This window comes from Streptomyces sp. NPDC025806, from assembly GCF_055558275.1.
In genome coordinates this window covers 471303-528973 of record NZ_JBVHMU010000003.1, presented here as the reverse complement: position 1 = coordinate 528973, position 57671 = coordinate 471303, and the positions used below count along the sequence as shown (strand labels likewise).

At 72.0% G+C, this 57671-nt stretch carries 47 protein-coding genes (2 of these 47 cut by a window edge); 30 read left to right on the top strand and 17 right to left on the bottom strand.

Annotated features, from left to right (window positions below):
• The 9 genes from ACZ4E1_RS09375 to ACZ4E1_RS09335 form a co-directional block, all read right to left on the bottom strand.
• Positions 1-626: the 5' end (the start) of a hypothetical protein gene (locus ACZ4E1_RS09375; protein WP_467537368.1), read on the bottom strand. Its footprint begins 730 nt before the window's first position; only the first 626 of its 1356 coding nucleotides appear in the window; its start codon is at positions 624-626; the stop codon falls past the left edge of the window.
• Positions 627-829: 203 nt separating this feature from the next.
• Positions 830-2182: a nucleobase:cation symporter-2 family protein gene (locus ACZ4E1_RS09370; protein WP_467537618.1), complete on the bottom strand. Its 1353-nt coding sequence runs from the start codon at positions 2180-2182 to the stop codon at positions 830-832.
• A gap of 345 nt (positions 2183-2527) precedes the next feature.
• Positions 2528-3913, bottom strand: coding sequence for an 8-oxoguanine deaminase (locus tag ACZ4E1_RS09365; RefSeq protein WP_467537366.1), 1386 nt, complete (start codon positions 3911-3913; stop codon positions 2528-2530).
• A 46-nt stretch (positions 3914-3959) separates the two neighbouring features.
• Complete coding sequence (locus tag ACZ4E1_RS09360) at positions 3960-5381, bottom strand: nucleobase:cation symporter-2 family protein (protein WP_467537364.1); 1422 nt, start codon at positions 5379-5381, stop codon at positions 3960-3962.
• Positions 5382-5448: 67 nt separating this feature from the next.
• A complete protein-coding gene (gene pucL / locus ACZ4E1_RS09355) occupies positions 5449-6381 on the bottom strand; it encodes a factor-independent urate hydroxylase (protein WP_467537362.1) in 933 nt (310 codons plus the stop codon).
• Between the two features lie 5 nt (positions 6382-6386).
• Positions 6387-6788 carry a hydroxyisourate hydrolase gene (gene uraH, locus ACZ4E1_RS09350; RefSeq protein WP_467537360.1) on the bottom strand — a complete coding sequence of 134 codons (402 nt, stop codon included), beginning with the start codon at positions 6786-6788 and terminating at the stop codon, positions 6387-6389.
• Positions 6788-7312 carry a 2-oxo-4-hydroxy-4-carboxy-5-ureidoimidazoline decarboxylase gene (gene uraD / locus ACZ4E1_RS09345; protein ID WP_467537359.1) on the bottom strand — a complete coding sequence of 175 codons (525 nt, stop codon included), beginning with the start codon at positions 7310-7312 and terminating at the stop codon, positions 6788-6790. The genes uraH and uraD overlap by 1 nt, the downstream gene beginning before the upstream one ends.
• Positions 7313-7484: 172 nt before the next feature.
• Positions 7485-7796, bottom strand: coding sequence for a helix-turn-helix domain-containing protein (locus ACZ4E1_RS09340; protein ID WP_188341226.1), 312 nt, complete (start codon positions 7794-7796; stop codon positions 7485-7487).
• Between the two features lie 65 nt (positions 7797-7861).
• A complete protein-coding gene (locus ACZ4E1_RS09335; RefSeq protein ID WP_467537358.1) occupies positions 7862-8113 on the bottom strand; it encodes a YkoF family thiamine-binding protein in 252 nt (83 codons plus the stop codon).
• Between the two features lie 168 nt (positions 8114-8281).
• Here ACZ4E1_RS09335 and ACZ4E1_RS09330 point away from each other — a divergent pair, with 168 nt between their 5' ends.
• The 4 genes from ACZ4E1_RS09330 to ACZ4E1_RS09315 all read left to right on the top strand — a co-directional run bounded on the left by ACZ4E1_RS09330 (position 8282) and on the right by ACZ4E1_RS09315 (position 12773).
• On the top strand, positions 8282-9124 hold the full coding sequence (locus ACZ4E1_RS09330; protein WP_188336163.1) for a TIM barrel protein: 843 nt from the start codon (positions 8282-8284) through the stop codon (positions 9122-9124).
• A gap of 72 nt (positions 9125-9196) precedes the next feature.
• Positions 9197-10093, top strand: coding sequence for a 2-hydroxy-3-oxopropionate reductase (locus ACZ4E1_RS09325; protein ID WP_467537355.1), 897 nt, complete (start codon positions 9197-9199; stop codon positions 10091-10093).
• Between the two features lie 207 nt (positions 10094-10300).
• On the top strand, positions 10301-11758 hold the full coding sequence (locus ACZ4E1_RS09320) for a catalase (RefSeq protein ID WP_467537353.1): 1458 nt from the start codon (positions 10301-10303) through the stop codon (positions 11756-11758).
• 478 nt (positions 11759-12236) lie between these two features.
• A complete protein-coding gene (locus tag ACZ4E1_RS09315) occupies positions 12237-12773 on the top strand; it encodes a hypothetical protein (RefSeq protein ID WP_467537351.1) in 537 nt (178 codons plus the stop codon).
• Between the two features lie 289 nt (positions 12774-13062).
• On the opposite strand, the gene gcl is transcribed toward ACZ4E1_RS09315, so the two are convergent.
• Complete coding sequence (gene gcl / locus ACZ4E1_RS09310; protein WP_467537615.1) at positions 13063-14841, bottom strand: glyoxylate carboligase; 1779 nt, start codon at positions 14839-14841, stop codon at positions 13063-13065.
• Positions 14842-15155: 314 nt separating this feature from the next.
• Here gcl and ACZ4E1_RS09305 point away from each other — a divergent pair, with 314 nt between their 5' ends.
• Together ACZ4E1_RS09305 and ACZ4E1_RS09300 are read left to right on the top strand one after the other, a co-directional pair.
• A complete protein-coding gene (locus tag ACZ4E1_RS09305; RefSeq protein ID WP_467537350.1) occupies positions 15156-15851 on the top strand; it encodes a hypothetical protein in 696 nt (231 codons plus the stop codon).
• A gap of 26 nt (positions 15852-15877) precedes the next feature.
• Complete coding sequence (locus ACZ4E1_RS09300; protein WP_467537349.1) at positions 15878-16384, top strand: GNAT family N-acetyltransferase; 507 nt, start codon at positions 15878-15880, stop codon at positions 16382-16384.
• Positions 16385-16415: 31 nt separating this feature from the next.
• Here the strand turns inward: ACZ4E1_RS09300 and ACZ4E1_RS09295 are convergent, their stop codons facing one another.
• Complete coding sequence (locus tag ACZ4E1_RS09295; protein WP_467537348.1) at positions 16416-18023, bottom strand: AMP-binding protein; 1608 nt, start codon at positions 18021-18023, stop codon at positions 16416-16418.
• The gene (locus ACZ4E1_RS09290; protein WP_467537346.1) at positions 18020-19705 is read right to left on the bottom strand and encodes an AMP-binding protein; all 1686 of its coding nucleotides are present in this window, start codon (positions 19703-19705) and stop codon (positions 18020-18022) included. Before ACZ4E1_RS09290 ends, ACZ4E1_RS09295 begins: the two co-directional genes overlap by 4 nt.
• Positions 19706-19862: 157 nt before the next feature.
• On the opposite strand from ACZ4E1_RS09290, the gene ACZ4E1_RS09285 reads away from it, so the two are divergent.
• Together ACZ4E1_RS09285 and ACZ4E1_RS09280 are read left to right on the top strand one after the other, a co-directional pair.
• Positions 19863-20696 (top strand): helix-turn-helix transcriptional regulator, encoded by an 834-nt coding sequence (locus tag ACZ4E1_RS09285; RefSeq protein ID WP_467537345.1) that lies wholly within the window; start codon positions 19863-19865, stop codon positions 20694-20696.
• A gap of 50 nt (positions 20697-20746) precedes the next feature.
• Positions 20747-21355: a LysE family translocator gene (locus ACZ4E1_RS09280; RefSeq protein WP_467537613.1), complete on the top strand. Its 609-nt coding sequence runs from the start codon at positions 20747-20749 to the stop codon at positions 21353-21355.
• Positions 21356-21379: 24 nt separating this feature from the next.
• Here the strand turns inward: ACZ4E1_RS09280 and ACZ4E1_RS09275 are convergent, their stop codons facing one another.
• On the bottom strand, positions 21380-22480 hold the full coding sequence (locus ACZ4E1_RS09275) for a winged helix DNA-binding domain-containing protein (RefSeq protein ID WP_467537344.1): 1101 nt from the start codon (positions 22478-22480) through the stop codon (positions 21380-21382).
• 113 nt (positions 22481-22593) lie between these two features.
• Here ACZ4E1_RS09275 and ACZ4E1_RS09270 point away from each other — a divergent pair, with 113 nt between their 5' ends.
• Complete coding sequence (locus ACZ4E1_RS09270) at positions 22594-23754, top strand: magnesium and cobalt transport protein CorA (protein ID WP_467537343.1); 1161 nt, start codon at positions 22594-22596, stop codon at positions 23752-23754.
• Between the two features lie 174 nt (positions 23755-23928).
• On the opposite strand, the gene ACZ4E1_RS09265 is transcribed toward ACZ4E1_RS09270, so the two are convergent.
• From ACZ4E1_RS09265 to gudD, 3 genes are all read right to left on the bottom strand, one after another.
• Positions 23929-25746 carry a TerD family protein gene (locus tag ACZ4E1_RS09265; protein WP_467537341.1) on the bottom strand — a complete coding sequence of 606 codons (1818 nt, stop codon included), beginning with the start codon at positions 25744-25746 and terminating at the stop codon, positions 23929-23931.
• Positions 25747-25836: 90 nt separating this feature from the next.
• On the bottom strand, positions 25837-27159 hold the full coding sequence (locus ACZ4E1_RS09260) for a GntT/GntP/DsdX family permease (RefSeq protein ID WP_467537339.1): 1323 nt from the start codon (positions 27157-27159) through the stop codon (positions 25837-25839).
• 107 nt (positions 27160-27266) lie between these two features.
• Positions 27267-28613 (bottom strand): glucarate dehydratase, encoded by a 1347-nt coding sequence (gene gudD, locus ACZ4E1_RS09255; RefSeq protein ID WP_467537337.1) that lies wholly within the window; start codon positions 28611-28613, stop codon positions 27267-27269.
• A gap of 425 nt (positions 28614-29038) precedes the next feature.
• Between gudD and ACZ4E1_RS09250 the strand changes: the two genes are divergently transcribed.
• The 21 genes from ACZ4E1_RS09250 (at position 29039) to ACZ4E1_RS09150 (ending at position 56518) form a co-directional block, all read left to right on the top strand.
• Entirely contained in the window at positions 29039-30520 is a 1482-nt protein-coding gene (locus tag ACZ4E1_RS09250) for a sugar transferase (protein ID WP_467537335.1), read from the top strand.
• Positions 30521-30599: 79 nt separating this feature from the next.
• Complete coding sequence (locus ACZ4E1_RS09245) at positions 30600-31916, top strand: nucleotide sugar dehydrogenase (protein ID WP_467537334.1); 1317 nt, start codon at positions 30600-30602, stop codon at positions 31914-31916.
• Between the two features lies 1 nt (position 31917).
• Positions 31918-33168, top strand: a complete 1251-nt coding sequence (locus ACZ4E1_RS09240; RefSeq protein ID WP_467537331.1) for a glycosyltransferase family 4 protein — start codon at positions 31918-31920, stop codon at positions 33166-33168.
• Positions 33165-34535 carry a Wzz/FepE/Etk N-terminal domain-containing protein gene (locus tag ACZ4E1_RS09235; protein WP_467537330.1) on the top strand — a complete coding sequence of 457 codons (1371 nt, stop codon included), beginning with the start codon at positions 33165-33167 and terminating at the stop codon, positions 34533-34535. Before ACZ4E1_RS09240 ends, ACZ4E1_RS09235 begins: the two co-directional genes overlap by 4 nt.
• Positions 34532-36055 carry a Wzz/FepE/Etk N-terminal domain-containing protein gene (locus tag ACZ4E1_RS09230; protein WP_467537328.1) on the top strand — a complete coding sequence of 508 codons (1524 nt, stop codon included), beginning with the start codon at positions 34532-34534 and terminating at the stop codon, positions 36053-36055. Before ACZ4E1_RS09235 ends, ACZ4E1_RS09230 begins: the two co-directional genes overlap by 4 nt.
• 2 nt (positions 36056-36057) lie before the next feature.
• On the top strand, positions 36058-37992 hold the full coding sequence (gene asnB, locus ACZ4E1_RS09225; RefSeq protein WP_467537326.1) for an asparagine synthase (glutamine-hydrolyzing): 1935 nt from the start codon (positions 36058-36060) through the stop codon (positions 37990-37992).
• A 54-nt stretch (positions 37993-38046) separates the two neighbouring features.
• The gene (locus tag ACZ4E1_RS09220) at positions 38047-40218 is read left to right on the top strand and encodes a bi-domain-containing oxidoreductase (protein WP_467537324.1); all 2172 of its coding nucleotides are present in this window, start codon (positions 38047-38049) and stop codon (positions 40216-40218) included.
• Positions 40215-42149, top strand: coding sequence for an alginate lyase family protein (locus ACZ4E1_RS09215; protein ID WP_467537322.1), 1935 nt, complete (start codon positions 40215-40217; stop codon positions 42147-42149). Before ACZ4E1_RS09220 ends, ACZ4E1_RS09215 begins: the two co-directional genes overlap by 4 nt.
• An 8-nt stretch (positions 42150-42157) precedes the next feature.
• Positions 42158-43693, top strand: coding sequence for a right-handed parallel beta-helix repeat-containing protein (locus tag ACZ4E1_RS09210; RefSeq protein ID WP_467537320.1), 1536 nt, complete (start codon positions 42158-42160; stop codon positions 43691-43693).
• Position 43694: 1 nt separating this feature from the next.
• The gene (locus ACZ4E1_RS09205) at positions 43695-44939 is read left to right on the top strand and encodes an O-antigen ligase domain-containing protein (RefSeq protein WP_467537611.1); all 1245 of its coding nucleotides are present in this window, start codon (positions 43695-43697) and stop codon (positions 44937-44939) included.
• 2 nt (positions 44940-44941) lie between these two features.
• Positions 44942-46156 (top strand): glycosyltransferase, encoded by a 1215-nt coding sequence (locus ACZ4E1_RS09200; RefSeq protein ID WP_467537318.1) that lies wholly within the window; start codon positions 44942-44944, stop codon positions 46154-46156.
• Complete coding sequence (locus tag ACZ4E1_RS09195) at positions 46153-47415, top strand: class I SAM-dependent methyltransferase (RefSeq protein ID WP_467537316.1); 1263 nt, start codon at positions 46153-46155, stop codon at positions 47413-47415. The genes ACZ4E1_RS09200 and ACZ4E1_RS09195 overlap by 4 nt, the downstream gene beginning before the upstream one ends.
• Entirely contained in the window at positions 47412-48206 is a 795-nt protein-coding gene (locus ACZ4E1_RS09190; RefSeq protein WP_467537314.1) for a glycosyltransferase family protein, read from the top strand. The genes ACZ4E1_RS09195 and ACZ4E1_RS09190 overlap by 4 nt, the downstream gene beginning before the upstream one ends.
• Complete coding sequence (locus ACZ4E1_RS09185; RefSeq protein ID WP_467537312.1) at positions 48203-48850, top strand: PIG-L deacetylase family protein; 648 nt, start codon at positions 48203-48205, stop codon at positions 48848-48850. The genes ACZ4E1_RS09190 and ACZ4E1_RS09185 overlap by 4 nt, the downstream gene beginning before the upstream one ends.
• 6 nt (positions 48851-48856) lie before the next feature.
• Positions 48857-49882, top strand: a complete 1026-nt coding sequence (locus ACZ4E1_RS09180; protein ID WP_467537310.1) for an NAD-dependent epimerase/dehydratase family protein — start codon at positions 48857-48859, stop codon at positions 49880-49882.
• Positions 49879-51153: a DUF4910 domain-containing protein gene (locus ACZ4E1_RS09175; RefSeq protein ID WP_467537308.1), complete on the top strand. Its 1275-nt coding sequence runs from the start codon at positions 49879-49881 to the stop codon at positions 51151-51153. Before ACZ4E1_RS09180 ends, ACZ4E1_RS09175 begins: the two co-directional genes overlap by 4 nt.
• Positions 51154-51158: 5 nt before the next feature.
• On the top strand, positions 51159-52463 hold the full coding sequence (locus tag ACZ4E1_RS09170; protein ID WP_467537306.1) for a hypothetical protein: 1305 nt from the start codon (positions 51159-51161) through the stop codon (positions 52461-52463).
• The gene (locus tag ACZ4E1_RS09165) at positions 52460-53416 is read left to right on the top strand and encodes a glycosyltransferase family 2 protein (protein ID WP_467537304.1); all 957 of its coding nucleotides are present in this window, start codon (positions 52460-52462) and stop codon (positions 53414-53416) included. Before ACZ4E1_RS09170 ends, ACZ4E1_RS09165 begins: the two co-directional genes overlap by 4 nt.
• The gene (locus tag ACZ4E1_RS09160) at positions 53413-54633 is read left to right on the top strand and encodes a polysaccharide pyruvyl transferase family protein (protein ID WP_467537302.1); all 1221 of its coding nucleotides are present in this window, start codon (positions 53413-53415) and stop codon (positions 54631-54633) included. Before ACZ4E1_RS09165 ends, ACZ4E1_RS09160 begins: the two co-directional genes overlap by 4 nt.
• The gene (locus ACZ4E1_RS09155) at positions 54630-55184 is read left to right on the top strand and encodes a dTDP-4-dehydrorhamnose 3,5-epimerase family protein (protein WP_467537300.1); all 555 of its coding nucleotides are present in this window, start codon (positions 54630-54632) and stop codon (positions 55182-55184) included. The genes ACZ4E1_RS09160 and ACZ4E1_RS09155 overlap by 4 nt, the downstream gene beginning before the upstream one ends.
• A gap of 8 nt (positions 55185-55192) precedes the next feature.
• Entirely contained in the window at positions 55193-56518 is a 1326-nt protein-coding gene (locus tag ACZ4E1_RS09150; RefSeq protein WP_467537298.1) for a glutamate-1-semialdehyde 2,1-aminomutase, read from the top strand.
• Between the two features lie 560 nt (positions 56519-57078).
• Here the strand turns inward: ACZ4E1_RS09150 and ACZ4E1_RS09145 are convergent.
• A protein-coding gene (locus ACZ4E1_RS09145) for a hypothetical protein (RefSeq protein ID WP_467537296.1) crosses the window boundary here: on the bottom strand, positions 57079-57671 show its 3' portion. Its footprint extends 43 nt past the window's final position; 593 of the gene's 636 nt are visible here — the last part of the coding sequence; the start codon falls outside the window, past its right edge — the gene reads right to left on this strand; it ends in the stop codon at positions 57079-57081.

Genomic DNA, 57671 nt, shown 5'->3' with positions numbered 1-57671 from the left:
CGGCGGGCGTCGAGCCGTACGGTGAACGCCCCGCGCGGGCGGCCGGTGGCGCTGCGCAGCAGCAGTTCCGCCTCGGTGGCGAGGTCGGCCGGGGCCCGTACCGCCAGTTCCCCGCTGCGTTCCGCGTCCCAGAGGTGGCGGTGCAGGTCGAGCCGGAAGCGGCGGTCGGGGTGCGGATGCGGGTGGTCGCCGAGCGGGGCGCCGCCCGAGCCCTCCCACAGCGCCAGGGAGATCCGCTGGCCCGCGTCGGCGCGGACCGGCATGGTCCGTGCGACGAGGTGCAGGGGCGGGTCGCCGGGTTCGCCGTAGCGGACGAGCGGGACAGTGAGGCCGGGGCGCAGCCGCCCGTCGGGGGCCATGCGGGGCAGGTGCCAGCGCAGCAGGTCCGGCGCGAGGCGGCGCAGGTCCGCGCGGAGGCGGGCGGTCTGTTCGGTGCCGTGGCGACGGCGCACGGCGCGCAGATCGAGGTCGGGGTCGACGCGGGCGGCGGCGCAGGCGCCGGCCCAGTCGCCCGCACCGCGGCGTGCGGTGGCGGTCTCGATCATGGACGGTGGCACGGCGTAACGGCGTACGCGCTGCCACATCAGCAGGTGGGGTGAGATCCCGTCCGGGAGGTGATGTGCCATCAGCACTCACCTTGCGTGGACGGTTCCCCCAATCGTGGCGAGGAGGTGTTCAGCATCGCGGGCATCGTAACCACACGCGCGATGATCTGTCAGTCGGGTTTTTCGCCGGACTCTTTTCCGGCGGCGGAGAACCGGCGGGGGTCGGTGCCTTGTCTTCGGCACCGACGCCCTCCGTGTTCTGCTTCTGCTTGCGTGTCGCGTCGTCAGTGCACGCCGGCCGCCGAGTGTCCCGTGCGCTGTTCGGCGATGGCGCCGCCGGACTCCATGGGCGAGGTGACGTCGTCGGCGTCGCGGCCGCGTCCGAGGTGGTTGAAGAGGATGTTGAGGACCACCGCGGCGACACAGCCGGTCGAGATGCCCGAGTCCAGGATGATCTTCGCGTTCTCCGGGAACGCGTGGTAGAACTCCGGCTTCGCGATCGGGATGAGGCCGACGGCGAGCGAGACGGCCACGATCAGGACGTTGTTGTCCTTCTCCATGCCGGCCTTGACCAGGGTCTGGATGCCGCTGGCCGCGACCGAGCCGAAGAGAACCACACCGGCGCCGCCGAGCACCGGGCGCGGGACCACGGCGATGAGCGAGGCGGCCATCGGGCACAGGCCCATCAGGACGAGGAAGCCACCGCCGGTCGCGACGACGAAACGGCTGCGGATCTTGGTCATGGCGACCAGGCCGATGTTCTGCGCGAAGGCGCTGCACATGAAGCCGTTGAACAGCGGGCTGAGCGCGGAGCCGAGGGTGTCGGCGCGCAGGCCGGCGGCGATGGTCTTCTCGTCGGCGGGCCGGCCGACGATCTCACCGAGGGCGAGCATGTCGGCGGTGGACTCGGTCATCGAGACGACCATGACGACGCAGAGCGAGACGATGGCCGCGCCGGCGAACTGCGGAGCGCCGAAGTGGAACGGGGTCGGGAAGCCGACGATCGCGGCGTCGCCGACCGGGCCGAAGTCCGTCACGCCGAACGGGATCGCGATGAGGGTGCCGACGACCAGGCCCAGCAGGACCGCGATCTGCTTGACGAAGCCGGTGGTGAAGCGGCGCAGCAGCAGCACGATGAGCAGGGTGATGCCGGCGAGCGACAGGTTCTTCAGCGAGCCGAAGTCGGATGCCGCGGGGTTCGGCCCCTGGGCCCAGCCGAAGGCGACGGGCATGAGGGAGACACCGATGAGGGTGATGACGGTGCCGGTGACGACCGGCGGGAAGAAGCGGACCATCTTCGAGAAGAAGGGTGCCGCGATGAATCCGAGGACGCCCGCGACGATCACCGCCCCGAAGATGAGGGGCAGCGCGTCGGACTTGTCCTTCGTGGAGGCGACGACGGCGAGCATCGGGGCGACGCCGGCGAAGGTGACGCCGTTCACGAAGGGGAGCCGGGCGCCTATCTTCCAGAAGCCGAGCGTCTGGAGGAAGGTCGCGAGGCCTGCCGTGAACAGGCAGGCGCCGGTGAGGAAGGTGAGATCCTTCGGGTTGAGTCCGATCGCGGCGCCCACGATGAGCGGGGGCGCGACCACGCCCGCGTACATGGCGGCGACGTGCTGGAGGCCCGTGGTCGCCATCTTCAGCGGCGGGAGGGTCTCGTCGACCGGATGTCTGGTCTGCTCCGCGCCCTCGGGTGCGGAGGTGGTGCCTTGCTTGGTGAACCTGGGCTTCGTCGCCACTGCGGCTCCTCCGGTTGTTTTCCGGCACCGGGCTCTCGCCGGTGCTTTTCGCTTCATGGAGGTGGTGCATGGTGATGCAAGGTGCAAGGTGCTGACCGATGTTCAGTTGTTGTGCGCCCAGGTAGTGCTGACCGCCCCGGGAACGTGAGGCTTTGGGCCACGTTCCGGGGCGGCACCCGAGCTGCCCGCTCGGCAGCTCGGGTCCCCGGTCAGGGGCCGTCCCCCCTGACCGGAGTCGGTGAATCAGGCCTGCGCGACGATCCGCGCGAGGCGCTGGGCCTCGTCCCGCGTGGAGCGGGCGATGGCGTCCTCGTCGGCGTGCAGCAGGCGGCCGTTCTCGACGACCGGCTTGCCGTTGACGAGGGAGAGGGTGACCGGTGCGGCCGCGCCGAAGACGAGCGCGGTCACCGGGTCGGCGATCGACGAGTGGGCCAGGGTGTCCAGCTTCCACAGGACGAGGTCGGCGAGCTTGCCGGCTTCCAGAGATCCGATCTGGGAGGCCCGGCCGAGGACCTGAGCGCCTCCGTACGTCCCCAGGCGCAGGGCCTGGCGGGCGTTGAGGGCGGCCTCGCGGTGGGCGCCGAGGCGGTTGATGAGCAGCGCGTTGCGCAGTTCGGTGTGCAGTTCGCCCGACTCGTTGGAGGCGGTGCCGTCGACGCCGAGGCCGACGGGGACGCCGGCCGCGAGCATGTCGGGGACGCGGGCGATGCCGGCCGCGAGGCGGGCGTTGGAGGACGGGCAGTGAGCGACGCCCGTCTTGGTGCGCCCGAACGCGGCGATGTCGGAGTCGTTCATGTGGACGCTGTGCGCCATCCACACGTCCTCACCGAGCCAGCCCGTCGACTCGAAGTAGTCGGTGGGGCCCATGCCGAACAGCTCGTGGCAGAACTTCTCCTCCTCGACGGTCTCGCTGCCGTGGGTGTGCAGCCGTACGCCGAGGCGGCGCGCCAACTCGGCGCCCTGCTTGAGGAGTTCGGTGGACACCGAGAACGGCGAGCAGGGGGCCACGGCCACCTGCGTCATCGCGTCGAAGGAGGCGTCGTGGTGCTTGTTGACGGTTTCCTCGGTGGCGGCGAGGGCGCCCTCGAGGGTCTCGACCGCGAAGTCCGGCGGCAGGCCGCCGTCCTTCTCGCTGCGGTCCATGGAGCCGCGGGCCAGGGTGAACCGCACGCCCATCTCGGAGGCGGCCCGGATGATCGATCCGGAGAGGTCGCCCGAACCCTTGGGGAACACGTAGTGGTGGTCCATGGCGGTGGTGACACCGCCGCGGGCCATCATCGCGAGGGAGCCCTGCGCCGCCGCGTACGTCATCTGCTCGTCGATGCGCGCCCAGGTCGGGTAGAGCGCCACCAGCCAGTTGAACAGGTTGTGGTCCGTCGCCAGGCCACGGGTGATCCACTGGTAGAAGTGGTGGTGCGTGTTGACCAGGCCGGGCGTGGCCAGGTGGCCGGTCCCGTCGATGCGGCGGACTACGTTCTCGAGGTCCTTCGGGGCCTGTCCCGCCCCGATGGACTCGATCCTGTTGCCGCTGACGACGATGTGGCCCGAGGCGTACTCGGTGTCCTGTGCGTCGACCGTCGCGATCGCGACGTTCTCGATGACGATGCGGTCTGCCGAAGAAGGTGCCATGGTGCTTCCTTCATTTCGTGTGTGGCGATGTGGGCACGGCAGGACCCTAGGAGGATTTGAGTGCCGCGGTCGCGCTGGCGCTGCCGCGGGTGCCGAGATGGTGGAAGAAGAGATTCAGCGAGACGGCGACGAGTGCGCCGGCGCTGATGCCGGAGCCGAGCACGGTCTGCGCCCAGGCGGGGAAGTCGGCGTAGAAGCCGGGCGCGGCGAGCGGGATGATGCCCGCGCCGAGCGATACGGCCACCAGGATGATGTTGGAGCTGTCGTCGAGACCCGCCTCCGAGAGGGTGCGGATGCCGCTGACGGCGATGGAGCCGAAGAGGACGATGCCCGCTCCGCCGAGGACCGGCATGGGGACCATCGAGACCACCGCGCCGAGCACCGGGAAGGCGCCGAGGATCAGCAGGGCGCCGCCCGCGACGGCGACGACGTAGCGGCTGCGCACCTTGGTGAGCGAGACGACGCCGACGTTCTGGGCGAAGGCGGAGGTCGGGAAGCCGCCGAAGATCGGGCCCAGGAAGGTCGCGAGGCCGTCGGTGCGCAGACCCCGGGTGATGGTCTTTCCGTCGCAGTCGCGCTCGCAGATCTCGCCGATGGCGAGCATGCCGGCGCTGGACTCGGTCATCAGCACGAGCATGACCAGGCACAGCGAGATGATCGCGGCGGGCTGGAACTCGGGTGCGCCGAAGGCGAAGGGGGTGGGCAGGGCCGCGACGGGCGCGGACTTGAGGGCGCCGAAGTCGGCCATGCCGAACGGGACGGCGGCGAGTGTGCCGATCAACAGCCCGAAGAGCAGGGCGACTTGCTTGACGAAGCCCTTGCCGAACCGCTGGATGAACAGGATGACGGCGAGGGTGAAGCCGGCGAGCGCGAGGTAGCGCATGTCGCCGTAGTCGGCGGCGGTCTTGTCGCCGCCCTGGGCCCAGCCGACCGGCACGGGCATCAGGGTCACACCGATGAGGGTGATCACGACGCCGGTGACGAGCGGCGGGAAGAAGCGCAGGAGCCGGCCGAAGAACGGACCGATGGCGAGACAGAAGACGCCCGCGACCATCACGGCCCCGTAGATGGCGGGGAGTTGGTCGCCCTTGGCGTTGGTCTCGGCGATGGCGAGCATCGGTGCGATGCCCGCGGAGGACGCGGCGTTGACGAAGGGCAGCCGGTTTCCGACGATTCCCTTGACGCCGAGCGTCTGGAGCAGGGTGGCCACACCGGCGATGAGCAGGGACGCGGCGATCAGCCGGGTCTGGCCCGCGGTGTCGAGGTGGACGGCCTGGCCGATGATGAGCGGCGGGGTGACGACGCCCGCATACATGGCGGCGATGTGCTGGAGTGCGGCGGGGACGAGCCGCGACGGGTGGAGCTTCTCATCCACCGGGTGGACCGCTTCGGCGGTCTCGTTGGTGCTTTCCGGTGGGGTGGAACACGGGCCTTCGGCTGCCGCCGGCCCTTTTGCTGGCACTGCCATTGCTTTGTTCCCTCCGGTGTGGCGCGCCCCCGCCCACTGCGGGGCGGGCGGGGGCGCGCGCCCCGCGTCAGAGGTTGGTCATGTCGACCGGGATGCGCTGGTCGGCGCCGTCCCGCAGGATCGTGGCCTCGATGAGGCCGTAGGGGCGGTCGGCGGCCCAGTACACGGCACCGTCCTTCGCCTCGTTCTCCAGGCCGAAGGACGAGAGGTCCTGGCGGAAGTGGTGCTTGTTCGGCGCGGAGAAGCGGATCTCGTCGATCTCGGTGCGGTTGTTGATGATCCGCGAACCCATCTGGAAGAGGGTCTGCTGCAGCGAGAGCGAGTACGTCTCGACGAAGGCCTCGAGCATGTGCTTCTTGGCCTGGTCGTAGGACTTGTTCCACTGGGGCGTGCGCTCGTCGGCAGACGTCCAGTTGTGGCGCCACCACGTCGACAGGGACGTGGCGAGGATACGGTCGTAGTCCTCCTGGAGCGTCGTGTACTTGTCCTTGATGAAGCCCCAGAACTCCGAGTTGGTGGAGTTCATGACGGTGAGGTCCTTGAGGCCGGAGAGGACCTCGAACTTCTCGCCGTCGTAGGTGATCTGCGCGAGGCGGATCTCCTGGCCCTTGCGGACGAAGGAGTGCTTGACCTCGTCGGCGCCGATGAACTTGGAGCCCGCGTCGGAGCCGGCGATCCGCTCCCAGGCGTACTCCTCGAGGCGGATACGGGCCCGGTGGATGGACGGCTGGCTGTCCACGAAGTGCCGGGCGAGCTCGATGCCGTACTGCTCGATCGACTCGATCCCGTATTCCTTCGCGAAGGCGAAGCAGGTGTTCTTGGTGGTGTCCGTCGGCAGGCAGTTGGCGTTCGACCCGGTCAGGTGGACGTCGTCGAGGTCACCGCTGAGGGCGACCGAGACGTTGACGTCCTTGATGTGGTGGGTGTCGCCGTCCCGCGTGATCTTGACAACGCGGTTCTCCGCCTTGCCGTACTGGTTCTGGCCCAGGATCGTAGGCATGTCTGCTAGCTCCCTCGGTAAACGGAGTAGCCGAACGGGTTGAGCAGCAGCGGCACGTGGTAGCGCTCGCCCGGGACGACGGCGAACGTGATCGCCACCTCCGGGAAGAACACCGCGGAAGCGTCGCTGTCCCGATTCGCGGGGGCGTCCTGCTGCGCATCGGCTTGCTTCTTGGCGAAGTACGTCTCGGTGTCGAAGTCGAGGCGTACGTGGGTGGTGTCCGCCGGCAGGACCGGCAGGTTCTTGCAGCGCCCGTCGTCGTCCGTGGCCGAGGAGCCGAGCGTCACCCAGTCGGCGTCCGCGCCGGAGCGCGCCGCGACGGTGACCGCGACGTCGACGGCCGGGAGGCCGAGGCTGGTGTCCAGGATGTGCGTGGACACATAGGGGGCGGTCTTCTCGGTGCTCATCAGGCGGTCTCTCCTTGTTCCACGAGGCTCGTGAGGCGGATGCGGTTGATCTTGCCGAGTTCGGCGCGGACGATCTCCCACTCCTTCTCCGGCGTGTTCTCGATCCGGGCCTTGAGCGCGTCGCGCATCTGCTCGCCGGTCAGGCCGGTGGCGCAGATGAGGAAGACATGCCCGAAGCGGTCCTGGTAGCCCAGGTTGAGCTCGAGCATCTCCGCCTTGAGTTCCTCGGAGGCTCCGGCCATGCCCCGCTGCTCGCGGGACGAGGTCGGGTCGCCGGGCTTCGGGCGACCGATCGGCGGGTGGCCCGCCATGGCCTCCGCGAGGTCCTCCGTGGACAGCTCGGCCATGGCGGCGTCACTGGCGGTGAAGAGAGTCTCTGCGGAAGCGAACGGGCGCTGGGCGATGATCTTGCGCCCCCACGCCGATGAAGTGCACACCTCGTGGAGCTCGGCCTGGGCCGCGCTCTCGTCCGAGGCGTTGAACCGGGTCAACCCCCGCTGGGTGGCTGACGAACCTGAAGTCACGGGACTGCCTCCGTGGCCTTGTGCTGGACGGGCTGCGGATAGCTAACGCCCTTGGAAACACCACGTCAACAGTTTGTTGAAAAGTTGGTGTAACGAAAGACCGCCGTCCGGAATCCGGACGGCGGTCGGGGCCTGCCACGGCTGTCGCCGCATCACTCCAGGTCAGGCTGGGTCAGGAGGTCTTCTCCCGGTTGAGGTAGTTGTAGACGGTGAACCGTGAGACGCCCAGCGCGCCCGCCACGGTCTCCACTCCGTGCCGTACGGAGAAGGCGCCGCGCCCCTCCAGGACGCGCACGATCTCCTGCTTCTCCCGGCGGTCGAGCTCGGCCAGCGGCCGCCCCTTCACCCGCTGCATGGCGGCCAGGATGTGATCCAGGGAGTCGGCGAGCTGCGGCAGTCGCACGGCGGCGACGTCCGCCCCCTGCCAGCTCAGCACGACATCGTCCAGACCGGCGTCGGCCGGCGGGACCAGCTCTCCACCCATCGCGTCGACCAGCGGCTTCACGGCCGTGATGAAGGCCTCGCCGGAGGCCTCGCCCCCCGTGTTCGTCACGCCTGGTCCTCCCCCGTCACGTTGATCTGCAGCGAGATACGGGTGGCGCCGGTCGCGAGACTCTCGCGCAGCAGGGCGTCGACCGCCTTGAGGACCGCCTCGGCCCCGCCTTCCGCCGTGTTCCCGAACGGGCCGACGTCGACCGCGTCCAGTTCCGCCGCCTCGATCACCCGGCGGGCGGCCACCGCGTGCGCGGGCGCCTCGTCGAGATCGAAGGGCTCCGTCGTGAATTCCACTCTCAATCGCACCCGGTCAACCTAACCCGCGATGGCCCCCTTTGGACCAGGTCGCGCCCACCCCCTTGACAGAGACGAGCCCTTCCAGGCAATCTTCCATCACGCAGAAAGAAACTTCCGCAATACGAAATTAGACGTCATGCGGAACACGGACCGGACCAGAAGGGAGCGCCGACCCTGATGGGATTCGCAGACCAGCGCTTCAACGTCAACCTGTCGATCCTCTTCACGGAGCTCCCGCTCCTGGAGCGCCCGGCCGCCGCCGCCGCGGCCGGCTTCACGGCGGTCGAGCTGTGGTGGCCGTGGGTCGATGCCCCCACCCCCGAGCAGTCCGAGCTCGACGCGCTGCGCAGCGCGATCCAGGACGCGGGAGTCCAGCTCACCGGCCTGAACTTCTACGCCGGTCAGCTGCCCGGCCCGGACCGGGGCGCCCTGTCGATCCCCGGCGAGGAGAGCGAGAAGTTCCGCGCCAACATCGACGTGGTGGCCGACTTCGCCCAGTCCCTCGGCTGCAAGGCGCTCAACGCGCTGTACGGCAACCGGGTGGAGGGCGTGGACCCCGCCGTCCAGGACGAGCTCGCCCTGGAGAACCTGGTGCTCGCGGCCCGCGCGGCCGACCGCATCGGCGCGGTGCTGCTCATCGAGGCGCTGAACAAGCCGGAGTCGCCCGCCTGCCCGATCGTGAGCGCCCCCAAGGCCATCGAGATCGTGGACAAGGTGAACGAGGCCACCGGCCTCGGCAACGCCAAGTTCCTCATGGACCTGTACCACCTGTCCATGAACGGCGAGGACCTCCAGCAGGTCATCAGCGCGTACACCGACAAGACGGCGCACGTGCAGATCGCCGACAACCCGGGCCGCGGTGCGCCGGGCACGGGCTCGCTGCCCCTCGAGGACCTCCTCGACCAGCTCCGCAAGGCCGGCTACGACGGCTACGTGGGCCTGGAGTACAAGCCGGGCGACGCCCCGAGCGCCGAGTCCTTCGGCTGGCTGCCGCACGAGGCCCGCGCCGCGCGCCACTGAGCGGAGCGCGCCCTGCGGCGCACCGGCTCACCCACGGATCACAGCTTTTCTGAGTTTTTTGGAGTCACCCTCATGAGCAACAACCTCCCCAAGGTCGCGTGGATCGGTCTCGGCATCATGGGCTCGCCCATGTCGGAGAACCTGATCAAGGCCGGCTACGACGTCACCGGCTTCACCCTCGAGCAGGACAAGCTGGACCGCCTCGCCGCGGCCGGCGGCACCGCCGCCACGTCGATCGCCGCGGCCGTCAAGGACGCCGACGTCATCGTCACCATGGTCCCGGCCTCCCCGCAGGTCGAGGCGATCTCCTACGGCCCCGAGGGCATCCTGGAGAACGCGAAGTCCGGCGCGCTGATCGTCGACATGTCGTCGATCACCCCGCAGACCTCGGTCGACCTGGCGAAGAACGCCAAGGAGAAGGGCATCCGCGTCATCGACGCGCCCGTCTCCGGTGGCGAGGCCGGCGCCATCGAGGCCGTCCTGTCCATCATGGTCGGCGGTGAGCAGGCCGACTTCGACGAGGCCAAGCCGCTCCTCGACGCCCTCGGCAAGACCATCGTGCTGTGCGGTCCGCACGGCTCGGGCCAGACCGTGAAGGCCGCCAACCAGCTCATCGTCGCCGTGAACATCCAGGCGTGCGCCGAGGCCGTGGTCTTCCTGGAGAAGTCCGGCGTGGACCTCACCGCCGCGCTCGACGTGCTCAACGGCGGCCTGGCCGGCTCGACCGTCCTGACGCGGAAGAAGGACAACTTCCTCAACCGCGACTTCAAGCCGGGCTTCCGCATCGACCTGCACCACAAGGACATGGGCATCGTCACCGACGCCGCCCGCAACGTGGGTGCGGCCCTGCCCGTCGGCGCCGTGGTGGCCCAGCTCGTGGCCTCGCTGCGCGCCCAGGGCGACGGCGGCCTGGACCACTCCGCCCTGCTGCGCGCCGTCGAGCGCCTCTCGGGCAACCAGGTGGCCTGACCCTGAAGACTTCCGGGCCGTGGCGGCGCTGACACCTGTCCTGTCGCGCCCAGGCGTCGCCACGGCCCGGAACCCATACCCACCTGTTCAACAAAATGTTGAAAAAGGTCGCCCGGAACTTCAACAAACTGTTGACGTAGCAGTTCAGGGGTACCTACGCTCCCCCCATCGTCAGCAGCCATTGCACGGAAGGTCGCCTCCAAAACCATGCCCAAGCGTGTGCTCACGACCGAGTCCGGCGCCCCTGTCGCCGACAACCAGAACTCCGCGACCGCCGGCGCCGGCGGCCCGCTTCTGATCCAGGACCAGCACCTGCTGGAGAAGCTCGCCCGCTTCAACCGCGAGCGCATCCCGGAGCGTGTCGTGCACGCCCGTGGTTCCGGCGCCTACGGTTACTTCGAGGTGACGGACGACGTCACCGGTTTCACCCACGCCGACTTCCTGAACACGGTCGGCAAGCGCACCGAGGTCTTCCTGCGCTTCTCGACCGTCGCCGACAACCTCGGTGGCGCGGACGCCGTCCGTGACCCCCGCGGTTTCGCGCTCAAGTTCTACACCGAAGAGGGCAACTACGACCTCGTCGGCAACAACACCCCGGTCTTCTTCATCAAGGACCCGCTGAAGTTCCCCGACTTCATCCACTCCCAGAAGCGCGACCCCTTCACGGGCAAGCAGGAGCCGGAGAACGTCTGGGACTTCTGGGCCCACGCCCCCGAGGCCACCCACCAGATCACCTGGCTCATGGGCGACCGCGGCATCCCGGCCTCGTACCGTCACATGAACGGCTACGGCTCGCACACCTACCAGTGGACGAACGAGCAGGGCGAAGCCTTCTTCGTGAAGTACCACTTCAAGACGAACCAGGGCATCCGCTCCCTGTCGTCGGAGCAGGCCGCCGAGATCGCAGGCAAGGACCCGAACTCGCACCAGACGGACCTGCTGCAGGCCATCGAGCGCGGCGTGAACCCGTCCTGGACCCTCTACGTCCAGGTCATGCCGGCCGCCGAGGCCGCGGACTACCAGTTCAACCCGTTCGACCTCACCAAGGTGTGGCCGCACAAGGACTACCCGCTGCAGCGCGTGGGCCGACTGGTCCTGGACCGCAACCCCGACAACGTCTTCGCCGAGGTCGAGCAGGCCGCCTTCTCCCCGAACAACTTCGTTCCGGGCATCGGCCCCTCCCCCGACAAGATGCTGCAGGGCCGCCTGTTCGCCTACGCGGACGCGCACCGCTACCGCCTGGGCGTCAACCACACCCAGCTCGCGGTCAACGCCCCCAAGGCGACCACCGCGGACAACTACGGCCGCGACGGTCTGATGGCCGCCAACGCCTACGCCCGCAGCCGCAAGAACTACGAGCCGAACTCCTTCGACGGCCCGGCCGAGACCGGTCGCGCGCTCTCCGCGCCGCTCGCGATCTCCGGCCACACGGGTACGCACGAGGCGCCGGCCCACGCCAAGGACGACGACTTCTACCAGGCGGGCGAGCTGTACCGCCTGATGTCCGAGGAAGAGAAGGGACGCCTGGTCGCGAACATCGCGGGCGGCCTCTCCCAGGTCTCGCGCGACGACATCGTGGAGAAGAACCTCGCCCACTTCCACGCCGCCGACGCCGACTACGGCAAGCGCGTCGAGGAAGCGGTCCGCGCCCTGCGCGAGGACTGATTCGCAGGAACTCCCCAGACCGCGTACGGGGATTGACGGGAGGTCAGCCCCCGTACGCACAAGCCCGCACCTGCTGCGTGACCCGGATGAGGGGTGGTCACGTGGTGGGTCGCGGGAGGACGAGGATCGCGGCGGCTCGTGCGAGCCAGTGCGGTGGTGAAAGTTTTCCGGGCCCCCTTTCGACCTGAGGAAGGATGCCCGGGGAGCCGTCGCACAGCCGCCGCGGTCCCAGCCGACTCCCCCGCCCTCCGCGGCGGGTTCTCTGCTCCGTCCGGCGGCGCGCATGCATGTTTCGCCAGTCGCCCGCCGTCGGACGGCAACCACCTCCCGAACCAGAGCCCCGGGTACGACGGTCCGTACCCGGGGCTCTTTTCCGCGTTCTGCGCCTTGAGCCTCAGGCCCGTCTCCGCCGCGCGGGGGAGGCGGTTCGACGCCTTGGCGGACGCCGTGCGCGGCGCCGCGCGGGAGCGTAAGAGGCATGACGACGACGGCAGTTCACCTCTCCCCCGCCCGTGTGACGGAGCGTCCCGTGCCTCGCTGGGCCGAGCGGGTCGCCCATCTGATCCCGCTCGTGCTGCTCCCCCAGTGCCTGTGGCGGCTGCCGTTCGCGTTCGGCTTCGACATGGGCACGGGCAACGGCTCCATCGGCAGCCTCTGGCTCTCCGTGCCGTACATCTTCGGGCTCAGCCTGCTCACCGAGGCGCTGGCGCTGCTCTGCTTCGGGCTCGTACGGGGGTGGGGCGAGCGGGTGCCGTCCTGGATCCCGCTGGTGGGCGGGCGGCGGCTGCCCGTGCCGGTGGTCGTGGTGCCGGCGCTGCTCGGTGGGCTCGGGGCCACGGTGTTGTGGGGCGGGTTCCTGCTCAGCGTCCTGGGTGTACCCGGGTACGAGGCGCCGCCGGCGGACGGTCCGGGGTGGGAGCTCCTGTTCCACGTCTGCGTGTTGCCTGCGACGCTCTGGGGGCCCTTGGTGCTGGCGCTGACCGGACAGTACGTCCTGCGCCGTCGCCGGGCCTGACCCGCCCACGGAGTGGGGTCCCCCGGCCGTCGGGCGACCACCGGCCGGCGGGGGCTGGTCGCGCAGTTCCCCGCGCCCCTGGAAGGCACACTTCGTGCGCCCCAGGGGCCCGCCGGTCGCGCCCCGCGACGGAGTCGCTGATCGGGCACAGCCCCGCGCCCCTGAAATGCAGGCACTGCGCGACCAGCCCCCACCGGGGCGCACCCTGCGACGAACGGGAAAAGGGTGGGCCCCGGTTCCGTAGAACCGGGGCCCACCCTTGCTACCCGCCCCCCGCAGGGGCTCGGGATCAGACCTTCAGCGGACGGATGGCCGTCGGCGCGTGGCCCGGCTCCGTCGCGAGCTCCTCGAATTCCTTGACCGCGCTGATGTCGGCCGTGGGGCTCATCGCGATGTTCGTGATGCGCTCCAGGATCGCCTCGACGACGACCGGCACCTGGTGCTCCTGCGCGAGCTTCTTGGCCCGCTCCAGGGCCTCGCCCAGCTCGTTCGGGTCGGTGACCCGGATCGCCTTGCAGCCCAGGCCCTCGGCGACCTTGACGTGGTCGACGCCGTAGACACCCAGCTCGGGGCTGTTCTGGTTCTCGAACTCCAGGTTGACCTGGAAGTTGATGTCCAGGCCGATCTGGGCCTGGCGGATCAGGCCCAGGTAGGCGTTGTTGACCAGGACGTGGACGTACGGGATGCGGTGCTGCGCACCGACCGCCAGCTCCTCGATCATGAACTGGAAGTCGTAGTCACCGGAGAGGGCGACGACCTGGGTGTCCGGGTCGGCCTTGGCGACGCCCAGCGCGGCCGGGATCGTCCAGCCGAGCGGGCCGGCCTGGCCGCAGTTGATCCAGTGGCGCGGCTTGTAGACGTGGAGCATCTGGGCGCCCGCGATCTGCGACAGACCGATGGTCGTGACGTAGCGCGTGTCCCGGCCGAACGCCTTGTTCATCTCCTCGTAGACGCGCTGCGGCTTCATGGGGATGTTGTCGAAGTGCGTGCGGCGCTGCAGGGTCTCCTTGCGCTCCAGGTGGGAGGCGACCCAGGCGGAGCGGTCGGGCAGCTTGCCCGCGGCCTTGAGCTCCTTGGCGACCTCGACGAACAGCTCGAGGGCGGCCTTGGCGTCGGAGGTGATCCCGTAGTCCGGCGCGAAGATCTTGCCGATCTGGGTCGGCTCGATGTCGACGTGGACGAAGGTGCGGCCCTCGCGGTAGACGTCCAGCTTGTAACCGGTGTGACGGTTGGCCCAGCGGTTGCCGATGCCGAGGACGAAGTCCGACTCCAGGAACGTGGCGTTGCCGTAGCGGTGACCGGTCTGCTGGCCGACCATGCCCGCGTTCAGGTCGTGGTCGTCCGGGATGGTGCCCCAGCCCATGAGCGTGGGCACGACGGGCGTGTTGGTGATCTCGGCGAACTCGACCAGCAGGTCGGAGGCGTCGGCGTTGATGATGCCGCCGCCGGCGACGATCAGCGGACGCTCGGACTCGACGAGGAGCTTGATCGCCTTCTCGATCTGGGCCCGCGTCGCGGCCGGCTTGTAGACCGGCAGCGGCTCGTAGGTCTCCGGGTCGAACTCGATCTCGGTCTGCTGGACGTCGATCGGCAGGTCGATGAGGACCGGGCCGGGACGGCCGGAGCGCATCAGGTGGAAGGCCTGCTGGAAGACGCCGGGGACCTGCGCGGCCTCCAGGACGGTGACGGCCATCTTGGAGACGGACTTGGCGATCGTGGCGATGTCGACGGCCTGGAAGTCCTCCTTGTGCAGGAGGTGGCTCGGCGCCTGGCCGGTGATGCACAGGATCGGGATGGAGTCACCGATCGCGGAGTACAGACCGGTGATCATGTCGGTGCCGGCGGGGCCGGACGTACCGATGCAGACACCGATGTTGCCCGGGTTGGCCCGCGTGTAGCCCTCCGCCATGTGCGAGGCGCCCTCGACGTGACGGGCGAGGGTGTGGTCGATGCCGCCGCTCGCCTTGAGCTCCTTGTAGAAGGGGTTGATGGCGGCACCGGGCACGCCGAACGCGTTGCTGACGCCTTCGCGCTTGAGGATCTCAACGGCCGCGCGGGCGGCGGTCATACGAGCCATGAGTGCTCTCCCGACTTGTGCTGTGACTGCTGTGTCTGTGTCCGGCTGTCGGATTCGCGCTCCCGTCGCGCCCCCGCGGCGAGCTGTGAAGTCCGTTTACTGCTTCGTCGTGCTGTTTCGTATTGCTTCGCTCAGCCCCAGCCCCTCATCACTTCCATGATGCGGAAACTAGGTTCTGCTATATGGAAGCAATGTAGAGGGGGGTCTCGGAGGCCGTCAAGGTGGATGATGAGACTCACGTCGTCGCGGAGGGCTACGCAATCCGCAGCGGAATCCTTGGGGCAGCAGGGCGGAGGGGGTGTTTCATGGCCGAGCGGGTGCACGTCAGATGTCCGGCCTGCCGGCGCGAGCACCTTTTCGCGCCCCCGGTTCTCCCCTGCGCCTGCGGCGCGCCCGTGGCCCCGCCGGTGGTGCGCGGCGCCGATCCGGAGCCGGTGAGCGAGCGGACCTGGGCCGACGACTGGGTCACCCTGCGCTGCCCCGTGTGCGGCCGGCACGACCGCTGGCCACGCCCCGAGCTGGGCTGCGACTGCGGCACCCTGCTGCGCGTCCCCGTCCAGGGCGACCCCGCCCCCGTGGCCCCCGCCCACATCCCACTGCCGCGCACGGCGCCCGCGCCCCGGGCCGCGTTCCAGCCCGTCGCCATCCGCACCGCACGCGACGCCGTCACGGCCGCCGCCCTCTATCTGCGCTGGCTCGGTTACGGGGACGTGCGCCGCGCCGACCAGCGCCCGCCCTCCGGCGTCGGGCTCGCCGCGCGCGGGGTCGTCGCCCAGGTCGAGCCGTCGGTGCGGCCCGCGACCCTGCGCGACGTGGAGTGCCTGTGGCTCCAGGCGATGACGGAGTCGGCGGCCTGCGTCTACTTCTCGCTGGCCGGATACGCGGACACGGCCCGCAGCCGCGCGGACGAGCTCGGCGTCCCGCTGTTCGTCCTGGACCTCGCGGGCGTGCCGCAGCCGGTGAACAGCCCGGCGGACGAACTCCTCGCGGGCGGCGCGTAGCGGTCCTGCGGCTTCATACTGGGCCGGTGATCATCCGTAGCGCCGAGTCGGCGGACCTGCCGCGGCTCCAGGACATCGAGGTGGCCGCGGGCGAGCTGTTCCGCCCGCTCGGCATGACGAGCGTGGCCGACGACGAGCCGCCCGCGCTCGCCGAACTGGAGCGGCTGCGGCAGGAGGGCGAGGCCTGGGTCGCGGCCGGGGACGACGGGACACCGGTCGCCTATCTCGTCGCGGAGGACGTGGACGGCGCGCTGCACATCGAGCAGGTCACCGTGCACCCGGAGGCCGCCCGGCGCGGCATCGGCCGGGCCCTGATCGAGCGGGCCGCCGTCCGGGCGGGCGAGCGAGGGCTGCCGGCGCTCACCCTCACCACGTTCCGGGACGTGCCGTGGAACGCTCCGTACTACGCGCGGCTCGGCTTCCGCGTGCTCGCGCGGGATGAGCTGACCGAGGGGCTCGTGCGGATCCGCGCGGCCGAGGCGGCGCACGGCCTCGACCGCTGGCCCCGGGTGTGCATGCGGCGGGACCTGTGAAGGCCCCGCCGCACCGACGCCCGTACGGGAGCTACTCCCCGTAGCCCTCGCGGAGTTCGATCTTGCGAACCTTGCCGCTGACCGTCATCGGGAAGGAGTCGAGGATCCGCAGCCGGCTCGGCACCTTGTAGTGGGCGAGCCGGTCCTTGCAGTACGCGCGCAGCTCGTCGAGGGTCAGCCCCTGTTCCGGGTCGCGCAGGATGACGCAGGCGAGGACCTCCTCCCCGTACTTCTCGTCGGGGACGCCCACGACCTGCACGTCGGCGATCCTCGGGTGCGCGTAGAGGAACTCCTCGACCTCGCGCGGATAGATGTTCTCCCCGCCGCGGATGATCATGTCCTTGATGCGGCCCACGATCTGCGCGTAGCCGTCCTCGCGGAGCACCGCGAGGTCGCCGGTGTGCATCCAGCGGCCCGCGTCGACGGCCTCGGCGGTCTTCTCGGCCTCCTCCCAGTAGCCGAGCATCACGCTGTAGCCGCGGGTGCACAGCTCGCCCGCCTCGCCGCGCGGCAGCGTGACGCCGGTGACCGGGTCGACGACCTTGACCTCGATGTGCGGCAGGACCCGGCCGACGGTGCCGGTGCGGCGCTCCAGGTCGTCGTCGCGGCGGGTCTGCAGCGACACCGGGGAGGTCTCCGTCATGCCGTAGCAGATGGACACCTCGGCCATGTGCATCTCGGCGACGACCCGCTTCATCACCTCGACCGGGCAGGGCGAGCCCGCCATGATGCCGGTGCGCAGGCTGCTCAGGTCGTAGGAGGCGAAGTCGGGCAGGTTCAGCTCGGCGATGAACATCGTGGGCACCCCGTACAGCGAGGTGCAGCGCTCGTCCTGGACGGCGCGCAGGGTCGCCGCCGGTTCGAAGGACGGCGCGGGGATGACGATGCAGGCGCCGTGCGAGGTGGCGCCCAGGTTGCCCATGACCATGCCGAAGCAGTGGTAGAAGGGCACCGGCAGACAGACCCGGTCCTCCTCGGTGTAGGCGATGGTCTCGCCCACCCAGAAGCCGTTGTTCAGGATGTTGTGGTGGGAGAGCGTGGCGCCCTTCGGGAAGCCGGTGGTGCCCGAGGTGTACTGGATGTTGATCGGGTCGTCGCAGCTCAGCTCGGCCTCGCGGGCCGTGAGCCGGTCCCGGTCCGCGGCGCTGCCCGCCGCGACGAGCGCGTCCCAGCTGTCCTCGCCGATGAACACCCGCTCGCGCAGCGCCGGGCACTCCCCCGCGACCTGGCGGACCAGCTCGCGGTAGTCGGTGCCCTTGTGTCCGGTCGAGGCGACCAGCACGGAGATGCCGGACTGCCTGAGCACGTAGGCCAGTTCGTGGGCGCGGTAGGCCGGGTTGATGTTGACCATGATCGCGCCGATGCGGGCGGTGGCGTACTGGACGAGGACCCACTCGGCGCAGTTGACGGCCCAGATGCCGACCCGGTCGCCCTTGGCGACGCCGCGCGCGAGCAGGCCGAGGGCGAGCCGCTCGACGTCGGCGCCCAGCTCCGCGTACGTCCAGCGGCGGCCGGACGGCACGTCGACGAGCGCCTCGCGCTCCGGGAAGGCGTCCACGGCGCGCTGGAGATTGGCGCCGATGGTGTCGCCGAGCAGCGGCTGCTCGGCCACCCCGTGCGCGTAGGACAGTTCGGTCACCGGAAGTCCTCCTCGCGGTACTCGGCGGACGACCCGGCGGCCGTCGCCTCGCGCAGCTCGATCCGGCGGATCTTGCCGGAGACGGTCTTGGGCAGCTCTCCGAACTCGATCCGGCGCAGCCGCTTGTACGGGGCGAGGACGGCGCGGGAGTGCTCGAAGAGGAGCTTCGCGGTGTCCGGACCCGGCTCGTAGCCCTCGGCGAGCACGACGTACGCCTTCGGGACGGCGAGCCGCAGCTCGTCCGGCGCGGGCACGACGGCCGCCTCGGCGACCGCCTCGTGCTCCAGCAGGGCGCTCTCCAGCTCGAAGGGGCTGATCTTGTAGTCGCTGGCCTTGAAGACGTCGTCGGCGCGGCCCACGTAGGTGAGATAGCCGTCGGCGTCGCGGGAGCCGATGTCGCCGGTGCGGTAGTAGCCGCCCGCCATGGCCTCGGCGGTGCGCTCGGGGTCGCCGTGGTAGCCGACCATGAGGCCGACGGGGTGGGCGGACAGGTCGAGGCTGATCTCGCCCTCGTCGGCGCCGGGCGCGCCGGTGACCGGGTCGAGGAGCTCGACCTTGAAGCCGGGGCTGGGGCGGCCCATGGAGCCGGACTTGAGGACCTGGCCCGGGCTGTTGGACACCTGCACCGCGGTCTCGGTCTGGCCGAAGCCGTCCCGGATCGTCACGTTCCAGGCCCGCTTGACCTGCTCGATGACCTCGGGGTTGAGCGGCTCGCCCGCGGCGACGACCTCGCGGGGCGGGGTGCGCAGCTGGGTGAGGTCGGCCTGGATGAGCATGCGCCACACGGTGGGCGGGGCGCAGAAGGAGGTGACGCCCGCGCGGTCCATCGCGGCCATCAGCTTCCCGGCGTCGAAGCGCGTGTAGTTGTACAGGAAGACGGTCGCCTCGGCGTTCCACGGGGCGAAGAAGTTGGACCAGGCGTGCTTGGCCCAGCCCGGCGAGGAGATGTTGAGGTGCACGTCGCCGGGGCGCAGGCCGATCCAGTACATGGTGGCGAGGTGGCCGACCGGGTACGAGACGTGGGTGTGCTCGACGAGCTTGGGGCGGGCCGTCGTGCCGGAGGTGAAGTACAGCAGCAGCGCGTCGTCGGCGAGGGTCTCCCCGTCGGGGGTGAAGGTGTCGTCGGCGCCCGCGCTGTCCTCGTACGCGGACCAGCCCTCGGCGGGTGTCCGGGAGCCGACGACGGTCCGCGTGTAGTCGCCGGAGACCTCGGCGAACTTGGCGACGTCCTCGGGGCGGACGATGACGTGCCGGGCGCGGCCGCGCTCGACACGGTCGGTGAGGTCGGCGGGGCCGAGCAGCGGCGTCGCGGGGATGACGACGGCGCGCAGCTTCATCGCGGCGAGCATCACCTCCCACAGTTCGACCTGGTTGCCGAGCATGAGCAGGACGCGGTCACCGGCGCCGACGCCCCGCTCGCGCAGCCAGTTCGCGACCTGGTTCGAGCGGCGGCGCAGGGTGTCGAAGGAGAAGCGGGCCTCGTCGCCGGCCTCCTCCACGATGTGCAGGGCCGTCTTCTCGTTGCCGTCGGCGATGACGTCGAACCAGTCGAGAGCCCAGTTGAACCGGCCGGGGCGGGGCCAGGCGAAGCCCTCGTAGGCGGACTCGTAGTCGCGGGCGTGCTCCAGCAGGAAGTCGCGGGCCGTGCGGAACTGCTCCGTGGGTCCGTGTCCCGTCGTCATGTGCGCTCCTGTCGTTCGCTTGTCCCGCGCCGTCGCTCTTGTCCCGCGCCATTGCGGACCGTGCCCGCCATCGTGTAATCCGTGACGCAGGTCTCACTACCCCCGAACGGGGGTGAACGCGGCAGGGAACTCCGGATCAGGACCTGGGAGGGTGACGGTGAGCGCAGAGGCGGCCGACGCGGTCGAGCTACGCGCCGCACTGGTGCGGCTGCGCCGGGGCACGGGGCTGCCCGTGGCGTTCGGCGGCATCGTCGCGACGCCGGGGCAGGTGCGGATCGCCGAGCTGAGCGGCGCGGCGACGAACGCGCTGCGCGGCCTCGCGATCGTCGCGGGCAACGGGCTGGGCGGCAAGGCGCTGTCCCTGGCCCGGGCCTGCGCGGTCACCGACTACCGGGACTCTCGGCACATCAGCCACGAGTACGACGGCGCCGTCGAGGCGGAGGGCCTGCGCTCGGTCCTCGCGGTCCCCGTCGTCGTGCGCCGCCGGGTGCGCGGCGTCCTGTACGGGGCGCTGCGCTCGGCCCAGCCGCTGGGCGACCGGGCGCTCGGCGCGGCGGTGGCGGCGGCGCGGGACGTGGAGCAGGCCCTCGTCGTACGGGACGAGGCACACTCCCTGCTGGCCGCGGCGGCGGCGCCGGTGGCCGCCGGGCCCGGGGCCTGGGAGGAGGTCCGCGAGGCGCACGGCGCGCTGCGGGCCCTCGCACCGAAGATCGTGGACCCGGTGCTGCGGGCCGAACTGCTCGCGGTGTGCGGGAGGCTGGCCTCGGCGGCGTCCCCGGTGGAGCGGGAGGCGCCGGTGGTGCTCGCGCCGCGCGAGGTGGACGTCCTCACCTGTGTGGCGGCCGGCGCGACGAACGCGGTGACGGCCGATCGGCTCGGGCTGCGCCCGGAGACCGTGAAGGGCTATCTTCGGTCAGCCATGCGGAAGCTGGGGGCGCACACGCGGGGCGAGGCGGTCGCGACCGCGCGCCGGGCGGGGCTGCTGCCCTGATCTGAGGGGGTACCGAGGTGTCGACGGATCGGATCCTGGCGTTCGCGGCGATGTCGCTGCTCGTCATCGTCATTCCGGGGCCGAGCGTGCTGTTCGTGATCGGACGGGCGCTCGCGCACGGCCGGCGCACGGCGGTGGCGACGGCCCTGGGCAATGTGTTCGGGTCGTACCTGCTGGTCGTGGCGGTGGCGCTGGGGATCGGCTCGCTGGTCGAGCGCTCGGCGACGCTGTTCGTCGCGGTGAAGCTGGCCGGTGCGGCGTATCTGGTGTGGCTGGGGATCCAGGCGTTCCGGCACCGGCACGCGATGAAGGCCGCGGACATCCAGGGCCCGGCCGGTCCCGCGCGCGGCGATCTGCGCACGCTGCTCGACGGGGCCCTGGTCGGGGTGACGAATCCGAAGGGGATCGTGTTCTTCGCGGCGGTGCTGCCGCAGTTCGTGGACCACACGGCCGGCCGGGTGCCCGCGCAGATGCTGCTGCTCGGGCTGATCCCGATCGGCATCGGCCTGGTCACGGACACGCTGTGGGGGCTGACGGCGTCGGCGGCGCGGAACTGGTTCGCGCGCTCGGACCGGCGTCTGTCGCTGATCGGCGGCACGGGTGGCTTCGCGCTGATCGGGCTCGGCGTGACGGTGGCGGCGACGGGCCGCGCCGACTGACGGTCCGGTCCTCCTGGGCGGGCGCTACTTCCGTACGGTGCCGAAGTCGACGGTGACGGGACCCGGGGCCTCCAGGACTTCGGCGGTGCGCTCGGCCTCGGCGACGAGCTCCTCGCGCTGGGCGCGGGTCGGGCTGGCGAAGGGCTGCAGGGTGATCCGGGTGCCGTCGGCGGACTCCTTGAGGCTCCACAGGCCGGCCAGGAAGCCGTCGAGGAGGAAGGTCAGATAGGCCGTGTTGACCTGCCAGTTGAGCCCCTTGTCCGCAGCGTGCACGACGCGGGTGCGGTCGGCGTGCGAGAGCAGCAGGTTGTCGAACTCGGCGAGCAGCCGGGGCGGCGCGGGCACGTCCTCGTCGGGGCGCGGCGCGTCGGGCAGGTCGAACAGCTCGACGCCGTGCTCGTCACGGAAGGTCACGAGGCGGTCCCGCAGCCGCTCGAAGGCCGGCTTGGTGCGGGTCAGCCCGGCCCACTGCTGGAAGTCCTTGACGGAGGCGGGGCCGAACGCGCCGAGGTAGCGCAGGATCGTCCCCTCGAGCTCGGGCGGTTCGACGGCGTCCCGGTCCAGCCAGTGCTCGGCCGTCGTCAGGTGCACCCCGCCGCTGCGGCGCCACAGGCCGCGCGGGGTGACCTGGACCAGCGGCAGGGAACAGCGCGCGGCGATCATCAGCGCCTGCGGGTCCGCCTCCGGCCACTCCTGGAGCAGCCGCTCCCGGATCTCCTTCGGGCTGCGCGGCGCCTCCTCCACGTAGGGGCGGGTCAGGGCCCTCAGCCGGTCGAGATCCACCCCCACGAGCCCCTTGCGGAAGATCTTCAGCTCGCGGTCGCGCGCGTCCTGCACCAGCGGGCGCAGCGTCATGCAGTCGTCGGCGGTGTGCAGATGGATGGTCGAGCGCAGGGTGACGAGCCGGGCGACCCTCCGCTGTTCGAGGGCGTCGGACAGGGCGGCGGGGGTGAAGCCGTCGAGGCGGGCGGCGAGCGCGAGATACGGCGGGCGCACCTCCTGCGCCTGGAGTCCCACCAGATGCGCGACGGCGGCCTCGACCGTCATCGGGCTGCGGCGCAGCAGGAGTTGGCGCTCCAGAGTGGCCCGTCCCAGGGCGCGGGTGGTGATCGGCTTCGTCGTCATACGGGGACCGTAACGGGAACGAGGACAGCTGGTGTCCTCGATGCACCGACCTGATCGGGTCACTTTCGCTGGTTACGCTGCCCAGGGACCGGACGGCGGCGGAAGGAGCGGGCATGGTGCGGCGGCAGGGGCGGACGGGCGAGGGCGGCGGCGGGGCGCGCCGGTACTCCTGGCGCCGAGGCCCGGCGCCGGAACCGTCGGCGCGACCGGCACCCGCGCCCGCCGACGCCCCGGCGCCGCCGCGCGAACCGGCGGACAGCGTCGTGCACGCGGCGCTGTACCGCGACGGGGTCCGGGTGGCGAGCCCCGAGTCCCTGACGGACACGTACCGCCAGCTGCGCGAGCGCCCGCACACGATGGCGTGGATCGGCCTGGCCCGCCCGACCGAGGCCGAACTGAAGTCGCTGGCCGCCGAGTTCGACCTGCACGAGCTCGCCGTCGAGGACGCCCTCGAAGCACACCAGCGCCCCAAGCTGGAGCGCTACGGCGAGACCCTGTTCGTCGTCCTGCGGGCCGCCCGCTATCTCGACGCGCCGGAGGAGGTGGACTTCGGCGAGCTGCACGTCTTCGTCGGCCCCGACTTCCTCATCACGGTCCGGCACGCCGCGGCCCCCGACCTCTCCTCCGTCCGCCGCCGCATGGAGGCCAGCCCCGACCTGTTGCGGCTCGGCCCGGAGGCGGTCCTGTACGCGATCCTGGACGCCGTCGTCGACGGCTACGCGCCGGTCGTCGACGGCGTCCAGAACGACATCGACGAGATCGAGACCGAGGTCTTCTCCGGCGCCCCCGAGGTGTCCCGCCGCATCTACGAACTCTCCCGCGAGATGGTCGAGTTCCAGCGCGCGACGCGCCCCCTGGTCGGCATGCTGCACGGCCTGATGGCGGGCTTCGCGAAGTACGGCACGGACGAGGAACTCCAGCGCTACCTGCGCGACGTCGCCGACCACGTCACCCACACCAGCGAACGCGTCGACGGCTTCCGCCAGGCCCTGGCCGACATCCTGACGGTGAACGCGACGCTCGTCACGCAGCAGCAGAACGCGGAGATGAAGGCGATGGCGGAGGCCGGCTTCGAGCAGAACGAGGAGATCAAGAAGATCTCGGCGTGGGCGGCGATTCTCTTTGCGCCCACACTCGTGGGAACCATTTATGGCATGAACTTCGACAACATGCCGGAGCTCGGCTGGACCTTCGGCTACCCCTTCGCGATCGGCCTGATGGGCGTGGTCTGCGTCAGCCTGTACGTGATCTTCAAGCGGCGGGGGTGGTTGTGACGGCCGCGCCCCTCACCGGAAGGGGCGTGGTCCGGGCGGCGACGTCGCCGGAGACCAGCCGGTTCTCCGGACTCGAACGGCATTCGGCCCTCACCGACCTCGCGGATCGCTTCGCGCGACTCCGCACCCTCAACAGGGGCCACCTGTGAGCCGGGGCCGCCGCGCCGCTCGCTGTCATGCGGCGACATCGACTCCGTAGCCCCGCGCCAGGTCGGCCAGGCCGTGGTCGTAGCCCTGGCCGACGGCGCGCAGACGCCAGGCTTCTCCTCTGCGGTACAGCTCCGCGAGGATCATGGTGCGCTCGCTGGTCGCGGCGTCCAGCGTGGCGCGGGCCGTCGGGGCCGCGCCGATGCCGCGCGTGGCGGTGATCTCGATCGCGCCGACGTCGGAGAAGGTCGCCGCGCCGTCGATGGCGGCGGCGATGACGATTCTCCGGACCTCCAGGGGCAGGCCGTCCAGGTCGGCGGTGACGGACTGTTCCGTCGGGCCGTCCGTGGCCAGGCGGACGGTGCCGTCGGGGTGTTCGGGCGCACCGTAGAAGACGAAGTCCTCGTCCCCTGCCACCTGTTCCCGCGCGTCGACCGCGAAGGCCACGACGTCCACGTCCGAGGCGGTCTGCTGACGCCACGACGCCGATACCGTCCACGGCGTGCCGGTGTCGGTCAGATCGATCACAGCGCCTCGGACCAGGACGGCGGACGTGTCCGGCGCGGGTTCCGCTGCGGGGGTGGGGGCGAGGAGCCAGGCGGTGTCGTGGACGGGCAGACCGAGTGCGGTGACGCGTCGCATCCGTCTGTCCGCCTCGCCGCCGGGCAGAACGACGATGTCGGTCACGCTCGCGGAGAGATTGACCGCCGCCGAGGCCCCCAGAGCGACAGCGAGCACACGCGCCTCGGCAGCCTCGTCGTGGGTGCCGCCGAGGACCAGGACCCTGCGCCCGGTGAGCGGCCGGCCCGTGGGGGCGTCGGGTCGGCTCGGTGCGGCGGTCCGCTGTGCCGGGACCTCCGGCGAAGGCTCAGGCGCAACGGTGGGTTCCGTCGCAGGCGGCCGTTCAGTGGGGCGCTGGCGCGCCGTTCCCTTGGTCTGCCCCGGCCGCACCCTCTCCAGCAGGCGCAGATAGGCCGCCTCGTCCACCAGCGGCACTCTTTCGGTCGCCGCTCGCTTCAGCTTGGTGGACCCGGCTCCCGGGTCGTTCGTGACGACGACGCCGGTCTGGCCGCTGACGGAGGTCATCACGTTCAGCCCGGCCGCGACGGAGCGGGCGACGAGTTCCTCGCGGGACAGCCCTGTCTCCCCCGTGATGGCGACCTTCATGCCCTGTACGAGTGGCCCGCCGGGCGTCAGCCGGCCCGGGTTCCGGTACGGACAGGGCGTCTTGGGGACGTACGGCTTGTAGTCCTGGCGGGGCGGGCACTCCAACAGGGGGAGCGACAGGCCCAGTTGCTCGGCGGCGGCCAGCGAACCGCGCAGAATGCCGGAGAGCACCCGTACGTCGTCCTGTGCGTCGTGCGCCTTCAGTTGCCGCACCCCGTAGTGCTCGGCGAGCGTGCCGAGCTTGAGGTCGGACGTCGGGGGCCCTACGAGGCGGTTGAGCGCCAGTGTGCACAGCCTTCGGCCGACCGGCACCCAGGACCGGACGCGGGCGAACTCGTGCGCCAGGAAGTCGTAGTCGAACTGCGCGTTGTGCGCGACGAGGACGCGACCGCCCAGCAGCGCGCCCACCTCGGGCGCGATGTCCTCGAAGGTGGGCGCGCCCGCGAGCCGGGCGGAGGTCAGACCGTGGACGTGCACCGGGCCCGGGTCGCAGCCCGGATCGAGCAGGGTGGAGAACTCGCCCGTCCGGTTGCCGTGCGCGTCGAGGGTGAGGATCGCCAGGGACAGCACACGGTCCCGGCCGGGCCTGAGCCCTGACGTCTCCACGTCCACCAGCGCCCAGTCGTGGAAGTACTCGGGAAGCGTGGGCCACTTCGGACGCGACGACAGCAGGGCCATACGGGCTCCCCTCCCCCGGGTGCGACCGCCTGCACACCCTCTCCACAGTGAACTGGCAGGATTTTCACATATTCCGGCGGAGCGCGGCGGTCACATCACCGCGTTCAGCGCCAGCACCCCGCCCAGCCCCAGCAGCGCCAGCACCGTCGTGTACGTGGTGCGGGCCTTGAGGGCGTCCGGGACCGAGAGGTTGAAGTACTCCTTGAACATCCAGAAGCCGGGGTCGTTGACGTGGGAGAAGGCGATCGAGCCGCAGGAGACGGCCAGGACCATCAGTTCGGGGGACGTGCCGCTGCCGGCGACCATGGGGGCCACGATGCCGGCGGCGGTGGAGACGGCGACCGTGGCGGAGCCGAGGGCGATGCGCAGGATCACGGCGATCAGCCAGGCCAGGAGGAGCGGGGAGACGGACCAGTGGGCGGTGGTGTCCTTGATGTAGTCGGAGATGCCGCCTTCGACGAGGACGTTCTTGTAGGCACCGCCGGCCGCGATGACCAGCATGATCATGGCCATCGACCTGGCGGCGTCGGCGCAGGACGTGGCGAGGTCCTTCAGGGAGCGGCCGGCGCGGGGGCCGAAGACGTACATGGCGAGCAGCAGGGTCAGCAGCAGCGCGAACTCGGGGGAACCGGCGAACGTGATCACGCCCATGCCCGGGGCGTGGTCGTCGAGGGACATCTCGGCGACGGCCGCGCCGGCGATGAGGACGACGGGGAGCAGCGCCACGGTGAGGGACCAGAGCGTGCCCGGCAGTTCGTCCTCCTCGAAGACGCGCTCGGTGACGAGCCCGGTGGGGATCGACGGGTTCATCCGGCGGACGAACGGCAGCCGGGGCCACACGAGCGCGATCAGGGCGCCGGCCGGGACGGCGATGAAGAGGCCGACGAAGAGCGTCTTGCCGACGGAGGCGTCGAACATCTCGGCGACGGCGGTGGGTCCGGGGTGCGGCGGCAGGAAGCTGTGCATCGTGGAGAGCGCGATGGACATCGGCAGGCCGATCCACAGCAGGTTCTGCCGGGTGACGCGGACCAGGGTGAAGGCGACGGGGACGATGATGACGAAGGCGACCTCGTAGAACATGGTGACGCCGATGAGCATCGCGGTGACCACCATGGCCACCTGCACCCACCGGTCGCCGAACGCCTGGGTCAGCTTGGTGGCGATGCGCTGGGCGGCGCCGGCGTCGCCCATCACCCGCCCGACCATCGCGCCGAGTCCGATCACGGGGAGGGTGCCGGAGAGCTGGTCCCCGATGCCGGTCTCCAGGACGTCGGATATCTCGGTGAGTCCGATGCCCTGGACCACCGCGACGACCGTGGCGACGAGCAGCAGGGCGATGAAGCCGTTGAGCCTCACCTTGGTCATCAGGAACAGCAACGCCACAACACTGAGCGCCACGACGAGCAGGGGCATGTTCGGTTCTCCTACGGCAGGTCGGCTCGGCCGTTTCCGGGCAGGGCTGTGCCGCGGCGCGGCGGCCCGAGGCGGGGGCCGCGCCGCGAGGGGCGGCTGAGGGGGCGTCAGCGCACGAGGGCGGGGCGCTTGGCGTCGAAGGTCCAGCCGGGGATCAGGTACCGCATGCCGGCGGCGTCGTCCCGGCCGCCCAGCCCCAGGGACCGATGGAGCTGATGGGCGGCCTCGACCTGGTCGAGGTCCAACTCGACGCCCAGACCGGGGCGTTCGGGCAGGGCGATGGCGCCGTCCTCGATCGGCAGCGGCTCGCGCGTGAGGCGCTGGCCGTCCTGCCAGATCCAGTGGGTGTCGATGGCGGTGATGTCGCCGGGCGCGGCGGCGGCGACCTGCGTGAACATCGCGAGGGACACGTCGAAGTGGTTGTTGGAGTGCGAACCCCATGTCAGACCCCAGGCCTCGCACAGCTGGGCGACGCGCACCGAGCCGTTCATGGTCCAGAAGTGCGGGTCGGCGAGCGGGATGTCGACGGCGTCGGCCTTCACGGCGTGGCCCAACTGGCGCCAGTCCGTGGCGATCATGTTCGTGGCGGTCCGCAGACCGGTCGCCCGGCGGAATTCGGCCATCACCTCGCGTCCGCTGTAACCGCCCTCCGCGCCGCACGGATCCTCGGCGTACGCGAGGACGTCGCGCAGGGAGCGGCCGATGGCGACGGCCTCGTCGAGCGGCCAGCCGCCGTTGGGGTCGAGGGTGATCCGCGCGTCGGGGAAGCGCTCGGCGAGCGCGGTGACCGCCTCGGCCTCGGCCCATCCGTCGAGGACTCCACCCTTGAGCTTGAAGTCCTGGAACCCGTACCGCAGTTGAGCCGCCTCGGCGAGCGCGACGACGGCCTCGGGGGTGAGCGCCTCCTCGCTGCGCAGTCGCTCCCAGTCGTCCTTCGCCGTCGACTCGTCGCGGTACGGGAGGTCGGTGCGGCGGCGGTCGCCCACGTAGAAGAGGTAGCCGAGGACGGGGACGCTGGTGCGCTGCACCCCCTCGCCGAGCAGGGCGGCGACCGGCACCTCCAGGTACTGGCCGAGCAGGTCGAGCAGGGCCGCCTCGACGGCGGTGACCGCGTGGACGGTGACGCGCAGGTCGAAGGTCTGCGCGCCGCGGCCGCCCGCGTCGCGGTCGCCGAACCGCTCGCGCATCGCCCGGAGCACCGCCTGCGGGTCGCCGACGGGCCGGCCCACGACCAGGTCGCGCGCCTCGTCGAGGGTGCCGCGGATGGCCTCGCCGCCGGGGACCTCGCCGACGCCCGTACGACCGTCGGAGTCGGTGAGGATCACCAGGTTCCGGGTGAAGTACGGGGCGTGGGCGCCGCTGAGGTTCAGCAGCATGCTGTCCTGGCCGGCGACCGGGACGACCCGCATCGAGGCGACGACGGGCGTTCCGGAGTGCGGGGCGGGTGCGTTCACGAGGCGGCGCCTTTCAGAAGGAGTGCGGCCGGCATGCCTTTCCTTGCTGGCGGGAACGTTAGGAGCTTGCCGCGATGCAGGTCCAACACCATTTTGGAATCCTGCGATACCCGGGACGCATCACCGGCGGACCCCCGACGGAGACCCGTTTCGCGGGGTTCCGCCACGGGGGTCAACAGGCGTCATTTTCCGTCTCAAAGCTTCTCCACATTTTCCACACATCACCCCACCAAGCCCGTCCCGATGGTCTAGATTGACCCTGCTTCTGCACTTCGGACATGAAGCGACAAGTGATGATCTATAGGTCCGAGCGCTGTCCGCAGCGCTGAAATAGCCGGGATGTCACATGCGGGAGGCGGGGGCCTCCCGGGGGGCGTACAGAGCTAGTCGCACACTTCACAACCACTGGGAACCTGGGGGGTTCTGTGTGGCAGGGGGGAACTGTCGGCAGCGCCTTGCCGTCAGCGCGGGACGCGCTGACGCACGACGCGTTCGGCCGGACGACGAACGACTGGGAGCAGCGCTACCGCCGCACCGTGATAACCGGCGACACCGTGGCCACGGCCGTGGTGGTGGCGTCGATAGGCAACTTCTTCGGGGCCCGGGACGCGGCCAACTGGCACGAGAAGTGGGGCATCCTCGCCTTCGGCACCTGGCTCCTCGTCCTGGGCGCGTTCACGGTGAGCCGGGCCTGGGCCCCGGCGGTGCTCGGCCAGGGCGCCGAGGAGTTCCGCAGGCTCGGGCGCTCGCTGTTCACGGCGACCGTCGTCCTGGCCCTCGGCGGCATCGCGCTGACCTCGAGGAACATCAAACTCTGGATCTTCGTCGCGATCCCGGCGACGGCGCTGGTCACCATGACCGAGCGGTACCTGCTGCGCCTGTGGCTGCACAAGCAGCGCAAGGAGGGCAGATGCCTGCGCCCGGTGCTCGCCGCCGGAAGCCTCGCCACCGTGCGCGACCTGATCAACCGCACCCGTAAGTTCCCGCACATCGGCTGGCAGGTGGCGGCCGTGTGCACGACGGACGGGCTCGGGCTCGACGGGCACCTGGTGGACGGCGTACCGGTCGTCGGCCGGCTCTCGGACGTCGCCGGGCACGTGTGCCGCGGCGGCTACCGGGTCGTCGCCGTCACCCCGGACCCGCACTGGTCACCGGACCGGCTGCAGCGCCTGGCGTGGAACCTGGAGGGCAGCGACACCGAGATGGTCGTGGCCCCTGTGCTGATGGAGGTGGCGGGACCGCGGCTGCACGTCGACGCGGTCCTCGGCATCCCCCTGCTGCGGGTCAGCATGCCGACGTTCACCGGCGGCCGGCGGGCGGTCAAGGAGGTCGTCGACCGGCTGGGCGCCGCGCTCCTGCTGCTGCTGTTCGCACCGCTGATGGTGCTGGTCGCGCTGCTGGTCCTGGTCGACAGCCGGGGCGGGGCCTTCTACCGCCAGCGCCGGGTCGGCAAGGACGGCCGCGAGTTCACCATCCTCAAGTTCCGCACCATGGTCGCCGGGGCGCACCGGGCCCGGGCGGATCTCGCCGGCCTGAACGAGGGCGCGGGACTGCTGTTCAAGATGCACCGGGATCCGCGGGTGACGCGGGTGGGCACCGTGCTGCGCCGGTACTCGATCGACGAGCTCCCGCAGCTGTTCAACGTGCTCACCGGATCGATGTCGCTCGTCGGACCGCGGCCTCCCCTGCCGGAGGAGTCCGCGGCGTACGGACCGGACATCCGGCGGCGGCTGCTGGTCAAGCCCGGGCTCACCGGCCTGTGGCAGATCAGCGGACGCAGTGACCTCCCGTGGGAGGAGGCCGTGCGTCTCGACCTGCGGTACGTGGAGGACTGGTCGCTCGCCCTCGACACAGTGATCTTGTGGAAGACGCTGCGGGCGGTGCTCCAGGGCCAGGGGGCCTACTGATGCGCGAGAGGCGGCGGCGCCGTCCGACCGGCGCACGGACCGCAGGCCGTGAGGGCCTGCTTGGGGGGAAGGACGCGTCATGAGAGTCAGTGTGTTCGGGCTCGGCTACGTGGGCTGCGTGTCGGCCGCGTGCCTGGCCAGCATGGGACACGAGGTCATCGGGGTCGACGTCAACCAGACGAAGGTCGACCTGGTCAACGCCGGCCGGGCCCCGGTCGTCGAGGAACGCATCGGCGAGCTCACCGCCGAGGTCGTACGGACCGGCGCCCTGCGCGCCACCCGCGACGTCCGCGAGGCGATCCGCGACAGCGAGATATCGCTGATCTGCGTCGGCACGCCCTCGGAGCCCAACGGCAGTCTGTGCACCACCTATCTGGAGCGGGTCACCGAGGAGATCGGCGCCGCGCTCGCCGAGCGCGGCGGCCGGCAGACCGTCGTGTTCCGCAGCACGATGCTCCCCGGCACCTGCCTCGACCTGCTCGTCCCGATCCTGGAGAAGAACGTCGGCGGCACCGCCGGCGTGGACTTCGGGGTCGCGGTCAACCCCGAGTTCCTGCGCGAGGGCACCAGCGTGCGGGACTTCTTCGACCCGCCCAAGACGGTCATCGGCGAACTCGACCCGGCGAGCGGCGACGCGGTCGCGGAGCTCTACAAGGGCCTGCCCGGCGACGTGTTCCGCGTCCAGATCCCCGTCGCCGAGGCGATCAAGTACGCGGACAACTCCTTCCACGGCCTCAAGATCGGCTTCGCCAACGAGCTGGGCGCGGTGTGCCAGGCGCTCGGCGTCGACTCGCACCAGGTCATGGACGTGTTCCTGGCCGACCGCAAGCTGAACATCAGCCCCGCCTATCTGCGGCCCGGCTTCGCCTTCGGCGGCTCCTGCCTGCCCAAGGACCTGCGCAGCCTGGTCCACGCGGCGCAGCGGGCCGACGTCTCCGTCCCCATCCTCGCGCACGTGCTGACCTCCAACTCCGCGCATCTGCAACGGGCGGTGGAGCTGGTCGAGCGCACCGGCAAGCGCAAGGTGGGCCTGTTCGGGCTGTCCTTCAAGCCCGGCACCGACGACCTGCGCGAGAGCCCCCTCGTCGAGCTGGCCGAGCGCCTGTTCGGCAAGGGCTACGAGCTGAAGATCTACGACGCCAACGTGAGCCTGTCCCGGCTGATCGGCGCCAACCGCGAGTACATCGAGAACCGGCTCCCGCATCTCGCGCAGCTCCTCGCCGACTCCGTCGACGAGGTCCTCGACCACGCCGAGGTGTGCCTCGTGGGCACCCGCGACCCCGCCGTCCTCGCCGCGCTGCCGCACGGCGGCGGTCCGGCGATCGTCGATCTCGTCCGCCTCCCCGACGCCGAGGCGCGCCGGGCCGAACCGGGGTACATGGGCCTTGCCTGGTGACATGTCGAACGAGGGAACGGCCGCCCGCGGCGGCCACGGCCGGCGCGCGCTGATCCTCGTGGAGAACCTCTCGGTGCCGTTCGACCGGCGGGTGTGGCAGGAGTGCACGACGCTGCGCGACGCGGGCTGGACGGTGGACGTGATCTGCCCGCAGGGCAGCAAGCGCGACACCGAGCCGGAGGCGGTGATCGACGGGATCCGGATCCACCGCTATCCGCTGCGCGCGGCCACCGGCGGGCCGTCCGGCTATCTGCGCGAGTACGGCTCGGCGCTGTGGCACACCGCGCGGCTGGCCCGCAAGGTCGGCCCGGTGCACGTCGTGCACGCCTGCAACCCGCCGGACCTGCTGTTCCTGCCCGCTCTGATGCTCAAGCGGCGCGGCGCCCGGTTCGTCTTCGACCAGCACGACCTGGTGCCCGAGCTGTACCTCTCCCGCTTCGGCCGCGGCGAGGACCTGCTGTACCGCGCCGTGCTCGGCCTGGAGCGGCTGACCTACCGGGCCGCGGACATCGTGCTCGCCACGAACGAGTCGTACCGGGACGTCGCGGTGCGCCGCGGCGGACAGCGGCCCGAGGACGTGTTCGTGGTGCGCAGCGCGCCGCAGACCGACCGCTTCCAGCCGGTGCCGCCCGAGCCGGAGCTGAAGCGCGGCAAGCCCCATCTGCTGTGCTACCTGGGCGTGATGGGCCCTCAGGACGGGGTCGACTACGCGCTGCGGGCGCTCGCGAAGCTGCGGGACGAGCGGCAGCGGACCGACTGGCACGCGGTGTTCGTCGGGTCCGGCGACGCCTTCGACGCGATGGTCGAACTGTCCCGGGAGCTCGGGCTCGACGGGCAGGTGGAGTTCACCGGCCGGATCCCGGACGCCAACCTGGTGCGGTACCTGTCCACCGCGGACGTGTGCCTCTCCCCCGACCCCTGCAACCCGCTCAACGACGTGTCGACGATGAACAAGGTCCTGGAGTACATGGCGATGGGCCGGCCGATCGTGTCGTTCGACCTGCGCGAGGCGCGGGTCTCCGCCGGTGAGGCCGCGCTCTACGCGTCCGGCGACGACGAGTCCGCGTTCGCCGGACTGATCGAGCGGCTGCTCGACGACCCCGACGAGCGGGCCCGCATGGGCAAGATCGGCCAGGAGCGGATCGGCGGTCCGCTGGCCTGGAGCAACTCGCAGGCCTCGCTGCTCGCCGCGTACGCCGCCGCCTGCCGCAAGCGCCGCGCGCCCCGCATCGGACGGAGGCCACGCCGTTGAACGACGACACGCTGCGCCTGGCCACCGTCGGGCGGATCCTCCGGCGGCGCTGGCGGCTGCTCGCCGTCCTCACCGTGCTGGGCGCGCTGGTCGGTTACGGCACCTCGGTGGTGTTCCCGCCGCGCTACACGGCGTCGGCGTCCGTCCTGCTGCCCGGGCAGTGGGAGGAGCGGGAGCTGCTGACCCAGGTGGACGTCGCGACGAGTTCGGCGGTCGTCGACCGCACCGCCGACGAGCTCGGCTGGAGCGACGTCAGCGGCGAGGAGCTGCGCAAGCGGGTGAGCGCCGAGGCCGCCGACGGCAACATCATCACGATCTCCGGCACCTCCGACACCCCGCGCCACGCGCAGCGGCTCGCCGACGCGATGGCCCAGCAGTTCGTGAAGTTCGCCGCGCGGCTCGCGGGCGGCGCCGCCGACGCCCAGCCGGCGAACGGGCCGGAGGCGCTGCGGCAGAAGGTGGCCGAGACGAACCGCCGCATCACGGAGCTGGCGAACTCCGCCGACCCCGGGCGGACCGTCGAGAGCGTCCAGGCCCGTACGGCGCTGGAGAAGCTGCGCACCTCGCTGGAAGAGGCCATGACGAAGCTGGACCAGGCCGACCCGGCGAACGAGAAGGCCGGCATGGTCGTCATGGGCCCCGCGGCCCGGCCGACGAGCGAGGCGCCCCCGACCCGGGTGCAGCTCGTGGCGGCCGGGGCGCTGCTGTTCCTCCTGCTCGCGATCGTCGGCCATCTCGCCTCGGCGCGGGTGAACCGGCGGCTGCGCACCGAGGAGGAGATCACCGCCGCGCTGGGCTCGGTGCTGCTCGGCACCGTCGACGTGGCGGGTGAGCGGCCCGCGCGGCAGCCCCGGGAGCGCGGCCCGCGGGCGCTGGTGCGGCGGCTGCTCGGCACGGACGTCCGCTGGGACCTGCCGGCCCCGCAGCGCTCCGGCGACGAGGCCGGGCGCCGGGTCCGCTACCGGCGGGTGTGCGCCCGGCTGCGGGAGCAACTGCCCACCGCGCGGCGGCTGCTGCTCGTCGTGCCGGAGGGCGACGAGATCGCCCACCGGGCCGCGGGGCAGCTCGCGGCCGAGGTCAAGGGGGATCCCGTGCTGCGGGTGGTCGAGGTGTCGGTGGACCGGCCGATGGTGCCGGACGCCGATCTGGAGTCCGGGGCCGTCGTGGTGCTCAGCCCGGGCAGCCGCACGGCGGAGGAGCTCGCGGGGATCAGCGGGGCCTGCGCGGACGGCGGGCACGAGGTCGTCGGCGTCGTCGTCGCCGGCGCGGTCCGGGGCGGCCCGGCGCGGGCGGCCGGACACGGGCCCGCGGACGACGCCACCGTGGCGCTCACGGTTCGCCACCACGCGACGGGAGGTTCGGCGTGACGACGAGCACGACGACGGAGGCGCACGAGACCACCGTCCTCCTCGACCTTCAGGGGCTCGTGGTGTCGGTGCGCAGGCGCCGCCGCCTGTGGGCCTCCCTGGCCCTGTTCGGGCTGCTGGTCGGTGCGGCGGTGGCGGTGCTGCTGCCGCCGTCGCCGAGCGCCGCGACGAAGGTCCTGGTCGCGCACGCGGAGGACCAGCCGAACGACACCGGGACGCTGATCCGCACCGACGTGGAGGTCCTGGGCACCACCCGGATCGCGAACGCGGCCCTCAAAGCACTCGGGTCGACCGAGAAGCCCGAGGACTTCCTGCGGGACTATCGGGGCACCGGCCTGACCAACAACGTCCTGCAGATCGACGTGAAGGCCGGTTCCGACGCGCAGGCGGTGGCCCGGGCCCGGGCGCTGGCCGACGCGTTCATCGCGGACCACGTACGGCGGATGCGGGACACCGCGCAGGCCGAGGCCAAGGCGCTGACCGACCAGCGGGACCGCATGCGGACCGAGCTGGAGGAGGTCAACCGGACGATCGGCGACCGCTCTCCGGACAGCGACCCGAAGGCGTCGGCGAGCCTGGAGTCGCTCTTCGCCCGCCGCGCCGAACTCAACTCGCGGATCGCCGACTTCGACCAGCGCGCCGAGGAGGCCCGCATGGGCACGCCCCGGCTCGTCGCCGGGACGCAGATCGTGGACGCACCGCGCGCCGTGCGGCACTCCCTGCCCAAGGCCGTCGCGACGAACGCCGCGATCGGTCTGGTCCTCGGGCTCGTCCTGGGCCTCGCCCTCGCCGCGGTCGGCACCGTGGTCGCGGACCGGCCGGTGCTGCGCCGGGACGTCGCGGCGCATCTGGGGGCCTCGGTCATCGCGGAGCTGCCGCGTCGCACGGGCCGCCGGTGGGAGCGCCGTCGCACCCGAGCGGCGCGCGAGCGGCTGACCACGGCCCTGGCCCGCGCGGCCCGGGACGCGGCGGAGCCGGTGTCACTGCTCGAACTGGGCTGCGCGCGCGGCACGGCCGTCATCGCCCTGGACCTCGCCGACCGGCTGGCGCAGGACGGGCCCGTGGTCATCGTCGACGGGCAGCCGGGGCTCCAGCTCGCGAGCCGGCGCCAGAAGCCGGGCGAGCCGACCGTGGTGAGCGGCGAGCGGGCGGCGAACGTGCCGGACGGGATGCGCCGCATCGGCGTCGGTTCCGTGGCGCCCGGAACGGCGTGGACCGACCTCCAGTACCTGGGCACCCACACCGTGCTCGTGGTGCGGGCCGGGCACGGCAGCGCCGCCTGGCTGCACATCGTGGCGCGGCAGCTCGCCGACCAGCGGATACCGGTCCTGGGTGTGGTGCTCGTCGACCCCGATCCGAAGGACCGGACCGACGGCACGCTGTGGGACGGGCTGCACACGGCGCTGCGCGGCCGCGGCGAGCGGACGGCCCGGCAGAACGGGGCCGGCCGGCGGCGGCCCGAGCGGGCCGCGCCCATGTGGGCCGCACGGGTCCCGGACAACGACCAGGAGGCGCGCTAGGCATGTGTGGCATCGCAGGGACGTACCGGTGGCCGGACGGGAAGCTCGTGACCGACCGGCTCACCGACACGCTCGCCCACCGCGGCCCGGACGGTTCGGGCCGGTACAGCCATCCGGCCGGTGACGGCGAGGTGCATCTCGGGCACCGCCGGCTGTCGATCATCGACCTGTCGGAGACCGGGGCCCAGCCCATGGTCTCGGACGGCCTCGTGCTCACGTACAACGGCGAGCTGTACAACGCGCCGCAGCTGCGGGCCGAGCTGGAGGCCGGCGGGGTGCGGTTCCGCGGCACCTCCGACACCGAGGTGCTCCTGGAGGCGTGGCGGCGCTGGGGCACGGACTGTCTGCCCCGGCTGCGCGGCATGTTCGCGTTCGGTGTCTTCGACGAGCGCACGGGTGAACTGGTGCTGGCCCGCGACCAGTTGGGCATCAAGCCGCTGTTCGTGCTGCGGCGCGGCGAGGGCCTGGTGTTCGCCTCCGAGCTGAAGGCGCTCGCCGCGGCGACCGGCGGCTCCCTGGAGGTGGACCCCGGGGCGCTCATCGCCTCGCTGCTCTACTACTGGGTGCCGGACTCGCGGTGCGCGTTCCGCGAGGCGGAGAAGCTGCCGCCGGGGAGCTGGCTGCGGGTGCGGCCCGACGGGCGCACGGAGCGCGGCCGGTACTGGCACCTCAAGGAGGTCGCCGCCGAGGGCCAGGAGCGGGCCCGCAGCGGTGAACTCCCGGACCTGGCCGCGATCGTGGAGGAGTCGACGCGGCGCCACCTGCTGTCCGACGTGCCGGTGGCGACGTTCCTGTCCGGGGGCCTGGACTCCAGCTGGCTGACCGCGCTCGCGGCCCGGCATCAGCCCGGGATCTCCGCCTACACGATCGGGTTCCGCGCCGAGGACGCCCGCTTCGAGGCCATGCCGGACGATCTGCGCTACGCCCGGCAGGTCGCCGCGCGGTTCGGGGTCGATCTGCACGAGATCGAGATCGCCCCGGACGTGCTCGACCTGCTGCCCCGGATGACGTACCACCTGGACGAGCCGATCGGTGACCCCGCCGCGATCAACACGTATCTGATCTGCTCCGCCGCCCGGGAGGCCGGGGTCAAGGTGATGCTGTCCGGGATGGGGGCCGACGAACTGTTCGCCGGGTACCGCAAGCATCTGGCGAACCTGCTGGCGCTGCGCTACCAGCGGGTGCCGCGGCCGGTGCGGCGCGGGGTGTCGGCGGTCGTGGACCGGCTGCCGGTCGCCACGTCCCGCCGGGGTCTGCGCTCGGTGCGCTTCGCGAAGCGGTTCCTGTCCTTCGCGGAGCTGCCGGAGGAGACCGCGTTCCGGCGCAGCTACACGATGTACGACCGGGGCGAGCTGCTCGACCTGGTCGATCCGGACCTGGCCGGGACGGTCGAGGACGTGCTGACCGAGCACGCGGACGTGTACCGGGACAACGAGCTCGACGACTTCGTGAACCGCATGTGCCTGGGCGACGCCCGGATGTTCCTGCCGGGCCTGAACCTGGCGTACACGGACCGCTCCAGCATGGCCGCGTCGACCGAGGTGCGGGTGCCGTACGTGGACGTGGAGGTCGTGAAGGCGGCGTTCGCGGTGCCCGGCGACCGCAAGATCGTGGGCCGGCAGGGCAAGGCGGTGCTCAAGGAGGCGGCGACCTCGATCCTGCCTCGGGAGATCGTGTACCGGCCCAAGGGCCTGTTCAGCGCGCCGCTGCGGGCCTGGATGAGCCGGGACCTGGCGCCGCTGGTGCGCGAGGTGGTGCACGACGGGGAGCTGGTGCGCTCCGGGTTCCTGCGGCGCGAGGCGCTGCAGCGGCTGGTCGCCGAGGACGCCTCGGGGCAGCGGGACCACTCCAAGCACCTGTGGCACGTACTGACGCTGGAGCACTGGTACCGGAGCGCGACCACCGGCGCGGGCCGGGACACACCCATGGCCGCGTAGCAGGACCTCGCAGGGCGCTGTTCGACAACTGGGATGGAAACAAGGGGATTTCGAGTGAAGCAGGTTGTGCAGAACTACAAGAGCGGCGAGCTGGCGCTGCTCGACGTGCCGGTGCCGGGGTGCAAGCCGGGCGGGGTGCTGGTCCGCAGCGCCTTCTCGCTGATCTCGACGGGCACGGAGCTCATGAAGGTGTCCGAGGCCGGCATGTCGATGGTGGGCAAGGCCCGCTCGCGACCCGACCAGGTGGCCAAGGTGATGCAGAGCGTGGCCACCAACGGGGTGCCCGCGACGTACCGCAAGGTGATGGGCAAGCTGGACTCCTACACGCCGCTGGGCTATTCGCTGTGCGGGGTGGTCGAGCAGGTCGGCGCGGGGGTCGACGATGTGGCGGTCGGTGACCTGGTGGCCTGCGCGGGCAACGAGCACGCGCTGCACGCCGAGCTGAACTGGGTGCCGAAGAACCTGTACTCCCGGGTGCCGGACGGTCTCGCGCCGCGGCACGCCGCGTTCGGCACGGTCGGCTCGATCGCACTCCAGGGCGTGCGGCAGGGCGAGCCGCAGCTCGGGGAGACGGCGCTGGTGATCGGGCTGGGCCTGATCGGGCAGCTCGTGGTCCAGCTGCTCGCCGCCTCCGGGGTACGGGTGGTGGGCGTCGACCCGGACCCGGTGCGCTGCGAACTGGCGGAGCGGCTCGGCGCGGCGGCCTGCGGCGATCCCGAGTCGGCGGCCGTGGCGGCGGCCGTCGCCGAACTCACCGACGGGCACGGCGTGGACCAGGTGTACCTGGCGGCCGGCGGCGGCAGCAACCAGCCGGTGGAGCTGGCCGCGCGCCTGGCCCGGGACCGGGGCCGGGTCGTCGACATCGGCAAGTGCCGCCTCGACCTGCCGTGGAACGCGTACTACGAGAAGGAGCTCGACGTCCGCTTCTCGCGCAGCTACGGGCCGGGGCGCTACGACCCCGAGTACGAGCTGGAGGGGCGGGACTACCCGATCGGCTACGTGCGCTGGACCGAGCGCCGCAACCTGGCGTGCTTCCTCGACCTCATGGCCCGCGGCCGCGTCGACGTGGAGCCGCTCGTCTCCCACGTCGCCGACTTCTCCGACGCGGTCGAGACGTACCGGAGCCTGAAGGAGGGCGAGCTGAAGGCCGTCGCGGTGCTGTTCGAGTACCCGGCCCCCTCGGCGGAGGCCGAGGCCCCGGCGGTGAGCGTGCCCGCCGTGACCGTGAAGCGCAGTCCGGTGCGGGCCGCCGTGACGCCCGTCCGCGTGGCGTTCGTCGGGGCGGGCAACTACGCGACGTCGATGCTGCTGCCGCACCTGGCGGGCCGCGACGGCGTAGAGCTGTCGACGGTCGTCACGACGACGGCGCTGTCGGCGGCCAACGCGCAGCACAAGTTCGGCTTCCACCGGGCGACGACGGACCTGGACGCGGTGCTCGGCGACAAGGACATCGACGCCGTGTTCGTCGTCACCCGGCACAGCTCGCACGCCGAGCTGACCCGCAGGGCGCTGCTCGCGGGCAAGGCCGTGTTCGTGGAGAAGCCCCTCGCCCTGTCCGAGGAGGAGCTGGCCGATGTGCTGAAGGCGGTCGAGGAGTCGGGCAACGACCGGCTCCAGGTCGGCTTCAACCGCCGGTTCGCGCCGCTGCTCCAGGAGGCCCGGCAGCGCTTCGGGGAACGGACGGGCCCGGCGAGCCTGCGCTATCTGGTGAACGCGGGCCGCCTCGACCACGGCAGTTGGTATCTGCGCCAGGGAACCGAGGGGTCCCGGTTCGCGGGCGAGGGCGGGCACTTCGTCGACACGGCGAGCTGGCTGCTCGGCGCCGACCCGGTGTCCGTGTACGCGACGGCCTCCTCCGGCGAGGAGGACCTCCAGGTGCTGCTGCGCTACCCGGACGGCTCGACCGCCACGATCAGCTACGTCACGACGGGCGCCCCGGGCTTCCCCAAGGAGACCCTGGACCTGGTCGCGGACGGCAAGGTGCTGCGCCTCGACGACTTCGTCCGGGCCTCGGTCTATGGACGTAAGCGGTGGGTCAGTTCGCGGCTGCCGAAGGCGCGGGACAAGGGGCAGGAGGCCGAACTGGCCGCGTTCGTCCGGGCCGTGCGCTCCGGCGGGCCGATGCCGGTGCCGCTGGAGTCGCTCGTCGCCACCACGGCGGCCACCCTCGCGGTGCGCACGGGCCTGGCCGCCGGCGCCCCGGTGACGCTGGCGAGGCAGCCATGACGATGAGCGCGGGCTGGTACCTGCGGCGGCTGTCCCGGATGGACCCGCGGGAGGTCGCGGGCCGGGTCGGCGACACGGTGCGCCGGCGGCGGTGGCGGTCGGCGCCGCCCGAGGCCCCGGCCGTGACCGGGGCCCGGTTCACCGCCGTGCTGCCCGCCGGGGCGCTCGCCGACGTGGCGCCGGACGCCGTGAAGCGGCTCGTCGCCGAGGCGGACCGGCTGATGGACGGGCACGCCGGGTTCTTCGGCGTGGTCCGCGACGATCTGGCGGACCCGGACTGGCGGTTCGACCCGAAGACGGGGCGCCGGGCTCCTTCGGGCTACGCGTTCGACGTGCCGTACCGGGACGAGGACGCGGTCGGTGACATCAAGCAGATCTGGGAGCTGTCCCGGCACCACCATCTGACGGTGCTGGCCGCCGCGTACGCGCTGACGGGCGACGAGCGGTACGCCGAGCGCGTGGCGGAGCACCTGCGGTCGTGGTGGGCGGGCAACGCGCCGCTGCGCGGGGTGCACTGGGTCAGCGGCATCGAGCTGGGCATCCGGCTCCTGTCGTGGGTGTGGGTGCGCCGGCTGCTCGACGGCTGGGCGGGCGCGCCCGCGCTGTTCGAGCACAACCCGGTGGCGCGGGACCAGATCTGGCACCACCAGCGCTGGCTCGCGGCGTTCCCGAGCCGGGGCTCGTCGGCGAACAACCATGTGATCGCGGAGGCCGCCGGGCAGTTCGCCGCGGCCTGCGCCTTCGACTGGTTCCCGTCCTCGGCGCGGTGGCGCACCGACGCACTGCGGCTGCTCGACCGGCAGCTGCGGGCCAACACGTTCGGCTCGGGGCTCAACCGGGAGCTGGCCACCGAGTACCACGGCCTGGTCCTCGAACTCGCTCTGGCGGCGGTGGCCGAGGCGGACGCGGCGGGCGTCGCGGTCCCCGCGACGACGCGGCTCGTGCTGCTGCGGATGACGGACGCGCTCGCGGCCGTCGTGGACGAGCGGCTGCGGCCCCCGCGCCAGGGCGACGCGGACGACGGGCACGGTCTGGTCCTCGACGGCGCGGACACCGACCGCTGGGGCTCGCTGCTCGCCACCGGGGCCGTCGTGTTCGGCCGGCTCGACTGGTGGCCTGAGGTGACCGGCACCGATGTGCGCACGCCGCTGCTGACCGCGCTCCTGCGGCCCGGCGCCGCCCCCGCCGTGTCCCGCCCCGACCACCGCCCGGTCCACTTCGCGGACGCGGGCCTGACCGTGCTGCGCGGCCCGGACGGGATCTGGTGCCGGTGCGACGGGGGGCCGCACGGCTTCCTGTCCATCGCCGCGCACGCGCACGCGGACGCGCTGTCGGTCGAGGTCCGGCACCAGGGCGTCGACGTGCTCGCCGACCCGGGCACGTACTGCTACCACGGCCAGCCCGAGTGGCGGAGCTACTTCCGCTCGACGCTCGGCCACAACACGCTGGAGCTGGACGGCGCGGACCAGTCGGGGTCCGGCGGCCCGTTCCTGTGGACCCGGCACGCGACGAGCCGCGTCCTGCGTGCGACGGCGTCCGCGTGGTCCGCCGAGCACGAGGGCTACGCGGGGACCGTGCACCGGCGCCGGGTCGAACTGGACGCGGTGACACAGGAGTTGACGATCGTCGACGAGGTGCGCGGCGGCCCGCGCCGGGACGTGCGCCTGGCGTTCCACCTCGGCCCCGCGATCACCGCCGTACTGGAGGGGAACCGCGCCGTGCTCACCTGGACGCGCGACGGCGAGGACCGCCGCGCCGTGCTCGACCTGCCGGGGCGGCTGTCCTGGCGGGCGCACCGCGGCGAGAGCGCGCCGCCGCTCGGCTGGTACTCCGCCGGGTTCGGGCGCAAGGAGCCCGCCACGACGCTCGTCGGCACCGGATCCACCGACGGCGCGGAGGGTTTCACCACCGTGCTCGGATTCCGCGGCTAGGGGGGCGCGTGGCGATCAGGAGGAGGCACTGGGCGTCGGCGGCAGCGCTGGCGCTGGTTCTGCCGGCCGCGGCCGGGTGCACGAGCTCGCCGGACGCGTCGGCGAAGCCGGGCGGCGCGCCCACCACCTCGGGCGTGCCGGCCACGACCGTGGCCCGGATGTGCGCCGCCCCGGCGGACGGGCCCGAGAAGGCTCCCGAGGGCGCGGTCACCGTCGACCCGAAGGTGGTCGGCGATCTGGCGGCGAAGACGAAGAAGAGCCCGCCGAACACGACGTTCTGGCTGCGGCCCGGCGTGCACCGGCTGGACCCGGACCGGTTCGCGCAGGTCGTCCCCAAGAAGGGGGACCGCTTCGTGGGGGCGCCGGGCGCGGTGCTCGACGGCGGGAAGAAGAACCAGTACGCGTTCGCCGGCACGGCGGCCGACGTGACGATCAGCCACCTCACCGTGCAGGGCTTCGTGGCGCCTCCGGACGAGGGGGTGGTCAACCACGACTCGGGCGACGGCTGGGTGATCGAGCACTCCACGATCCAGCGGAACACCGGCGCCGGGCTGATGGCCGGGGCCCGCCAGCAGGTCCGCGCCAACTGCCTGCGGGACAACGGCCAGTACGGCATGAACGCCTACAAGTCGAAGGGCCGGATCAAGGGCCTGGTCGTCGAGGGCAACGAGATCGTCGGCAACAACACGGGCGACTGGGAGAAGAAGCGGGAGGGCTGCGGCTGCACCGGCGGCATCAAGTTCTGGGCCGTGGACGGTGCCGACGTGCGGGGCAACTGGGTGCACGACAACCGGGGCACCGGCCTGTGGGCGGACACGAACAACAACGACTTCCGCATCGAGGACAACGTGCTCGAGGCGAACGACGGCGCCGCGCTGATCTACGAGACGAGCTACAACGCGGTCGTCCGCAACAACACGATCCGGCGGAACAACTGGGTCGAGGGCCGCGAGCGGGCCGACGAGGGCGACAGTTTCCCGTTCGCGACGGTCTATCTGTCCGAGTCGGGCGGCGAGCCCCGCGTCCCGGCCCGCACCGACAAGATCGAGATCTACGGGAACGTGCTGGAGGACAACTGGTCGGGGATCACCCTGTGGGAGAACGCCGACCGGTTCTGCAACAGCCCGGCCAACACCTCCTCCGGCGACTGCACGCTGCTGGTGCCGAAGACCTCGCACTGTGCGCGGCCCGCGATCACGAAGGAGCCGCTGTACTCCGACTGCCGGTGGAAGACCCAGCGGGTCGACGTCCACGACAACCGCTTCGTGCTCGACCCGGACGTCGTCAAGTGCAAGGCGGAGTGCGGGCGCATGGCGGTCCTCGCCAACTACGGCACCTATCCCGACTGGTCGCCGTACAAGGGCGAGAAGGTGGCCGAGGCGATCACCGGCAAGCAGCACAACCGCTGGCACGACAACGACTACCGCGGCCCGTGGAGCTTCGTCGCCCACGACCCGAGCCGGACGCTCGACTTCAAGGAGTGGCAGGCGGAGCCGTACCGGCAGGACGCGGGCAGCACGCTGCGCGGACGGGACGGTGACTGAGATGGACGGCGCCGCGGCGCTCCGCACGCCCCGCACCGTCGGGGTCGTGTGGGGACTGCTCGTCCTCAACACGCTGGGCTCCGCCGGGGCGAAGACGATCGTCCCGCTGCCCCGCTCGGTCATCCAGGTCGTCACGATGGGCGCGCTGGTGGGCGCGTTCGCGCTGGCGCTCATGGTCAACCTGCGGCTGCGCGTGCGGCCCAGCGCCTACGTGCTGCTGCTCTCGCTGCTGGTCGTGGCGAGCGTCCTCGCGAGCGTGAACCTGGAGTCGGGCTTCGGCGCGCTGTTCCGCTGCGCGCGTCTCGCGCTGTTCGTCAGCACGCTGTGGCTGCTGAGCCGCTGGTGGGACGGCGGCCTGACGTTCGTCCGGCACCACATCCGGATGTACTTCTTCGTCCTCGGCTCGGTCGCGGCCGGCCTCGTCGTCTCGCCGGGGGCGGCCCTGCCCGACCTGTACGGGGGGCGGCTCGTCGGTGCGCTGTGGCCGCTCACCCCGCCGCAGATCGGCCAGTACGCCGCGGTGATCATCGGGCTGACCGTGCTGCTGGTGATCGGCCGCAGGACGGACCGGGCGAGCGCGGTGGTCGTCATCGTGCCGTCCCTCGTGCTGCTCGCCCTGACCCACACGCGGACGGCGACCCTCGGCCTGATCATCGGGCTCGTCCTGGCGATCGGCTCCCTGTTCCTGACCAGTGCGGCGGCCCGCCGGTTCTTCGGCTGGGCCGTGGTGTGCGCGACGGTCGCCGCCGTCGCGTTCGCCTCCGCGCTCCAGTCCTGGTTCCTGCGCGGCCAGACGGAGGAGAACTTCTCCAGTCTGACCGGCCGGGCCAAGGTCTGGGACGCGCTGCTCTCCGCGCCCCGGACCACCGCGCAGCAGGTGTTCGGCGTGGGCCTCGGCGACAAGTCGTTCGGCGGGCTGCCGATCGACAACAGCTGGCTGGCGGTCTACAACGAGCAGGGTCTGATCGGGGTGACCCTCGTCGCGGCGATCATCCTCGTGCTCGGCGGCGTCGCGCTGCTGCGACCGCCGTCGCTGCAGCGGGCCTGCGCGATCTTCCTCATCAGTTACTGCGGGATCGCCTCCTACACCGAGGCGGGCCTGGGCGACGCCTCGCCGTATCTGCTGCATCTGGCCGTCGCCGCCTCCCTGTTGGCGGTGCCCGTCAGAAGCACGCCGGCGCCCTCGCCCGACGTCCCCGGGCGCCGTGCCGTGCGCCGCACGCCCCGCCGTTCGGAGGTGTCCTGATCGTGCGTGTCCTCGTGGTGCACAACCGGTACGGCTCGGCGCAGCCGAGCGGGGAGAACAACGTCGTCGACCGGGAGGTGGAGCTGCTGCGCTCGGCGGGTCACCGGGTCGACCTGTTCGAGCGGCGCAGCGACGACATCTCTGAGCGTTCCCTGCTCGGGAAGGTCGCGGTGCCGCTGCTCGTGCCGTGGAACCCGGCGGTCCGTACGGAGCTCGCGGCGCGGCTGCGCGCGGAGCGGCCCGACGTGGTGCACGTCCACAACGTGTTCCCGCTGCTGTCCCCGGCGGTGCTCGCCGCGTGCGCGGACGCGGGGGTGCCGGCCGTCGCGACGCTGCACAACTACACGCAGGTCTGCCCGCCGGGCACGCTCCAGCGGGACGGCCGGCCGTGCACCGAGTGCGTCGGCGGGAGTCCGCTGCCCGCCGTGCGGCACGGCTGCTACCGCGGCTCGCGCCTGGCGACGGTGCCACTGGCGGTCAGCCTGTCGGCGAACCGGCGGCGGTGGTGGTCCGGCGTCACGCGCTTCCTGTGCATCTCGCAGGCGCAGCGCGAGGTGCTCGTACGGGCCGGGATGCCGGCGGAGCGGATCGCGGTGAAGCACAACTTCGTGCCGGAGCCGGAGGTCCGCCGCGCGGAGTCGTCGGCGGGCGAGCACCTGCTGTTTCTCGGCCGGCTCGCCGAGGCGAAGGGTGTCCGGCTGCTGATGACCGCGTGGGACACGCTCGCGGCGGACGGCGGGGTGGGCGTGCCGCTCGTGCTCGCGGGCGCGGGACCACTGGAGCCGGAGGTGGCCGCGTGGGCGGCGGGCCGCGACGACGTGCGCTTCGCGGGCCTGCTGGATCCGGCGGAGAGCCGCAAGGCGGTCGCGCGGGCGGTGGCCGTGGTGGCGCCGTCGACGTGGCTGGAGGCGTTCGGCCTGGTGGTCGTGGAGGCGATGGCGGCCGGGGTCCCGGTCGTCGCCGCCGGGCACGGCGCCTTCGTCGAGCTGGTCGAGGACGGGGTGACCGGGCTGCTGCACCGCCCGGGCGACGCCGCCTCGCTGGCGTCCCGGATCCGCCGGATCGCGGGCCGTCCCGATCTGGGCCGGGAGCTGGGCCGGGCCGCCCGGAGCCGCTACGAGCAGGGTTTCAGCCCCGCCGTCGGCCTGGAGCGCCTGCTGGAGGAGTACCGCACCGCGATCGCGGGACGGTCGGAACAACTGGGGGGCAGTAGATGACACGATGCCGACTGTGCGGCTCGGAGGCGATGGCGAGCGTCGTCGATCTCGGCGCGACGCCGCCGTGCGAGAGTTTCCTCGCCGCGCACGAACTGGACCGGGCCGAACCGGCGTACCCGTTGCACCTGCGGGTGTGCACGGAGTGCTGGCTGGCGCAGATCCCGCCGCTGATCACGCCGGAGGAGACGTTCAAGGAGTACGCGTACTTCTCGTCCTTCTCGACGTCCTGGGTGGAGCACGCGCGCACCTTCGTGACCGGCGCCGCGGACCGGCTCGGTCTGGGCCACGCGTCGTTCGTGGTGGAGGTCGCGAGCAACGACGGCTACCTGCTGAAGCACATGGTGGAGCGGGGGGTGCGCTGCCTGGGCATCGAGCCGTCGGTGAACGTCGGCGCCGCCGCGCGCGAGGCGGGCGTGCCGACGCTCACGGAGTTCCTGAGTCCGCAGGTCGGCGGGGAGGTCCGCGCGGAGCACGGCCCGGCGGACCTCGTCGTGGCGAACAACGTGTACGCGCACATCCCCGACGTGGTCGGCTTCACGCAGGGCCTGCGGGCGCTGGTCGCGGACGACGGCTGGGTGTCGATCGAGGTGCAGCACCTGCTGACCCTGATCGAGGAGAACCAGTACGACACGATCTACCACGAGCACTTCCAGTACTACACGGTCGCGTCCGCGATCCGGGCGCTCGCGAGCGGCGGTCTGACGCTCGTGGACGTGGAGCTGCTGCCCACGCACGGCGGTTCGATCCGGCTGTGGGCCCGCCCGCAGGAGGCGGCCGGCGAGCCGTCCGAGCGGGTCGCGGACGTGCTGGCCCGGGAGAAGGCCGCCGGGCTCCAGGAGCTGTCCGGGTACGCGGAGTTCGCCGCCCGGGTCGCGAAGGTGCGCCGGGACCTCCTGAAGTTCCTCATCGGGGCCGCCGAGCGCGGCGAGACGGTCGTCGGCTACGGCGCCCCCGGCAAGGGCAACACCCTGCTGAACCACTGCGGGATCCGCCCCGACCTGCTGCCGTACACGGTCGACCGGAACCCGTACAAGCACGGCCGGTTCACCCCGGGCGCCCGCATCCCGATCCTGCCGCCCGAGCGGATCGCCGCGGACCGGCCGGACTACGTCCTGGTCCTGCCGTGGAACCTGCGGGACGAGCTGGTGGAGCAGCTGTCCTACGTCCATGAGTGGGGCGGCCGCCTGGTCTTCCCCGTCCCGGAACTGAGCATCGTCGAGGTCGCGCCCGCAGAGGTCGCCGGAGGGGTCACGTCATGAAGGTCGTCCTGTTCTGCGGCGGTTACGGGATGCGGATGCGCGAGGGCACGGGCGACGACGTGCCCAAGCCGATGGCGATGGTCGGCCCGCGCCCCCTGATCTGGCACGTGATGCGCTACTACGCGCACTTCGGGCACAAGGAGTTCATCCTGTGCCTCGGCTACGGCGCCCACCACATCAAGGAGTTCTTCCTCACCTACGAGGAGACGACGTCCAACGACTTCGTGCTGCGCGGCGGGAAGACGGAGCTGCTCTCCACCGACATAGCCGACTGGACCATCACGTTCGCGCAGACCGGCATCGAGTCGCCGATCGGTGAGCGGCTGCGCCGGGTGCGCCACCACCTGGACGGCGACGAGATGTTCCTCGCCAACTACGCGGACGTGCTGACCGACGCCCCGCTGCCGGAGATGATCGAGAACTTCGAGCGGCGGGACGCGGGCGCCTCGATGATGGTGGTGCCGCCGCAGTCCTCGTTCCACTGCGTGGACCTCGGCGAGGACGGCCTGGTCGGCGGGATCACTGCGGTCAGCGACATGCCGCTGTGGGAGAACGGCGGCTACTTCGTGCTCCGTCAGGAGGTCTTCGACCACATACCCGAGAACGGGGACCTGGTCGCCGACGGCTGCGCCCAACTGGCCAAGCAGGGACGCCTTGTGGCGCACCGGCACCGCGGGTTCTGGAAGCCGACCGACACGGTGAAGGAGCGGGCGGCGCTCGACGCCTCGTACACCCGGGGCGAGCGTCCGTGGGCCGTGTGGGAGCGGGACCCGGCGGGGGTGGGCGCGTGATCGGGCTGGGCGCCGGCCGTCTGGAGCGGATCGTGGCCGTCGGCGCGCACTGCGACGACCTCGCGATCGGCGCCGGCGGCACCCTCCTCACGCTGTGCCGCGCGCACCCCGGTCTGCGGGTCGACGCGCTGGTCCTCACCGGCGGCGGCACCGAGCGCGAGCAGGAGGAGGAGGCCGCGCTCGCCGCGTTCTGCCCGGGCGCCGATCTGCGGCTGACCGTGCACAAGCTGCCGGACGGCCGGCTGCCCGTGCACTGGGACGAGGCGAAGCGCGCCGTCGAGGAACTGCGCGCGCAGGGCGACCCGGACCTGGTCCTCGCCCCGCGCACGGACGACGCGCACCAGGACCACCGGGGTCTCGCCCGGCTGATTCCCACCGCGTTCCGCGACCACCTGGTCCTCGGCTACGAGATCGTCAAGTGGGACGGCGATCTCGGCCGCATGGCCGCGTACCAGCCGCTGTCACCGGAGACGGCCGAGGACAAGGTCCGGCTGCTCCAGGAGCACTACCCCTCGCAGCGGCACCGTCCCTGGTACGACCGGGAGGCCTTCCTGGGCCTCGCCCGGATCCGCGGCATCGAATGCCACGCGCGCTACGCCGAGGCCTTCGCCGTCACCAAACTCACTCTCAACCTGGGGGGTTGAACCACCTTGCGCGTACTGCTGACCGGACACCAGGGCTATCTGGGCACCGTGATGGCCCCGGTCCTCGCCGCCGCCGGACACGAGGTCGTGGGCCTCGACTCCGGCCTGTTCGCCGACTGCGTGCTCGGCCCGGAGCCCGCCGACCCGCGCGGTCACCGCGTGGACCTGCGCGACGTCACGGCCGAGCACGTGGCCGGGGTGGACGCCGTGATCCACCTCGCCGCGCTCTCCAACGACCCGCTGGGCTCGCTGGCCCCCGAACTCACCTACGACATCAACCATCACGCGTCGGTCCGGCTCGCCCGGCTGGCCCGCGACGCGGGGGTGCGGCGCTTCCTGTACGCGTCGACCTGCTCCGTCTACGGCGCGGCGGGCGGTGACGAGCTGGTCGCCGAGGAGGCGCCGCTGCGCCCGGTGACCCCGTACGCGGAGTCCAAGGTGCGGGTGGAGGACGACCTGCACGCGCTGGCCGACGCCGACTTCACACCGGTGTACATGCGCAACGCGACCGCGTTCGGGTTCTCCCCCAGGCTGCGCGCCGACATCGTGCTCAACAATCTGGTCGGGCACGCCCTGTTGACCGGCGAGGTGCTCGTCCTGTCCGACGGCACCCCGTGGCGGCCGCTCGTGCACGCCGCCGACATCGCGCAGGCGTTCACGGCCGCGCTTCAGGCGCCGCGCGAGGCGGTGCACGACCGGGCGTTCAACGTCGGCAGCGAGGTCAACAACGTGACGGTCGCGGAGATCGCCGCGCAGGTCGCCGAGGCGGTCGACGGCGCGAAGGTGCGGATCACCGGCGAGAGCGGCGCCGACCCGCGCTCGTACCGGGTGGACTTCTCCCGGATCCGTGAAGCGCTGCCCGGCTTCGACTGCGCGTGGACGGTGAAGCAGGGCGCGCTCGAACTGGCCGACGCGTACCGGACGCACGGGCTGACCATGGCGGCGTTCACGGAGCGTTTCACCCGGCTCGCCGTGCTGCGCGCGGCGTCCGAGGCCGGCACCGTCGACGACACCCTGCGGCGGCGCGGATGACCGCTGTCGGCGAGGAGATGCACGCGCTGGTGGAGCGGATGTACCCGCTGTGCCGGAGCATCACGGGCGACGGGGTGCGCGCCACCCTGGACATCGTCGGCGAGCACGTCCCGCTGACCCGGCACGAGGTGCCGACGGGAACGCAGGTGCTCGACTGGACGGTGCCGCAGGAGTGGAACATCCGTGACGCGTACGTCGCGGACGCCACCGGCAAGCGGGTCGTCGACTTCGCCGCGTCGAGTCTGCATGTGCTCGGCTACAGCGTGCCGGTGTCCACGCGGATGCCGCTGGCCGAGCTGAGGAAGCATCTGCACACCCTGCCGGAGCACCCGAAGTGGGTGCCGTACCGGACGAGTTACTACAAGCCGGAGTGGGGGTTCTGTCTGGCCCAGGAGACCCTGGACGCGCTCCCGGACGGCGAGTACGAGGTCGTCATCGACTCCACGCTCGCGGACGGCCACCTCAGCTACGCCGAGCACGTGGTGCCCGGCCAGGTCTCCGACGAGGTGTTGGTCTCCTGCCACGTCTGCCACCCGTCGCTGGCCAACGACAACCTGGCCGGGATCGCCGTCGCGACGTTCCTGGCCCGGGAGCTCGCGGAGCGGGAGCCGTACTACACGTACCGGTTCGTGTACGCGCCCGGCACGATCGGGGCGATCACCTGGCTGGCCCGCAACCGGGAGCGGGTGGGTCGGGTGCGGCACGGGCTGGTGCTCGCGTGCGCGGGCGACCCGGGGAATCTCACGTACAAGCGGAGCCGGCGCGGCGACGCGGAGATCGACCGGGTGCTGCGCCATGTGCTGACCGCATCGGAACGGCCGCACGAGATCAGGGAGTTCACCCCGTACGGCTACGACGAACGGCAGTACTGCTCGCCCGGCTTCGACCTCGGCGTCGGCTCGCTCACCCGGACCCCGTACGCGGGCTACCCCGAGTACCACACCTCGGCGGACGACCTGGACTTCGTGTCCCCGGCCGCGATGGCGGACACCCTCGCCGTCTGCCGCGAGGCGTTCGCCGTCCTGGACCGCAACCGCCGCTACCTCAACCTCAGCCCGTACGGCGAACCGCAGTTGGGGCGGCGCGGGCTGTACGAGGCGCTCGGCGGGCGCAGCGACACCCAGGAGGCCCAGATGGCGATGCTCTGGGTGCTCAACCTCTCCGACGGCGAGCACGATCTGCTCGACGTCGCCGAGCGGTCCGGGCTGCCCTTCGCCACCGTCGCGGACGCGGCCGACGCGCTCGCCGCGGCCGGCCTGATCAAGGCGTGACGCCGATGACCACCGAGAAGGAGACCGAGGAGGTGCGGGCGACGGCACGGGCCGGGTCCGCGCGGCGGGCCCTCGTCGGCCGGCTGTCCTGGGGGCTCGCCGACCAGGCGGCCTCCAGCCTGTCCAACTTCGTGGTGGGCGTGTACGTGGCCCGCTCGCTGGGCGTCACCGCGTTCGGCGTGTTCAGCCTGGCCTGGGTGACGTACGGCGTGGTGCTCAACGTCTCCCGGGGCCTGGCCACCGACCCGCTCGTGGTGCGGTTCAGCGCGGTGCCTCAGGCGGCCTGGCGCGGGGCCGTCGCCCGGTCGACCGGTACCGCGCTCGGGGTCGGGGTCGTCATCGGCGCGGCCTGCCTGGCCGTCGGGCTCGCGCTCGGCGGCCGGGTGGGGCCCGCGTTCGCCTGCCTCGGCGTGGTCATGCCGGGGCTGCTGCTCCAGGACGCCTGGCGGTTCTCGTTCTTCGCCGCGGGCGCGGGCCGCAAGGCGTTCGTCAACGACCTGGTGTGGGGCGCCGCGCTCCTCCCGGCCATGGTCGTGGCCGACCGTGTGGGCGGCGTCGGCGCGTTCGTGGTGGCCTGGGGCGCCTCCGCCGCGGTCGCCGCCGCGTACGGCTGCGTCCAGTGCGGGATCCGGCCCCGGCCCGGCCGGGCCCGCTCCTGGCTGCGCGAGCAGCGCGACCTCGGCTACCGCTACCTCGTCGAGAACGTGAGCCTCAGCGGCGCGAGCCAGCTGCGGGCCTACGGACTCGGCGTGATCGTCGGCGTCGGCGCGGTCGGCGCGGTGCGCGGCGCCGAGCTGCTGCTCGGCCCGTTCCTCGCCGTGCTGATGGGCCTGTCCCTGGTCACGGTCCCCGAGGCGGCCCGGGTGCTGCGCAGTGCCCCGCACCGGCTCGGCCGGTTCTGCCTCCTGCTGGGCGGCGGGCAGGCCGGCGCCGCCCTCCTGTGGGGCGGCGCCCTGCTGCTGATGCCGGACCGGCTCGGCGAACTGGTCCTCGGCCACGTGTGGGAGTCGGCCTCCCCGCTCGTCGTGCCGGTGACCCTCGCCGTCGCCGGGGCCGGTCTCGGCACGGGCGCGGCGGCCGGGCTGCGCGCGCTCGGCGCGGCCCGGCGCAGCCTGCGCTGCCAGCTGTTCGCCTCCCTCTGTTACGTCACCGGCGGGCTCGGCGGGGCGGCCGCCGGCGGCACGGTCGGCTCGGCCTGGGGCGTCGCCGCCGCGACGCTGAGCGGCTCGGCCGTGTGGTGGCTGCACCTGCGGTCCGCCCTGCGCGAGCACCACCGGAACCACGAGAACCACGAAGCGAGGACGTCATGACCCCCCACCCCAGGCTGAGCATCGGCCTGCCCGTGTACAACGGCGAGGAGTACCTCGCCGAGTCGCTCGACGCGCTGCTCGGCCAGACCTACGAGGACTTCGAACTGGTCGTCTCCGACAACGCCTCGACCGACGCCACCCAGGAGATCTGCCGCAAGTACGCGGCGCGGGACTCCCGCGTCCGCTACCTCCGGCTGCCCCGCAACGTCGGGGCGACCCCGAACCACAACCGGGTGTTCGCCGAGTGCCGCGGCGAACTGTTCAAGTGGGCCTCGCACGACGACCTGTACGGCCGGGACCTGCTGCGCCGCTGCGTGGAGGCCCTGGACGAGCGGCCCGACGTGATCCTGGCGCACACCGACCAGGCGGTCATCGACGCCGACGGCCGGGTGAAGGTGCCGTACGCGTACACGCTCGACACCGGCTCGCCGAGCGCCCCGGACCGCTTCCGCAGCCTGCTGTTCGAGCCGGGCGGCGACGACTTCTACGGGGTGATCCGGGCCGACGTGCTGCGCCGGGTGAAACCGCTCGACAGCTACCACCACGCGGACCGCACCTTCGTCGCCGAGATCACTCTGCACGGGCGCTTCCACCAGGTGCCGGAGCTGCTCTACTTCCGCCGCGACCACCCGAACCGCGCCGAGCGGGCGAACCCCGGCAAGCGCGCCCGCTGCGTCAACCTGGACCCGCGCCGGGCCGGGCCGCTGCATCCGACGCCGCGGCTGCTCGCCGAGTACCTGTGGGGGTTCGTCGCGGCGATCCGGCGGGCGCCGCTGTCCCCGGCCGACCGGCGGGCCTGCTTCGGCCATCTCGCCGACTGGATGAGCAGCCGGGTCAGGCCGGGCGCCGGTGAGCGGGTCGAGGACCGCGCGCCGGTCGACCCGGACCTGCTCACCGTCTCCGTCGACGAGCTCGTCGCCGGGCGCGAGGGCCGGACCGGGGGGCGGGCGTGACGCCGGTGCGCGTCGGGGTGTTCGGCCTGCTCGGCTCCGGCAACCTCGGCAACGACGGCTCCCTGGAGGCCCTGCTCGGGTATCTGCGCGCGGAGCATCCGGACGTGGTCGTGGACGCGCTGTGCGGGGGGCCCGAGGCGGTCACGGCCCGGTTCGGGATCCCCGCGACGCGACTGCACTGGTACCGCGGGGAGTACCGGACGGCGTCCCGCGCCGGGGCGATCGCCGGGAAGGGCCTCGGCAAACTCGTCGACGTGTTCCGCACCGCCGCCTGGGTGCGACGGCACGACGTGGTGATCGTGCCCGGCATGGGCGTCCTGGAGGCCACGCTGCCACTGCGGCCGTGGGGCTTCCCGTACGCGCTGTTCCTGCTGAGCGCGAGCGGGCGGCTGCTCGGCACGAAGGTCGCGTTCGTCAGCGTGGGCGCCGCCCCGATCGGCAATCCGTCGACGCGGGCCCTGGTGCGCTGGTCGGCACGCCTTGCCGCGTACCGCTCGTACCGGGACGAGCGGTCCCGGGACGCGCTGCGGGGCATGGGCGTGGACACCACGCGCGACCGGGTCTACCCGGACCTCGCGTTCGCCCTGCCCGCCCCGGAGCGGGTGGCGCCCTCGGGTCCGCCGGGGCCGGTCTGTCTCGGCGTCATGGACTTCCACGGCGGCGACGACGACCGCGCGCGGGCCGACGAGATCCACCGGCGCTACCTCGACGGCACGATCCGCTTCGTGCGCGCGCTGGTCGGCGAGGGCCGGCCGGTGCGGCTGCTCACCGGCGACACCTGCGACGCGTCGGTGGTCGCGGCGATCCTCGACGCCGTCGACTCGCCCCTGGTCACGGCCGCCGAACCGGCCTCGCTCGCCGACCTGATGGACGAGATGACGGCCGCCGACACCGTGGTCGCGGTCCGCTACCACAACCTGATCTGCGCCCTGAAGACCGGAACACCCGTCCTCGCCGTCAGCTACGCGGCCAAGAGCGAGGCGCTCATGGACCGGATGGGCCTCGGCGCGTACTGCCATCCGGCGCGCGAGGTCGACGCGGACCGGCTGCTCGAACAGTTCCGGGAGCTGGAGAAGAACGCGGCGGACGTCCGGCGGACCCTCGCCGAGCGGGGCGAGGTGACCGCCCGGCAGCTGCGCGAGCAGTTCGACGCCCTGACCGCGCTCCTGCCCTCACCCACCGACACCACCACCCCCACGTTGCGAGAGGTTCCATGAAAGCGACCGAAGTCCCGGAGATCTCCGGCGCGTTCCTGTTCGAGTCCACCCCGTACGCCGACGAACGCGGCTTCTTCTGCCGCACCTTCGACGCGGACGTGATCCGCTCGGTGGGCCTCGATCCGCACGCCTTCGTCCAGGACAGCGTGTCCCGGTCGGTCCGGGGCGTGCTGCGCGGGATGCACCTGCGCTCGGGCGCCGGGGAGGCCAAACTCGTACGCTGCTCGTCGGGGCGGATCTTCGACGTCGTCGTCGACCTGCGCGAGGACTCCCCCACGTACCTGGGCCGGGCGTTCTTCGAGCTGTCCGGCGAGACGCAGACGACGCTGTACATCCCGGCGGGGTGCGCGCACGGCTTCCAGGCGCTCAGCGAGAGCGCCGACACCTCGTACCGGATCGACCGTCCGCACGATCCGTCCGAGGACGTGACCATCGCCTACGACGACCCCGAACTCGCCATCCCCTGGCCGCTGCCCGCGACGTCGGTGTCCCGCCGCGACCGGGAGGCGCCCGGACTCGCGGAGGTCCTCAAGCAGCGGAAGGAAGGGTGACCCGGGCCGTGGACGCCGAAGACTTCGAACTGCCCCGCTCGCGCGCGGCGAACGAGCGGCTGCACGCGCTGATCCCCGGAGGCGCGCACACGTACGCCAAGGGCGACGACCAGTACCCCGAGCACCTCGCGCCGGTCATCAGCCACGGCAAGGGCGCGCACGTGTGGGACGTCGACGGGAACCGGTACATCGAGTACGGGTCCGGGCTGCGCTCGGTGAGCCTCGGGCACGCCCATCCGCGCGTGACAGAGGCGGTACGCCGTGAACTGGACCGCGGCAGCAACTTCGTGCGGCCGTCCGTCCTGGAGGTGGAGGCCGCCGAGCGGTTCCTCGCGACCGTGCCGACGGCCGAGATGGTGAAGTTCGCCAAGAACGGCTCGGACGTCACCACCGCGGCGGTCCGCCTCGCCCGCGCCGTCACCGGCCGCACCCGCGTGGCGATCTGCTCCGACCACCCCTTCTTCTCCGTGGACGACTGGTTCATCGGCACGACACCGATGTCCGCCGGCATCCCGGCCGCGATCACCGACCTGACCGTCGGATTCCCCTACGGCGACCTGGCCGCCACGGAGGAGGTCCTGGTCCGGCACGCCGGCGAGATCGCCTGCCTGATCCTGGAGCCGGCCGGCCATGTCGAGCCACCGCCCGGCTACTTGGAGGGGCTGCGCGAACTGGCCCACCGGCACGGGTGCCTGCTGGTGTTCGACGAGATGATCACGGGACTGCGCTGGTCCGAGGCGGGGGCGCAGGGCCTCTACGGGGTCGTGCCCGACCTTTCCACGTTCGGGAAGGCGCTCGGCAACGGGTTCGCGGTGTCGGCGCTCGCCGGGCGGCGGGAGTTCATGGAGCGGGGCGGGCTGCGGGACGCGCACGACCGGGTGTTCCTGCTGTCCACCACGCACGGGGCGGAGACGCATGCGCTGGCGGCGGCGATGGCGGTGCTGGACACGTACGTCGAGGAGGGGGTGACGGCCCGGCTGCACGCGCTCGGGGAGCGCTTGGCCTCCGGCGTACGGGAGGCCGCGGCGAGCCGGGGTGTCGGGGAGCATGTCGTCGTCCGGGGCCGGGCCAGCAACCTGGTGTTCGGCACGCTGGACGAGTACGGGCAGCCGTCCCAGCCCTACCGCACCCTGTTCCTGCGGCAGTTGCTGGCGGGCGGGGTCCTCGCTCCCTCCTTCGTGGTGAGCGGCGCGCTCGAGGAGACGGACATCGACCGCACGGTGGAGGTCGTGGCCGACGCGTGCGGGGTCTACCGCAAGGCCCTGGACGCGGGCGACCCCACGCCGTGGCTCGGCGGCCGCCCGGTCAAGCCCGTCTTCCGGCAACGGGCTTGACCACGCCGCGGTAGGCCTTGGGCGCGGGGCGCGACCGGGGGGCTGATTCGGGCGCCGGGCGCGATCGGGGGGTCTGGCTTGGGCGCCAGGCGAGATCAGGGGTCCGGCTTAGCGCCGGGGCGAACTGTCTCCCGCCTATGGCCCGCCCCCTTATCCCACCCACCCGCCCCCTCCGGGGGCGTCGGCCCGGCGCCCAGCCTCGGCCACGGGTTCCCGTCATCCCGAGCTGAGGCGGCGCTGATTCGGCGCCGAGCAGAGCGCCCCGCCAGGGGCGCGGGGAACTGCGCGACCAGCCACGACGGCGCAGCGGTCGGCGACGAGGCTCAGCCCCTACGGCGGGCGACGCTGCACCCCGGCCCCGCCGACCGCGTGCTCCAGCGGCCTCGGCCCCGTCAGGGGCGCGGGGAACTGCGCGAGCAACCACGACGGCGCAGCGGTCGGCGACGGCGCTCGGCCCCTACGGCGCGGCACAGCCGGCCCCAGCGACCTCCGCCCCGCCAGGGGCGCGGGGAACTGCGCGGTCCGCCACGTCGGCGCGGCGCCGTTTCCGCGGACGATCCTCAGCCGGCCGGAACCTTGTCCGTGAGGGCGTAACCGCCCTTGATCACCTTGGAGTCGGCGGCCGGCGCCATGCACTTGGTCAGCAGAGGCTCGCCCTTCTCCGTGCCTCCGGAGATCCCGATGCGGCTGGGCCCGCCGCCCTCGCCCTCTGCCACGTAGAAGCTGATCCCCATGCGGACATGCCGCTTCAGATAGTCGTCCCAGGCGCCGACGTTGCCCCCGGTGCGCACGAGGCGCCCGGTCACGGTGGCGGTGGGGCCGCCGCTGGTCAGGCAGTCGACCTTGAAGTCGCCCCAGTTGACCTTCGCGGGCTCGCCGTCGGCGGCCGGCATCCGGTGGTAGATGCGAAAGGTCCCCCAGGCCTTGTCGGGCTGGGCCCAGCCCACGCCCTTGAAGACGGCATGGGCATCGACCGTGACCTGGATGTCGTCACCGACCGCGGGATAGTCCATACGGCCCCAGCCTTTGAGTCGGGAGGTGAGGGCCCCGGACGGGGCGGAGGCGTGCACGGCCTCGCCGGAGTCGCGCGTGGGGGACACCGGCGCCGAGGCGGAGGCGACCCCCGCGGTGGTCGCCAGGACGGCGGCCGCCG

Coding starts and splice junctions, on each gene's coding strand:
- ACZ4E1_RS09315 (WP_467537351.1), top strand. CDS start 12,237: ATGACGACGACGGCAGTTCACCTCTCCCCCGCCCGTGTGACGGAGCGT.
- ACZ4E1_RS09360 (WP_467537364.1), bottom strand. CDS start 5,381: ATGGCAGTGCCAGCAAAAGGGCCGGCGGCAGCCGAAGGCCCGTGTTCC.
- ACZ4E1_RS09265 (WP_467537341.1), bottom strand. CDS start 25,746: ATGGCCCTGCTGTCGTCGCGTCCGAAGTGGCCCACGCTTCCCGAGTAC.
- ACZ4E1_RS09320 (WP_467537353.1), top strand. CDS start 10,301: ATGCCCAAGCGTGTGCTCACGACCGAGTCCGGCGCCCCTGTCGCCGAC.
- ACZ4E1_RS09205 (WP_467537611.1), top strand. CDS start 43,695: ATGGACGGCGCCGCGGCGCTCCGCACGCCCCGCACCGTCGGGGTCGTG.
- ACZ4E1_RS09305 (WP_467537350.1), top strand. CDS start 15,156: ATGGCCGAGCGGGTGCACGTCAGATGTCCGGCCTGCCGGCGCGAGCAC.
- ACZ4E1_RS09190 (WP_467537314.1), top strand. CDS start 47,412: ATGAAGGTCGTCCTGTTCTGCGGCGGTTACGGGATGCGGATGCGCGAG.
- ACZ4E1_RS09275 (WP_467537344.1), bottom strand. CDS start 22,480: ATGACGACGAAGCCGATCACCACCCGCGCCCTGGGACGGGCCACTCTG.
- ACZ4E1_RS09195 (WP_467537316.1), top strand. CDS start 46,153: ATGACACGATGCCGACTGTGCGGCTCGGAGGCGATGGCGAGCGTCGTC.
- pucL (WP_467537362.1), bottom strand. CDS start 6,381: ATGCCTACGATCCTGGGCCAGAACCAGTACGGCAAGGCGGAGAACCGC.
- asnB (WP_467537326.1), top strand. CDS start 36,058: ATGTGTGGCATCGCAGGGACGTACCGGTGGCCGGACGGGAAGCTCGTG.
- ACZ4E1_RS09240 (WP_467537331.1), top strand. CDS start 31,918: ATGTCGAACGAGGGAACGGCCGCCCGCGGCGGCCACGGCCGGCGCGCG.
- ACZ4E1_RS09245 (WP_467537334.1), top strand. CDS start 30,600: ATGAGAGTCAGTGTGTTCGGGCTCGGCTACGTGGGCTGCGTGTCGGCC.
- ACZ4E1_RS09330 (WP_188336163.1), top strand. CDS start 8,282: ATGGGATTCGCAGACCAGCGCTTCAACGTCAACCTGTCGATCCTCTTC.
- uraH (WP_467537360.1), bottom strand. CDS start 6,788: ATGAGCACCGAGAAGACCGCCCCCTATGTGTCCACGCACATCCTGGAC.
- ACZ4E1_RS09165 (WP_467537304.1), top strand. CDS start 52,460: ATGACCCCCCACCCCAGGCTGAGCATCGGCCTGCCCGTGTACAACGGC.
- gcl (WP_467537615.1), bottom strand. CDS start 14,841: ATGACCGCCGCCCGCGCGGCCGTTGAGATCCTCAAGCGCGAAGGCGTC.
- ACZ4E1_RS09270 (WP_467537343.1), top strand. CDS start 22,594: ATGGTGCGGCGGCAGGGGCGGACGGGCGAGGGCGGCGGCGGGGCGCGC.
- ACZ4E1_RS09365 (WP_467537366.1), bottom strand. CDS start 3,913: ATGGCACCTTCTTCGGCAGACCGCATCGTCATCGAGAACGTCGCGATC.
- ACZ4E1_RS09280 (WP_467537613.1), top strand. CDS start 20,747: ATGTCGCTGCTCGTCATCGTCATTCCGGGGCCGAGCGTGCTGTTCGTG.
- ACZ4E1_RS09215 (WP_467537322.1), top strand. CDS start 40,215: ATGACGATGAGCGCGGGCTGGTACCTGCGGCGGCTGTCCCGGATGGAC.
- ACZ4E1_RS09260 (WP_467537339.1), bottom strand. CDS start 27,159: ATGCCCCTGCTCGTCGTGGCGCTCAGTGTTGTGGCGTTGCTGTTCCTG.
- ACZ4E1_RS09370 (WP_467537618.1), bottom strand. CDS start 2,182: ATGGCGACCACGGGCCTCCAGCACGTCGCCGCCATGTACGCGGGCGTG.
- ACZ4E1_RS09290 (WP_467537346.1), bottom strand. CDS start 19,705: ATGACGACGGGACACGGACCCACGGAGCAGTTCCGCACGGCCCGCGAC.
- ACZ4E1_RS09175 (WP_467537308.1), top strand. CDS start 49,879: ATGACCGCTGTCGGCGAGGAGATGCACGCGCTGGTGGAGCGGATGTAC.
- ACZ4E1_RS09325 (WP_467537355.1), top strand. CDS start 9,197: ATGAGCAACAACCTCCCCAAGGTCGCGTGGATCGGTCTCGGCATCATG.
- ACZ4E1_RS09340 (WP_188341226.1), bottom strand. CDS start 7,796: ATGGGTGGAGAGCTGGTCCCGCCGGCCGACGCCGGTCTGGACGATGTC.
- ACZ4E1_RS09155 (WP_467537300.1), top strand. CDS start 54,630: ATGAAAGCGACCGAAGTCCCGGAGATCTCCGGCGCGTTCCTGTTCGAG.
- ACZ4E1_RS09170 (WP_467537306.1), top strand. CDS start 51,159: ATGACCACCGAGAAGGAGACCGAGGAGGTGCGGGCGACGGCACGGGCC.